At 40.6% G+C, this 57,671-nt stretch carries 50 protein-coding genes and 3 pseudogenes (1 of these 53 running past the window's edge); 26 read left to right on the forward strand and 27 right to left on the reverse strand.

What is annotated here, in order from left to right; translation table 11 throughout:
* A partial coding sequence (locus I8751_RS09625; protein ID WP_214438948.1) for a transposase occupies nt 1–289 on the forward strand: 289 nt, incomplete at its 5' end.
* 261 nt (nt 290–550) lie between these two features.
* Nucleotides 551–922: a hypothetical protein gene (locus tag I8751_RS09630; RefSeq protein ID WP_214438949.1), complete on the forward strand. Its 372-nt coding sequence runs from the start codon at nt 551–553 to the stop codon at nt 920–922.
* On the opposite strand, the gene I8751_RS09635 is transcribed toward I8751_RS09630, so the two are convergent.
* Together I8751_RS09635 and I8751_RS09640 are read right to left on the reverse strand one after the other, a co-directional pair.
* Complete coding sequence (locus tag I8751_RS09635; RefSeq protein ID WP_214438950.1) at nt 887–1,795, reverse strand: alpha/beta fold hydrolase; 909 nt, start codon at nt 1,793–1,795, stop codon at nt 887–889. The genes I8751_RS09630 and I8751_RS09635 overlap by 36 nt on opposite strands.
* Before the next feature lie 97 nt (nt 1,796–1,892).
* The gene (locus I8751_RS09640; RefSeq protein WP_214438951.1) at nt 1,893–2,333 is read right to left on the reverse strand and encodes a SufE family protein; all 441 of its coding nucleotides are present in this window, start codon (nt 2,331–2,333) and stop codon (nt 1,893–1,895) included.
* A gap of 419 nt (nt 2,334–2,752) precedes the next feature.
* On the opposite strand from I8751_RS09640, the gene psaK reads away from it, so the two are divergent.
* Nucleotides 2,753–3,013 (forward strand): photosystem I reaction center subunit PsaK, encoded by a 261-nt coding sequence (psaK, locus tag I8751_RS09645; RefSeq protein WP_214438952.1) that lies wholly within the window; start codon nt 2,753–2,755, stop codon nt 3,011–3,013.
* 377 nt (nt 3,014–3,390) lie between these two features.
* Here psaK and I8751_RS09650 read toward each other — a convergent pair whose 3' ends face one another.
* From I8751_RS09650 to I8751_RS09675, 6 genes are all read right to left on the reverse strand, one after another.
* Nucleotides 3,391–3,873: a cupin domain-containing protein gene (locus I8751_RS09650; protein WP_214438953.1), complete on the reverse strand. Its 483-nt coding sequence runs from the start codon at nt 3,871–3,873 to the stop codon at nt 3,391–3,393.
* A 388-nt stretch (nt 3,874–4,261) separates the two neighbouring features.
* Nucleotides 4,262–4,690: a COG3650 family protein gene (locus I8751_RS09655; protein ID WP_214438954.1), complete on the reverse strand. Its 429-nt coding sequence runs from the start codon at nt 4,688–4,690 to the stop codon at nt 4,262–4,264.
* A 35-nt stretch (nt 4,691–4,725) separates the two neighbouring features.
* A complete protein-coding gene (locus tag I8751_RS09660) occupies nt 4,726–4,872 on the reverse strand; it encodes a hypothetical protein (RefSeq protein WP_214439011.1) in 147 nt (48 codons plus the stop codon).
* Complete coding sequence (locus I8751_RS09665) at nt 4,859–5,203, reverse strand: hypothetical protein (RefSeq protein ID WP_214438955.1); 345 nt, start codon at nt 5,201–5,203, stop codon at nt 4,859–4,861. Before I8751_RS09665 ends, I8751_RS09660 begins: the two co-directional genes overlap by 14 nt.
* Nucleotides 5,204–5,342: 139 nt before the next feature.
* A complete protein-coding gene (locus tag I8751_RS09670) occupies nt 5,343–5,735 on the reverse strand; it encodes an MAPEG family protein (RefSeq protein WP_214439007.1) in 393 nt (130 codons plus the stop codon).
* Nucleotides 5,736–6,130: 395 nt separating this feature from the next.
* Entirely contained in the window at nt 6,131–6,496 is a 366-nt protein-coding gene (locus I8751_RS09675; protein ID WP_263973490.1) for a pentapeptide repeat-containing protein, read from the reverse strand.
* Nucleotides 6,497–6,816: 320 nt separating this feature from the next.
* Here I8751_RS09675 and I8751_RS09680 point away from each other — a divergent pair, with 320 nt between their 5' ends.
* From I8751_RS09680 to rppB, 4 genes and pseudogenes are all read left to right on the forward strand, one after another.
* Complete coding sequence (locus I8751_RS09680; protein ID WP_225894067.1) at nt 6,817–6,960, forward strand: recombinase family protein; 144 nt, start codon at nt 6,817–6,819, stop codon at nt 6,958–6,960.
* A pseudogene (locus I8751_RS09685) lies at nt 6,923–8,181 on the forward strand (IS481 family transposase); the annotation flags it as partial. The gene I8751_RS09680 and the pseudogene I8751_RS09685, both read left to right, overlap by 38 nt.
* Complete coding sequence (locus tag I8751_RS09690) at nt 8,171–8,476, forward strand: hypothetical protein (RefSeq protein WP_214438957.1); 306 nt, start codon at nt 8,171–8,173, stop codon at nt 8,474–8,476. The pseudogene I8751_RS09685 and the gene I8751_RS09690, both read left to right, overlap by 11 nt.
* Nucleotides 8,477–8,621: 145 nt before the next feature.
* Nucleotides 8,622–10,007: a two-component system sensor histidine kinase RppB gene (gene rppB / locus I8751_RS09695; protein ID WP_214438958.1), complete on the forward strand. Its 1,386-nt coding sequence runs from the start codon at nt 8,622–8,624 to the stop codon at nt 10,005–10,007.
* 71 nt (nt 10,008–10,078) lie between these two features.
* Here the strand turns inward: rppB and I8751_RS09700 are convergent, their stop codons facing one another.
* The 5 genes from I8751_RS09700 to mnmG all read right to left on the reverse strand — a co-directional run bounded on the left by I8751_RS09700 (nt 10,079) and on the right by mnmG (nt 22,157).
* The gene (locus I8751_RS09700) at nt 10,079–13,213 is read right to left on the reverse strand and encodes an efflux RND transporter permease subunit (protein ID WP_214438959.1); all 3,135 of its coding nucleotides are present in this window, start codon (nt 13,211–13,213) and stop codon (nt 10,079–10,081) included.
* A 36-nt stretch (nt 13,214–13,249) separates the two neighbouring features.
* Nucleotides 13,250–14,854 carry an efflux RND transporter periplasmic adaptor subunit gene (locus I8751_RS09705; protein ID WP_214438960.1) on the reverse strand — a complete coding sequence of 535 codons (1,605 nt, stop codon included), beginning with the start codon at nt 14,852–14,854 and terminating at the stop codon, nt 13,250–13,252.
* A gap of 598 nt (nt 14,855–15,452) precedes the next feature.
* Complete coding sequence (locus tag I8751_RS30240) at nt 15,453–17,723, reverse strand: EAL domain-containing protein (protein ID WP_214438961.1); 2,271 nt, start codon at nt 17,721–17,723, stop codon at nt 15,453–15,455.
* 627 nt (nt 17,724–18,350) lie between these two features.
* Complete coding sequence (locus I8751_RS09715; RefSeq protein ID WP_214439008.1) at nt 18,351–19,727, reverse strand: hypothetical protein; 1,377 nt, start codon at nt 19,725–19,727, stop codon at nt 18,351–18,353.
* A 507-nt stretch (nt 19,728–20,234) separates the two neighbouring features.
* Nucleotides 20,235–22,157 carry a tRNA uridine-5-carboxymethylaminomethyl(34) synthesis enzyme MnmG gene (gene mnmG / locus I8751_RS09720; RefSeq protein WP_214438962.1) on the reverse strand — a complete coding sequence of 641 codons (1,923 nt, stop codon included), beginning with the start codon at nt 22,155–22,157 and terminating at the stop codon, nt 20,235–20,237.
* Between the two features lie 279 nt (nt 22,158–22,436).
* On the opposite strand from mnmG, the gene I8751_RS09725 reads away from it, so the two are divergent.
* Nucleotides 22,437–23,018: a hypothetical protein gene (locus I8751_RS09725; RefSeq protein WP_214438963.1), complete on the forward strand. Its 582-nt coding sequence runs from the start codon at nt 22,437–22,439 to the stop codon at nt 23,016–23,018.
* 271 nt (nt 23,019–23,289) lie between these two features.
* On the forward strand, nt 23,290–23,508 hold the full coding sequence (locus tag I8751_RS09730; RefSeq protein ID WP_214438964.1) for a type II toxin-antitoxin system HicB family antitoxin: 219 nt from the start codon (nt 23,290–23,292) through the stop codon (nt 23,506–23,508).
* A gap of 104 nt (nt 23,509–23,612) precedes the next feature.
* On the opposite strand, the gene I8751_RS09735 is transcribed toward I8751_RS09730, so the two are convergent.
* The gene (locus tag I8751_RS09735; protein WP_214438965.1) at nt 23,613–25,241 is read right to left on the reverse strand and encodes a phospholipase D-like domain-containing protein; all 1,629 of its coding nucleotides are present in this window, start codon (nt 25,239–25,241) and stop codon (nt 23,613–23,615) included.
* Nucleotides 25,242–25,458: 217 nt separating this feature from the next.
* Between I8751_RS09735 and I8751_RS09740 the strand changes: the two genes are divergently transcribed.
* Nucleotides 25,459–26,625, forward strand: coding sequence for a cysteine desulfurase family protein (locus I8751_RS09740; protein ID WP_214438966.1), 1,167 nt, complete (start codon nt 25,459–25,461; stop codon nt 26,623–26,625).
* 159 nt (nt 26,626–26,784) lie between these two features.
* On the opposite strand, the gene I8751_RS09745 is transcribed toward I8751_RS09740, so the two are convergent.
* The gene (locus I8751_RS09745) at nt 26,785–27,993 is read right to left on the reverse strand and encodes a NupC/NupG family nucleoside CNT transporter (RefSeq protein ID WP_214438967.1); all 1,209 of its coding nucleotides are present in this window, start codon (nt 27,991–27,993) and stop codon (nt 26,785–26,787) included.
* Between the two features lie 166 nt (nt 27,994–28,159).
* Nucleotides 28,160–30,094 (reverse strand): lipoxygenase family protein, encoded by a 1,935-nt coding sequence (locus tag I8751_RS09750; RefSeq protein ID WP_214438968.1) that lies wholly within the window; start codon nt 30,092–30,094, stop codon nt 28,160–28,162.
* Nucleotides 30,095–30,542: 448 nt separating this feature from the next.
* Here I8751_RS09750 and I8751_RS30380 point away from each other — a divergent pair, with 448 nt between their 5' ends.
* On the forward strand, nt 30,543–30,626 hold the full coding sequence (locus I8751_RS30380; RefSeq protein ID WP_404800427.1) for a helix-turn-helix domain-containing protein: 84 nt from the start codon (nt 30,543–30,545) through the stop codon (nt 30,624–30,626).
* 384 nt (nt 30,627–31,010) lie between these two features.
* Here I8751_RS30380 and I8751_RS09760 read toward each other — a convergent pair whose 3' ends face one another.
* Nucleotides 31,011–33,215, reverse strand: a complete 2,205-nt coding sequence (locus I8751_RS09760) for a recombinase family protein (protein ID WP_214438969.1) — start codon at nt 33,213–33,215, stop codon at nt 31,011–31,013.
* Nucleotides 33,216–33,292: 77 nt separating this feature from the next.
* On the opposite strand from I8751_RS09760, the gene I8751_RS09765 reads away from it, so the two are divergent.
* From I8751_RS09765 to I8751_RS09800, 8 genes are all read left to right on the forward strand, one after another.
* On the forward strand, nt 33,293–34,621 hold the full coding sequence (locus tag I8751_RS09765) for a proton extrusion protein PcxA (protein ID WP_214439010.1): 1,329 nt from the start codon (nt 33,293–33,295) through the stop codon (nt 34,619–34,621).
* Nucleotides 34,622–34,663: 42 nt separating this feature from the next.
* Nucleotides 34,664–35,938: a murein transglycosylase A gene (mltA, locus tag I8751_RS09770; RefSeq protein WP_214438970.1), complete on the forward strand. Its 1,275-nt coding sequence runs from the start codon at nt 34,664–34,666 to the stop codon at nt 35,936–35,938.
* 359 nt (nt 35,939–36,297) lie between these two features.
* Complete coding sequence (locus I8751_RS09775; RefSeq protein ID WP_214438971.1) at nt 36,298–36,747, forward strand: PIN domain-containing protein; 450 nt, start codon at nt 36,298–36,300, stop codon at nt 36,745–36,747.
* Between the two features lie 182 nt (nt 36,748–36,929).
* A complete protein-coding gene (locus I8751_RS09780) occupies nt 36,930–37,271 on the forward strand; it encodes a helix-turn-helix transcriptional regulator (protein WP_214438972.1) in 342 nt (113 codons plus the stop codon).
* A gap of 464 nt (nt 37,272–37,735) precedes the next feature.
* Nucleotides 37,736–39,163 carry a dihydrolipoyl dehydrogenase gene (lpdA, locus tag I8751_RS09785; protein ID WP_214438973.1) on the forward strand — a complete coding sequence of 476 codons (1,428 nt, stop codon included), beginning with the start codon at nt 37,736–37,738 and terminating at the stop codon, nt 39,161–39,163.
* Between the two features lie 125 nt (nt 39,164–39,288).
* Nucleotides 39,289–40,200, forward strand: coding sequence for an indole-3-glycerol phosphate synthase TrpC (gene trpC / locus I8751_RS09790; protein WP_214438974.1), 912 nt, complete (start codon nt 39,289–39,291; stop codon nt 40,198–40,200).
* 92 nt (nt 40,201–40,292) lie between these two features.
* The gene (locus I8751_RS09795; protein ID WP_214438975.1) at nt 40,293–40,544 is read left to right on the forward strand and encodes a DUF5340 domain-containing protein; all 252 of its coding nucleotides are present in this window, start codon (nt 40,293–40,295) and stop codon (nt 40,542–40,544) included.
* Between the two features lie 557 nt (nt 40,545–41,101).
* A complete protein-coding gene (locus I8751_RS09800; RefSeq protein WP_214438976.1) occupies nt 41,102–42,256 on the forward strand; it encodes a pyridoxal-phosphate-dependent aminotransferase family protein in 1,155 nt (384 codons plus the stop codon).
* A gap of 180 nt (nt 42,257–42,436) precedes the next feature.
* On the opposite strand, the gene I8751_RS09805 is transcribed toward I8751_RS09800, so the two are convergent.
* The 3 genes from I8751_RS09805 to nblR form a co-directional block, all read right to left on the reverse strand.
* Complete coding sequence (locus I8751_RS09805; RefSeq protein WP_214438977.1) at nt 42,437–42,664, reverse strand: DUF2949 domain-containing protein; 228 nt, start codon at nt 42,662–42,664, stop codon at nt 42,437–42,439.
* 508 nt (nt 42,665–43,172) lie between these two features.
* Nucleotides 43,173–43,679, reverse strand: a complete 507-nt coding sequence (locus tag I8751_RS09810) for a DUF192 domain-containing protein (protein WP_214438978.1) — start codon at nt 43,677–43,679, stop codon at nt 43,173–43,175.
* A gap of 215 nt (nt 43,680–43,894) precedes the next feature.
* Complete coding sequence (gene nblR / locus I8751_RS09815) at nt 43,895–44,581, reverse strand: response regulator transcription factor NblR (RefSeq protein WP_214438979.1); 687 nt, start codon at nt 44,579–44,581, stop codon at nt 43,895–43,897.
* An 899-nt stretch (nt 44,582–45,480) separates the two neighbouring features.
* On the opposite strand from nblR, the gene I8751_RS09825 reads away from it, so the two are divergent.
* Together I8751_RS09825 and I8751_RS09830 are read left to right on the forward strand one after the other, a co-directional pair.
* Nucleotides 45,481–47,286 (forward strand): hypothetical protein, encoded by a 1,806-nt coding sequence (locus I8751_RS09825; protein ID WP_214438980.1) that lies wholly within the window; start codon nt 45,481–45,483, stop codon nt 47,284–47,286.
* A 5-nt stretch (nt 47,287–47,291) separates the two neighbouring features.
* Entirely contained in the window at nt 47,292–47,981 is a 690-nt protein-coding gene (locus tag I8751_RS09830) for a hypothetical protein (RefSeq protein ID WP_214438981.1), read from the forward strand.
* Nucleotides 47,982–48,444: 463 nt separating this feature from the next.
* On the opposite strand, the gene I8751_RS09835 is transcribed toward I8751_RS09830, so the two are convergent.
* From I8751_RS09835 to petM, 4 genes are all read right to left on the reverse strand, one after another.
* The gene (locus I8751_RS09835; protein WP_318780309.1) at nt 48,445–49,032 is read right to left on the reverse strand and encodes a Uma2 family endonuclease; all 588 of its coding nucleotides are present in this window, start codon (nt 49,030–49,032) and stop codon (nt 48,445–48,447) included.
* A gap of 91 nt (nt 49,033–49,123) precedes the next feature.
* The gene (locus I8751_RS09840) at nt 49,124–50,041 is read right to left on the reverse strand and encodes an NAD(+) kinase (RefSeq protein ID WP_214438982.1); all 918 of its coding nucleotides are present in this window, start codon (nt 50,039–50,041) and stop codon (nt 49,124–49,126) included.
* A 115-nt stretch (nt 50,042–50,156) separates the two neighbouring features.
* Nucleotides 50,157–51,155 (reverse strand): SDR family oxidoreductase, encoded by a 999-nt coding sequence (locus I8751_RS09845; RefSeq protein WP_214438983.1) that lies wholly within the window; start codon nt 51,153–51,155, stop codon nt 50,157–50,159.
* 201 nt (nt 51,156–51,356) lie between these two features.
* A complete protein-coding gene (gene petM / locus I8751_RS09850) occupies nt 51,357–51,461 on the reverse strand; it encodes a cytochrome b6-f complex subunit PetM (protein WP_206264527.1) in 105 nt (34 codons plus the stop codon).
* A 308-nt stretch (nt 51,462–51,769) separates the two neighbouring features.
* Here petM and pdxA point away from each other — a divergent pair, with 308 nt between their 5' ends.
* Complete coding sequence (pdxA, locus tag I8751_RS09855) at nt 51,770–52,846, forward strand: 4-hydroxythreonine-4-phosphate dehydrogenase PdxA (protein ID WP_214438984.1); 1,077 nt, start codon at nt 51,770–51,772, stop codon at nt 52,844–52,846.
* Between the two features lie 51 nt (nt 52,847–52,897).
* Nucleotides 52,898–53,521 carry a Uma2 family endonuclease gene (locus tag I8751_RS09860; RefSeq protein WP_214438985.1) on the forward strand — a complete coding sequence of 208 codons (624 nt, stop codon included), beginning with the start codon at nt 52,898–52,900 and terminating at the stop codon, nt 53,519–53,521.
* Nucleotides 53,522–53,640: 119 nt separating this feature from the next.
* Here I8751_RS09860 and I8751_RS29545 read toward each other — a convergent pair.
* Nucleotides 53,641–54,054: pseudogene (locus tag I8751_RS29545) on the reverse strand (transposase); the annotation flags it as partial.
* A gap of 262 nt (nt 54,055–54,316) precedes the next feature.
* Between I8751_RS29545 and I8751_RS09870 the strand changes: the two are divergent.
* A pseudogene (locus tag I8751_RS09870) lies at nt 54,317–54,454 on the forward strand (ISKra4 family transposase); the annotation flags it as partial.
* 130 nt (nt 54,455–54,584) lie between these two features.
* On the opposite strand, the gene I8751_RS09875 reads toward I8751_RS09870, so the two are convergent.
* Together I8751_RS09875 and I8751_RS09880 are read right to left on the reverse strand one after the other, a co-directional pair.
* On the reverse strand, nt 54,585–56,234 hold the full coding sequence (locus tag I8751_RS09875; RefSeq protein WP_214438987.1) for a DUF3352 domain-containing protein: 1,650 nt from the start codon (nt 56,232–56,234) through the stop codon (nt 54,585–54,587).
* 98 nt (nt 56,235–56,332) lie between these two features.
* The gene (locus I8751_RS09880; RefSeq protein ID WP_214438988.1) at nt 56,333–56,524 is read right to left on the reverse strand and encodes a hypothetical protein; all 192 of its coding nucleotides are present in this window, start codon (nt 56,522–56,524) and stop codon (nt 56,333–56,335) included.
* 248 nt (nt 56,525–56,772) lie between these two features.
* On the opposite strand from I8751_RS09880, the gene I8751_RS09885 reads away from it, so the two are divergent.
* Together I8751_RS09885 and I8751_RS09890 are read left to right on the forward strand one after the other, a co-directional pair.
* Complete coding sequence (locus I8751_RS09885; protein ID WP_214438989.1) at nt 56,773–57,156, forward strand: transposase; 384 nt, start codon at nt 56,773–56,775, stop codon at nt 57,154–57,156.
* Nucleotides 57,157–57,270: 114 nt separating this feature from the next.
* Nucleotides 57,271–57,671, forward strand: the beginning of a protein-coding gene (locus I8751_RS09890; RefSeq protein WP_214438990.1) for a hypothetical protein. The gene runs 418 nt beyond the window's last position; the window shows 401 of its 819 coding nt (coding positions 1–401); its start codon is at nt 57,271–57,273; its stop codon lies beyond the right edge, outside the window.

The raw sequence follows: 57,671 nt of genomic DNA on the forward strand, positions 1-57,671 counted from the left end.
TATCCATATTATTCAGTTAGATAATGGAGCTTTTCATTTTAGCCAGCATCTTCAAATACCAGAAAATATCATTTTATTATTTCAACCTCCACACACACCCCAAGTTAATCCAATTGAGCGATTATGGGAGGAAATTAAAAGGCATTTAGCTTGGGAAAGCTTTGGAACTTTAGATGAGTTAAGACAATTTATCTGGAGGCGTTTGGAAAAATTAAACACATCAATCGTTGCTTCTATTACAGGTTGGGATTTTATTCTTGATGCTTTATTTGAATCAAATTTTTCGTGAATTGGTATAACTCTAAAGGGGAGATGCTAAAAGCGATGGGAGGGATTTCTCCAAGAGGATGAACTTCGGGGGGTTCGCCCCATTGTGCAAAATGGCGTTATTACGGCAGAAAATCCGCCTACAAAACTTTTTGCTTGTGAGTGAGTGTGGTTCTTGATTCTTCCTATAGAAAGTGGTCTCAACAATGCCAACAGTTTACTATGTGATTAGTGATACAAATGCTATTAAAACTTGAATCTCTGACTAAAGTGACCACTAATCATGAGAAATCAACAAATTGCGCCCCTTTTGGCTCAACCAGGGCATATAGAGCTTCTACAAAAAGATGAATTAGCTATTATTCGCCATCGCCGCGCTGTCAAACGTTTAAAGATACAGCAAACTCTTACTGAGCGCCTGTTTAAAATAATTGCAATTACCTCTATCTTTAGTAGTATTTTTTTGGGAATAGGTGCATTGACATGTTGGAGGTTTGAGATTAGTGCCGATGTGATCGCCACAACCAATAATAAACAAGATTGGCAAACAAGAAAACATATCTGTTTGGGTTGGATGTTATTTGCGTTTTCCAGTTTTCTTGGCACTGCTTCGTTTAGTTCAAGGGGAGAAAAAAAAACCCCGAACCGCTTCTAAAACATTTACCGGATATTCCTCATGTAGCCCTAATGAACCAGGAATGATCACACTTGTAACTCCTGGCAAAGCTGCCAAAGCGTCCATTTCTGCTCGTGATTTTGGTGGGCTAGATTCCCCAATTACTACCATCAAAGGTATAGATAACGATCGCGCAAGTGTTAGAAAATCAGGTTGTTCGTGTATGGCATCGAGATTGCCTGTCACAAAGGCAGCAGAAGCAAATCTGGCTCCTGGTTGTTGAGTTGTTTGCCATTTTTGGGTGATGAAACTGGGAGTCAGTTTAGACTCATCCGTAAAAACATGGCGACGGTACATCCAACTTAAAAAAGATGGTGTAGTGTTGATTTTATAAAGTACTTGACCAAGTATAGGCGATCGCACCAATCCTCTCACCATGCCAGCTATTTGTTGATTTGCCCCCATTGTCGGTAAAGGGCCACGCCAAGTGGGTGCTACCAAAACAATCCGCGAAAATACAGCAGGTTGTTTCAGTGCTAGTTGCAATACATAACTAGCAGCATGTCCAGCCGCCACGACAGCAATTTTTGTATTAAAAACGGCTTTAACAAAATCTTCTAGAAATTGCTGATATATTTCTGGTTGGTAATCTAAACTAGGGCGAGAAGATTGCCCAAATCCCGGCCAGTCTACTGCTACAGCTTGAAAGTGAGGAGCTAGTAATTTAGCTAGTTCGCCCATTTCTTCACGAGTTGAAACGCTGCTGAAAGCGGGGAGTAGCAATATTGGTGAACCTTTGCCAAGAGTCTCATAAATAACGCGCAATGGTTGATTTTTCCAATGCCATACATATTCTTTAACTACTCCGCCAAAGCCCACAGGATTATCAGTTGATAATAAATTGGTTGACATCAGATTAATTTTTTATTGTTATTCAAGTTTCAAAGCTAGAAGTTAAAATTTTCAACTCCTAACTCTAATTTGCGATATTAATTATCACTTATCCGTGTTAGTTAGGCATATCTAACTTACATTCCAACGCCTTTTTTTGCATGGTTTTAAAAATGTTATAAAAACCATTAGCGCGAGAAGGTGTTAGACTGACATTTAAACCAGTTTCCTGAATAAAATCTGGGGTAAGTTGTACAATTTCGGTGGGAGTTAATCCCTTCAACCCTTCCACCAAAAGTCCTACTAATCCTTTAGTTAATTGAGAATCAGAATCGCCTTGAAATACAACTTTATCATCATCTAAAGCTGCTGTGACATAGACCTGAGAAACACAACCAGGAACTTTGTTTTCTGGTACTTTGTCAGCTTCGGGAAATTCATTGAGCTTCTGAGCATACCAGATCAGTTGTTCGTAGCGTCGCTTAGGCTCAGCAGCACGTTGAAAGCGCTGGACAATTTTAGCGAGAGCAGGTGGCAAAGAATCTAGAGTTGAGGACATAACAGAAGCTGCAAATAATCGGCATTACTTTGAGTGTAAATTATCTTTCGAGCGATTGCACCTTAACTTCAGCTTGATGTATGAGCTATCCCTCACAACCATCATTCACTATCAGTTGTCATTTTTAAAACAATTTTTGCATATACGCCTTAGCTATTTATCGTTCGCAAAGCGTCTCATAAAGAAAACATCGCCTAAATCTTGAGTTACATTTTTAATACATGTAATCAAAAAAATCTATTTATATTTTAGCAAATTGATCGTAGATACGTTTAAGTAAGCAATAGCTAGGCAATAATTTGATTAAGTATTGAAAATAAGTGTTAAATATTAATGCAGAATCAGGCTTTTTATTGAATTTGCCTCAGTAATTCTCAGATTATATTTTCAATCATTAATAAATTTCAGGAGCCAATCAGGTGTTTACTTCAACCTTACTCGCTGCTGCCACTACACCCCTGGAATGGAGTCCGACAGTTGGGATAATTATAATTCTCGTCAATATTATTGCCATTGCTTTTGGCAAATTTACCATCAAACATCCCAACTCAGAACCAGCCTTACCATCAGCTAATTTATTTGGTGGTTTTGGTCTGCCTGCGTTATTGGCAACTACCGCTTTTGGCCATATTTTAGGAGTGGGTGTTGTCTTAGGGCTGCATAACCTAGGTAGAATCTAGTCGTCTACCAACCCAAAAATGCACTTATGAGGATTGAGGAAAGGATAAAACACCTTTCCCCTTTCCCCCGACTAAATTCACTTGGCGAAATACTAATACCAACTATATCGTGTCCGGGTAAAGACTTATCATTAAGACCGCAGGGGGCAGGGAGCAGGGAGAGAAAGAGTTTTCAGGTTTTTGCACAGATGCGTGATTCATAACTAAGTAAGCCGGATATGATATTCTCTATGAAGATGCACTAAATGATAAAGTGTAAGGATCTAAGGGTATGGAAAATGGGTTTCGAGTACAAACGCTATTTGGGAACAGATAAACAGGTACGTTGGTGAGGCGGGGGTAATCGAAGTTTCGATTGAGGAAATGCATTCTACCTGTTATGCCTTCTTACCTCCTATTGGTTCAGTTATATTTTCCATATCGACTAGATTCCACTTTAAACCTTTGCTCCTATATATACGCTTGTGCAAATTTGGATAGTCACCGATATCATGGTCTAGTCTTTGACCAACTACTACACATTTGAATATAGAATTGCCCGTGTTTTTCAGCTTATGCGGCTTACCACCAGCGCGATATCCAATAAAATCTCCTGCTTTAACTGGATAAACGCTTTCTCCAATTGTTGCCTCAGCTTCTCCCTCAAGAACGTATACACACTCTTCTTCGTGATAGTGCATGTGAAGCTCCGTTGATTCACGTCCAGGCTCTACTTCAATGATGTGGAAACCGATATTTTTTAAACCTGTCAAATCTCCTAAAGACTTATTCAATCTGCGAGCATTGGAGTTGAGAAAATGTATTTTTTCTAGTCCTTCATAAGACTCAATCTCTTCTTTGGTGACTAAATACTTTTCCATTTCTTGATACCAAGGTGCTAAGAAAATTTGATGTTAAAGGCAACAGGGAACAGGGAACAGGACGGGTGTTGGACGGGGATTTAAACCCCGCCCAACACAATCGCCCCAAGGGGGCGGGGCTTCTGACCCACTAGTTCGCCCTGGGAACGAACAGGCAACAATTTCCCCATCTCATCAAGAATCTTCACTGTTAGCCTGTTGCCCGTTCCCTGTCCCCTCGACCGAAGGTCGGTGAACAAGCGAGGGGCCTAAAGATGAATTAAGATAAAAGTTAAAACAGGTTCAAGGTTTCCATCTCAGCAGAAGTGATTGCTTCTATTTGTGCATGGGATTGTATCATCACTTCGTTATTAAGTGCAACTTCATAGAAAATTGGTATAATTTTGTTTTATTGTTTTTCAGCGCAACCTTCTAAAACCGTATTACCCAAAATGAAAATAGCCGAATAGAGATAATTTTTGTCTGACATACCATCACTACAGGTATCAACTTTTTTAATGATTAATGTATTGTTACCCCTATTTTTTAATTTGTATACTCGCACGAGATCTGCGGTACGTCCTTGTGCTTTTAATGGGACAACATAGGGAAATACCTGCTTTTTAACATCTGGCGAAGAGTAAACAATGCCACGTTTGCTGACGGTGACGCTCCAAAATGGTTCATTTCCCCTAGCAATGAATTCTTCACTACTAGCAGTTTCTGCAACAACAAGACTATTTTTATTAATAGATAATTCATTGGCAGTACTAGGACTATTAGCTAATAAGCTAGCACCAAATCCGAGCAGAGTAACATAGCAGATGAAAGCTTTCATGTATCGAAAATGTATAGCTGCTAATTTACTTTAGTTTAGCGCTTATTTGGGTACTGCCGCATGAAGTTCAAACATGAAAGGCGATCGCAGCTTCTAACTGAATCGCCTTTCATTTCCTCTAAGGGAATTTCAATAAAAAATGGGTGGACTACCTGATAGCCTTTTGTTTTAGGCTGTTTCATCCGTCAAATTAAAGCCCCAAGGTTTCAGAGCCGCGATCGCTATTTCCCTATCTACACCTTCATAAGCCTCCCATTGCGACGGGTGATCTTTAGGATGTCCGTCGCCTACATTACCTGCAACTTTTATCACCGGAACGCCCACCAAGCGATCGCGCTCCATCCCTTTTGGGAGGGCTAGTTGAAGTTTGCGACCTACAAACTTCGATGCACTTGAATTAGCTACAGATTCACGGATTAAACAAATATCACCAGCAATCCCCCAAATAGTTTGGTAGATGTGGAGGAACGATATATAGGTTTCTGGTTTGATGGATCTTTTGAGAACTTGCACTATTTGTAATCCTTATGAAGTCGTTCTTGGTTCAAAAATTTTAAGTATGGCTATCAGCTATAGTATCTCCGACAAAACGAGGCGATCGCAGGCGTAGACATCACCTCTCAGCTCTACTCATCATTATCTAGCAAATGATTTATGGCTGCACCAAAGATAAGATGATACCAACTAGCGAACCCAAGAGTAGCACTATACTGCTGAAAGAACTGATGACAAAGCCAATCATCCGCTTTTCGGCAGCCTGATAGTATCCCCAAGCGTAGACACTTCGACCCATAAGCCAGATAGCACCAACAAGCGCCCCCCAAAATGAATTGACGTACAAAGAGAACAACCACAAGGCGGGTAAGAAGAAAACTAGCTGCTCTAGGGTATTTTGCTGAACACGCAACACTCGCTCAAAGTCGGCATTTCCTGTCATTTGAGGAGGGGATACTTTATACTTGGCTCTGGCTCGACCAACATTAATTGTGATGACCAAGTAGAGTAGCAGTGTCAGAGCAGTTATAAGACTAGTCCAGGGCAACATATCAAAATCCTCAAGTACCAAAAAAGTATAATCCTTTGGTTTCATAATTGGGGCGGACTCTAATACCAATTCACAATGACGCTCCTTCGTCGCTCTAAGCGTAGCTATGCCGCAGGCTTTACGCTGCAAAGATCGCAAGTCGCAATTCGCAATTAAAAAACCTTGATACAGATGTAAACCTTTCAATGGTTAAATCTGTATCAAATTTTTCGTGAAATGGTATAACACGTTGGCATTGAACTGGAAAAAATTTTGTATAACACCACAGCAAAAACCCAATTCACTCAAGAGATTGGCTCGTGGTGGTAACGTGTCTTAGATATGTCGTGATTGTTATGAGAATAAATTTCCGAAGCTTGCTAAAAGTTGAAATAGTTGCACATCACCAAGCGCGATCATTGTCTAGCAAAAGCTAAGTCACTTTCAATTAACTTGGCATCTGTTAGGTTAGCCCCACTCAAATTGCACAAGTAGAAATTTGCTCCTCTTAAGTCTGCTAGCGCTAGATTAGCTCCTGTTAAATTTGCATTAGTGAGGTTAACTTCACTTAAATTAGCGCTACTGAGATTAGTACCCCTCAGTGAAGCTTGTTGCAGATTTGCCCTGCTTAAGTTTGTCCTCATTAGGTATGCGTTATTGAGATTAGCTCCACTTAAATTAGTTTGGCTGAGGTCTGCTGCTGTTAAATCAGCTTTATTTAAGTTGGCTTGACTGAGGTTTGCCCAACTTAACTGAGCATAACTTAAGTTAACTTCACTCAACTTTACTGACGCAAGTACTGCACACCTCAAATTAGCATTAATAAAATTTCTTTCTCCCATTGCATAACGGCGTAAAATTTTATCAGGTGTTACTCTGTCTAAAACAGCTTTTGATGCGCCTTGATAACACCATGTAGCTGTCTTAAGTTTGGCAGCAGTGTAACAGCTACCTCATCACATTTAGCTATTATCACACCATTGCAGCCATCCCACTCACCGTTAAGCATCAGGGCAATCTCACTAGCGGCAGCAATTGAGTCAAATAGTAAAACAAAACAGCCCAAGAATCCGATGTAATCATTTTTTCAGAAGTTAGTCGGATGGCACGCTCCACCCTACAAGTATTAGAAATGCTGGAGTGCTGCGTGCGTCGGGGAATTAACGTCCATATCGCCAAACAAGGTATGGTACTGGATGACTCAATGCAAAGCCGAATTACAGCAACAGTTCCAGGCCGAATCTAGCAATCAATGTTGGCATTTTGACAAGGCGGTTCGGCGGGCAGAGTACTCTGTCCGCCGACACGCCGCCTCAGTCCATCAGACCTCAAGCAGGTTAAAGCACCAGCCTTCATAGAACCGGGGCGGGGGCATCCGCTGTTAATGCTTTATAGTGTCGTGGATGACCGTAGCGGTGTTGCATACCAAGAATACCACGGTGTTTACGGTGAGGATGTGGAAGCAGCACTGCGGTTTATGTTTGCCGCCATGTCACCTAAGGCGGAGACAGACTTTCCCTTTCAAGGCATTCCCCAAATGCTGTACATGGACAATGGCCCTATTGCTAAGAGCTTAGTGTTTCAAAAAGTCATGGGTTATTTGGGGATTGAAGTACGTACGCATTTACCTAATGGCAAGGATGGACGGCGGGTGACGGCTCGTTCTAAGGGGAAGGTAGAAAGACCCTTTCGCACTGTTAAAGAAATGCACGAAACTCTTTACCATTTGCATGAACCGGAGACCGAAGCCGAGGCGAATGCATGGTTGATGAAGTTTTTGCTCCATTACAATAACCGATCCCATCGCAGCGAACCCCATTCCCGGATGGAGGACTGGGTGAGCAATTTACCTGAGTTAGGCATCCGTCAAATGTGTAATTGGGAACGTTTTTGTACATTTGCACGCTCACCCGAACGCCGTAAGGTAGGCATCGATGCTCGCGTTACAGTTGAGGGGGTGGCTTATGAGGTGGAACCAGATTTGGCTGGAGAAACTGTTGTTCTGTGGTGGGGCTTGTTCGATAACGAACTGTACGTAGAACACAAAGAACGTCGCTACGGGCCGTTTCTGCCTGTGGATGGCCCAATCCCCCTACATCGCTACCGTAGTTTCAAGAAAACACGAACGCAGAAACGGGCAGAGCGAATTGAATCTTTGGCTCAAGAGTTGTCTTTACCGAACTCTGTGATTGGTAAAGGCAATCAGCCAGAATTCGGGAGTAATACAACCCAACTAAAGGTGCAGCCCTTTGTTGACCCTAACCCATTTCAAGAACTGACATTCAGCACGGTGATTGCAGCCAAATTAGCGATCGCTGATTATTTGGCACGCCCATTAGCCAAACTCACCTCAGAACAGATGGCTTATATTGATGCGGTTCTGCTGACTACTCTCAATAAGCAGGAGGTAATCAAACAAATTCGAGATTTCTTTAACCCCATTACAGGTACGAGCCATGTTGAGTGATGTCATGACTTATTTTGGTCTGAAACGTACCTTAGATCATGTGGGCTATTTTGAGACCCAAGAGCAGACAAATCTATTCAAAGAACTCAAACCCCAAATTAGGCAAGGTCGTTTGATTGCGATAACAGGTGTTGTTGGTTGTGGTAAAACAACGACTTTACAACGACTGCAATTAGAATTGTCCTCTGAAAAAGACATAAGTAGTATCTCGAACTCTTTGGCTCTGTCAAACACATTATTTAATTTATTCGCTTGTTGTGCTGTCAATTTTTGGGAGTTGCCATTTCTTATGTGATCCATATAACGATCTCCATCAGCCTATTACCTCTAAGATTCCCAAAAATCTACAGAATTGATATAATTTAGCACTTAATTTTTGACATTTACAGCTTTCTTTATTTAACAGGCTCAAGCTGTATGGCTGCCAATGATGTTTGATTATGAATCAAAATAAACTATTTCAGCAGACACGTCTGCATTTGGCATTATGGTATGCGCTTGTTATGGCTTTGATTTTAAGCTTATGCGGGTTTGGCATTTATAAAGCAATATCCCATGCCCATTGGATGACGTTAGATCAAGAAATAGAATCAGTTGCAGGAACTCTCCACGATAGTATTGAACTGAAACTACAACAACCTGGGCAGTTAGAACCAGTTATCAAAGAGCTTTTACCAAATATCTGCGTAGTAGGAAAACAGTGTATTCCAGAGCTATCAACTTCCCAACGTCACACTCTTAGCGCTATTCATCAAGGTCACTACTATGTACGTTTATTTGATAATTTAGGAAATTTGTTTGCCGTAGGTGGTTCTTATCCAGCAGGCTTGTCAACAAAATTTAATCAGGAACTATGGCAGACACTCCAAGACAATAAAGGCAAGTTTTACCACCAAATTACATTGATGCTGCACACTCTAGACAATCGTGATTGGGGTTACATCCAAGTAGGGCGAAGTCTCGAAGACTTTAATAATTATCTAGATGCGGTAAAACTGACTTTAGGATTAGGTTCACCAATTGTAATTGGTCTGGTTGGTCTTGCGAGTTGGTGGTTAGCAGGATTAGCAATGCAACCTATTTATCGCTCATACAGACAAGTCCAGCAATTTACAGCAGATGCAGCTCATGAATTGCGGACACCTTTAGCAGCAACACAAGCAACAGTAGAATCAGCGCTAATGATGTCTCAACTAAATGAAATAGAGGCGCGGGAGATTCTACAAACTATATATCGTCAAAATCAGCGGTTGACAACTCTGGTTACAGACTTATTGCTGCTGACTCGCTTAGATCGTCAATCTGTGCCACTACAAAGTGAAATTTGCCACTTGAATGATATTATCAACGACTTAATAGAAGAGTTTGCAGCTTTAGCGATCGCCAACGACATTACATTAACATCTACAACACAGATATCAAAACCCCTAAATATTATCGGCAATGAAGATCAGCTTTATCGCCTATTTTCTAATTTAATTGTCAATGCCATTCAATACACCCCAAAAGGTGGAAAGGTAACTGTTCTTGTAAATTGCAGTGAGAATTATGCTGTAATTCAGATGCAAGATACAGGCATTGGCATTCCTCAACCAGAAATACCGCGAATTTTTGATCGCTTCTATCGGGTACATAGCGATCGCTCCCGTAACACTGGTGGTTCTGGATTAGGGTTGGCGATCGCACAAGCAATTGTCCAGGCACATCATGGTAACTTAAGTGTGCAAAGTGAATTAAATAAAGGTAGTACTTTTATTGTTAAGTTACCCTTTGATATAGCGGTTCCCAGATGGGTAAGGTACAAAAAAACAATTAGTCATAGATGAATATAGATAGATACTTGTAAGGACACGGCATTGCGTGTCCCTACCCATGTACTCATGCTCAGACAAAATTGCTATGGTTGTGTTTGCTCGCGATTTGGTTTGATTACGCGCTCTGTAGCCGATTTAATCACGATATACAAAATTGGCACTACAAACAAACTTAAGAAAGTAGCAACCAACATCCCACCAAATACTGTGGTTCCCAAAGACTGACGACTTCCCGCACCTGCACCTGTAGCGATCGCCAAGGGAAAAATGCCCAAAAGAGTAGAAAAAGCTGTCATTAAAATTGGTCGTAAACGCTCTTGGGAAGCCTCAATAGCAGCCTTAGTAATTGATAGCCCTTGGTCTCGCAATTGATTGGCAAATTCCACAATCAAAATTGCATTTTTACTCGCTAAACCAATTAACATTACCAACCCAATTTGGCAGTAAACATCATTAGCAAAACCCCGCAGCGATTGAGCTATAAGTGCGCCAAAAATAGCTAAAGGCACTGCAAGCAAAATGATTAAAGGATCTATGTAATTCTCGTATTGAGCAGCTAGCACTAAAAAGACAAAGACAATTCCTAAACCAAAAATCATCGGTGCTAAACTGCCAGAATCTATTTCTTCTAATGCAGTTCCTGACCATTCGTAACCAAACCCTGGTGGTAAAACTGCTTGAGCTACCTGCTCCATTGCCTGAATGGCATCTCCAGAACTTGAGCCAGGAGCCGCAGAGCCATTGATTTCAATTGAGCGAAAGAGATTATAGTGATTAATTGTTTGCGCTCCCACCACAGAAGTAACTTTGACTAAGTTATTCAAAGAAATCATTTCATTTCTTTGGGAACGAACATATAGTTGACCAATGTCTTTGGGATTAGAGCGAAACTGTTGATCTGCTTGCACATACACCCGATAATTACGTTGCTGAAGATTAAAATCGTTGACATATTGGGAGCCCAAAGCAGTTTGTAGGGTACTATAAATGTCATCTACAGAAACTTGCAATGACTTGGCTTTATTGCGGTCTACTTCCACAAGCAGTTGTGGTGTATCTGCGGCAAAAGTACTAAATACAGCTTGTAATCCTGGTGTTTGATTGGCGCGACCGAGTAATTGACCCATCGATTGTACTAAAGTATCTAAACCACTGTTACCTCTACGATCTTGCAGTTGAAAAACGAAGCCGCCAAAGTTACCTAATCCTTGAATAGGTGGTGGATTTACAGGAAAAACTCTTGCTTCAGGGATAGATAACAATTTTCCTTGCAAACTCCTGATAATTCCTTGTGCTGATTGACTTGCTTGGGAGCGTTCAGCCCACGGTTTTAAAGTAGTAAATATAATACCGCTGTTGGCAGTACTACCACTAAAGCCAAAGCCACCAACGGCGAAAGTCCCTAAAACTTCAGGGACTTTGAGAATTTCTTTTTCTACTTGTTCCATGACATCGCTGGTATATTGCAGCGAAACTCCTTGCGGCCCTTGGATAATTGTAATGAAATAGCCTTCGTCTTCTTCTGGTAGAAAGGCTGTAGGTACTGTGGTGTAAAGCCAAGCCGTCATTCCCAAGGAAACAATAAATAGCCCAATGATGACGCTTTTGAAGCGTACTAGAAAAGTGAGCGATCGCTGATAGCCCCTTTGTACCCAATCTAGAAATCGATTAACTTGGTTAAAAATCTTCCCCAGCCAACCGGTAGGTCTTTGTCCTTGACGCAATAGCAGCGCACATAAAGAAGGTGTGAGAGTCAAAGCCAAAAAAGTCGAAATTGCAATCGAGAAGGCGATCGTCAACGCAAATTGCCGATAAAGTGCCCCTGTAGTTCCCGGAAAGAAAGCTACTGGCACAAACACTGCCATTAGCACTAGTGAAGTAGCAATCACCGCCCCAAACAGTTCCGCCATCGATTCACTGGCAGCGCGGCGGGGATTCATGCCTTTGTCTTGGATAAAGCGGCTGATTTGCTCAACTACAACGATCGCATCATCGACCACCATCCCAGATGCTAAAGTCAGACCAAACAAAGTCAAACTATTAATGGAAAAGTTAAAAACTTTAGCAAAAACAAACGTCCCAATCAAAGACAAAGGAACAGTCAAGGCAGGAATTAAAGTAGTTCGCCAGTCTTGCAAGAAGACGAAAATTACAATTACAACCAGCACCACCGCTTCAATTAGAGTCTTGACTACTTCTGCCATCGACTCTTCTACAAATGCTGTTGTGTCAAAGGCTACTTGATATTTCAGTCCAGGCGGAAAACTAGGAGCTAATCGTGCCATTTCGGCTTTAACTCCTTTGGCTACATCCAAGGCATTGCTACCAGGAATCTGATAAATACCTAAACCTACAGCCTCGTTGCCGCGAAATCGCAAAAATGTGTTGTAATTTTCCGCGCCTAGTTCGGCTCTACCGACATCTTTAAGCTTAACCAATGTGCCATCATCTTCAGTTTTGAGGACAATTTCTGCAAATTCCTCTGGAGTTGCCAAGCGACTAGCGGCACGCACGTCAATTTGATATCTTTGTCCTTCGGGAGCAGGTTCTTGCCCAATTCTCCCAGCCCCAATTTGCAAGTTTTGTTCAGATAGGGCGTTTGATACATCCTCAGTCGTTAGTCCCCTACTAGCTAGGCGACTCGGATCTAGCCACAGTCGCATTGCATAGCGACGTTCGCCAAAAATTTGCACATTGCTAACACCTTTGACTCTTTTTAAGGCATCTGCCAGATAAAGGTCAGCATAGTTACTTAAGAATGTATTGTTGTATTCATTATTTTCAGGGTATAAACCAATTGCTAAAAGGATGTTGTTAGATTCTTTTGATACTCTAACTCCCGTGCGCTGTACAGATTCTGGTAGTTGCGGTTGGGCAACAGAAACACGATTTTGCACATCCACCGCTGCAATATCTTGATTCCGTGATGAATCAAAAGTAGCAGTAATAGTACTAGAGCCATCGTTACTACTGCTAGAAGTGATGTATCTTATACCCTCAACACCGTTGATTTGCCTTTCTAAAATATTCGTGACTCCGCTTTCCACATCTTCAGCACTGGCTCCGCTGTAGTTAGCAGTAATGCTGATTTGAGTAGGAGTAATGTCTGGAAAACGGGCGATCGCCAGCGTCGGAATACTAATTAACCCTAGTATAAGAATAATCAACGCAGCAACCGTAGCAAAAACTGGTCGCTTAATAAAAAAATCGACAAACATAGTTTTAGAAATGGGTAGATGGAAATTGGGAATTAGTTATAAATTGGGTGAGGGCTTCCCACTACCCATTTCTTCAGAGGCAGGCATGATTGGAGCGCCGTTAGTTAAGTTGAGAATGCCGGAAACAACAATTTTTTCACCAGTCTTCAGTCCTTCAATAACTTGATAATTACTGTCCTCAATTTCTCCCAACTTGATAGGCTTTTGTTTAGCCACCAAGGGCGGCGCTCCTGGTTGAGATTTTTCGGGTGCTTCAGCTACAAACACAAAAGTCTGCCCACCTAGACGAGATATTGCTGTAACTGGAATTAAAATACCTGGACGTTCTTCCCAAATGACTCTGGTTTGTACGAGTTGGCGATTCAGTAATTGATCGCTGGAATTGCCAAATATAGCTTTAGCTAAAACTGTCTGGGAATTTGTATTGGCATTTGGCGAAATAAAACTCACCTTACCTGTAGCTGTGGGTTGCCCTTGAGCATCCAGAATTTGCACGGGTAATCCCAAGCGCAACTGTTGAGCTTGATTGAGAGGAATGGATATATTCAGTTCTAAAGAATTGTTCCTGTTGAGTGTAGTGAGTTCGTCGCCTTGACTAACAAACTCTCCCACCTTCACCGGGATATCACCGACAATACCAGTAAAAGGAGCCACAACCCTTGTATATTGCAATTGGACTTGGGCTGCTTTAACTTGGGCAGCTGCTTGAGTAACTTGAGAACGGGCTTGAGCAATTTCTTCTGGACGGGGGCCGTTCTCCAGTTGCCTTAAGTTTTGTTCTTGTTGTTCCACAGCAGCAGTTAGCTCGCTAATATCAGAGCGCCTACTTTCGCGGAGTTGGTCTAAACGTCGCTGGGCTACAACTAGTGCAGCTTCAGCACTGCGTTGTTCTCGAACATATCCATCTAACTGATCTTCGGAAATTGCACCCTCTTTTCTTAATTGTTCGTATCGCTTGGCGCGTGACTGCGCTAGTTCTAAATCAGATTTAGCTGATTCAATTTGGGCTTGGGCTTGGGCAATTTCTTCTGGTTGCGCTCCCGATTGGGCATTTTTCAGGCGGGCTTGGGCTTGAGTAAACTGCGCTCTGGCTTGGGCAATTTCTTCTTTTCGCGTACCCGCTTTGAGTTCAGCAAGACGTGCTTGGGCTTGTTCTACTGAGGCTTTAGCTTGTAGTAGCTGGGCTTGGGCATCATCGCTTTGCAGGCGAATCACAGCTTGCCCTTGTTGGACGCGATCGCCTTCTTTAAATAAAATCTGAGTAACTCGCCCATCAATCTCTGGCTTTAGTGCTACTGAGCGTGGAGCCTCTAAAGTACCTACAAACTCAGAAGCTTCTTGGATAGTTCCAGTTTCTACAGTAGCCAATTTGACAGGAATTGCCTGCGGTTGACCAGCAGCCCCAGCACCTGCGGGTGCATTTCCAGCCAAGCTACTTTGCCACCAGCGCCAACCAAGACCGCCGCCTACAATTAACAGCATGATTCCCAAAATTAACGGCCAACGGCGCTTTTGAGTTGATTTAGATGATTGCTCTAACTCTGGTAGTAGATCTTGTTTTTCAATCTGACTGGAATCCTTAACAGCAGATTGTTCTGTTTCAACGGGAACCGAGGAATCGGGGAACTCAGAATGGGACATTTTAGTTTTCTTATCTTTTAGATTTGGCAATCTATGATCTTTGTTGAGAAAGCTTTATATAAAGATTTCTCAGCTATTTTTTCTATATCTACAATTCGCAAAACCTTTACGCAAGTAGAGAAATAATCTGGGTTGATTGGCACAGTGCTAATACCATACACGAATCAATCGATCTAATTTTTTATGTAACATTCGCTACTATACCTCTGTGTATTTAGGACATTACTCTTGCACAAGTCTGTGCAGTTTTAGGCGCTAAATTTGATATGCTAATCAAGCAAGAACTTGTAAATGTAAGTACTTGCTTGCATTATATCTACATCTTAAGAAAATGTGCATAGAATAGCGTAATTAGTAGCGATCGCGTAAAAACCTACGCTTGCGAAGCAATTTACGAAAAAGAGGTAAAAATTAATAAGTTTTGATTATTTAATTTATTGCTCATCCTCACAAAATGAGAATTTTATATAAATAAAAACTATTTAAATATAATTGAGACTCGTGGATATATCAGACTTCAAGAGTTAGAGAATGTTTGTAGTGAATGCTGAAGCGCTCACGCTCAGGACTAAAGTTTGAATACGAACTTATCAAAGGTTCAATCGGTATTACTAATAAGATTTTTAAGATAATCACGTTGTTGCGGATCAAGACGAATCATTTCAGCCCCCGCTTTTCCTATAATGTGCCCTTGAACATATCGAATTCCCAGCTTATACAATTTCCCTAACGTCACTGGACTTGTACTATCAAATCCTTCAATCACTACTTTGGGCGCATGAGAACGCCCTTCACTAGCAAGATCAAGCACAAAGCGACATGTGATATCAATAGCACCAGGTTGAATAGTCGCTTGGTAAAGAATCTCGCGGTCAATTTTAACATGAGCAGGGTTCAATCCTGCTAAACGATTAACCGAAGCATGACCAACACCAAAATCATCAATAGCAAACCCAATCTTCAAATAACGTACATAATCTCTAATCTTTTTTCTAAATACGTCTAAAGTATCTGGTAATGGAGACTTTTCAGAAATTTCTAGTATTAATTTTTCAGCTTGGATAAGTTCTTCATCAGCTAAAATTTGTTTTATTGCTTCAAAGTACGCTTCATGCATTAATGACTGTGGATATACATTGATTGATAATTCTTGTATATCTTCAGCTCTTCGTCGTCCGGGGCTACGCATACAGGCAGCATGATAATCAAATATCGCATTTTTCATGAAATATATATCAAGCTCAATCATGAATTGCAATCCCCAAAGCTCTGCGGCGTTAAATAGATCGATAGGAGCTAAACCATTATTCGGCTCACGGGCTAGAGCTTCCCAACTATAAATATATGGACGTTTTGGACTGAGATATAAAATTGGTTGAAAATGAACTGTCATTTGGTTGAGACGATGGCAAAATAGCTGAAACCTACGGTTATAAATTTCCAGGGAAAGAAAACCGTAAGATCGTTTAAGATCATCCAAAATAGCAGCCTCTAGCAAAGAAGGTTGTATGGAGGTCAACTCACGAGTTGCAGCATATAGAGAGCCAAGAATTCGTCCGTATACTTCTCCCAAAAGATATGAGTTTTGAGGTAAACCACAAACAACCATTAAATCCTTAGTAGATTTGGATGGCAAAGGTACAAACATCAGTACTTTATTTATTTCTCCTTCTGCATACAAAAGAGATGAACCGTGATAATCTCGACTAAAAATATTTTTATCAGAAGAAATAATTGGTAATATTTGCGAAACAACAGTCTCAATATAAGTATTTTGGCTTAATTTTTCGGCTTGGAAATTGCTTTGCGCCCGAATTACCCAGCCATCTTCTGCTTGGCGAAGAACAACTACCAAATCACCATCAGATGTAAGACGAACCGCCTCTAAAACTCGATTTTCTATACTAGAAATTGGAAGTTCATTTGTGAGAAATGCTATTAATTTATCGATAAAATTTTTGCAAGATTCAAATGGATTTTTTAAAGGAACAATTTCCAAAGATTGTTGTTCATTAACTTGGACTTTGGAAATACTTAAAGTTGTAGAATTTTTAGTAATCTGCTGTTTCCAATTAGGACTAGATTTAGTGAGAATAATTATACCGTAGTCCTGTCCATATCGTCCTGGCAATTGTTTAGATGGTGCATGATTACGTACATAAGTTAATAAGCTATCAACAGTTACCTCGCCTGTATCTTGTTCAATTGCTCCTCCTTTTAATCCCTGAATAAAATAGTAAGTAAAAACACTATTTTGAAATTCTTTGCTTTCATAAGATGGAAGATCAGGAGGACATGAAACTATGGCAACTCGACCATTTTCTCCAGAAAAAAATCCTTTTTCGACTAACTTCTCATCAGTTGGAATTCTGCTTATTTCTGTAGTTGCTCCTTTAGTAACTGAAGGAACAAAAGCTCCACTATGGCAGCTATCTAGTATAAATAGAACATATTTTGCATGGGAGGCTAAGAAAATATCTTCATAAAGTTCATCCATTCTTAAGCCTGCTCTTCTATTTCTTGTAATTAGAAAATTAATATCTACATCATGAGTACCTAAATAAGCCTTTCGGTTTTTTTCTCCAAGCATGAAGCCATGTCCGGAAAAATAAACTAAAACAGTATCATTAATAGTTGGTTTCTGTACAATCTCTTGAAACAGTACTTCTCTGATATTATCTGTAATTGCATTTTTTCCCAGTAATAAAGTTGTATTATCGGGCAAAAATATGCCAGTTTCTGTATTTGTTAAGATGTCATAGCAGTCTTGACAATCTTTTTCAGCATACTCAAGAGTTGGTAAATGTTGTACATCTTTATAAGTATTGATTCCTATTAAAACCGCATAGTTAGTTCCATTTATAGACACTTTCTCTTTACCTCCGTATATTAGAGATTTTGTATTATCAAAATACGCAAAATACTACTCAAGAAAAAATGCTAGTTCAGAGAAGTTTTCATTTTTTCAATTAATAAACTTCCCTAGATTCATTTTTTCCAGGGAAGTTTTGTACCCATTTCAGTTAATGCAGAAAAAATAAGATAGATGATAAGTAAACCAACACCTGCAAAAAAAGCCAATAGATCATTATCCATAAATGTTTGTAGTTTAAATTTTGCTAATCATAGCCGAATGAATACGTCAATAGTTAGTTTCTCATGCTTCTCAAAGCATGGAATTTTTTAAGACTTGCGTAGAGATGTTAGGAAGACACCTTGCTCAGCAAACAATGCTCATTAACTTTTTCAGTTAAAATGACCAGATTATGAAAAATCCCAATCAGGATATGGATATTCACAATCTACATCTATAAAAACATAGACTTGTTAAATATCACTATTGCTTTATTTGCCTAAAAGCATATTATTCTTTATTAGCTGATGCTTATTTCATTGCCCTATTTTTTGAGTTACCCATTAATCTACAATAAAAGGGACAATAATATGTCATACAGCTTGTACAGCAAAAATTAACCACGGTAATTTATCGCAAATTCTACAACTTTTGTCCGGCATAAATTGATCGCACTTCACCATTACGGCGAACTATAGCTTCACCGTTGCTGACATCAACTAGTGTCCAACCACTCGAACCAATACCTTCTCCAATGTTGATGCGACGAGTCACACCGTCAACCTGAAATAAAGCAGCAGATTTGTTGCCTAACTCTAGTAATCCTTCTAGGGTGTGGGTAGGAACCGCTGCGGTAGTGGTGGGTAAATATGCTTGCTGTTGGGTAACTGACTGAGTTGGTGCAGTGGTGGTAGGTAGTGTTGGTGATGCTACACGCAATGGAACAACTGGTAATGCAGGTAGAGGATTAGGCGGCTGCTTTACAGTGATGGGTGCGGTTCGTACAGATAAAGGTTTGAGTTCTCCACGTACAGCAGCTAGCATGTTAACACCCACGGGTTTAGCTGCTTGCTTGACTGTATTCAAGGCAGTTTTTACAACATCAGGTTGAGATGTTTTGGAATTAGTTGCTACTGGTGGTAAAAGTGTGGGAGTGCCAGGAATAGCCGGGGGCGCGTAGCGCATAGGCGATGGCGCTTGATAAATAGGAATGTAAATACGCTCAACAACGTTGCCAGAACGGTTAGGAGTCAGTGGCGTATTATTAGCAGCCAAAGGAGGCGGTAGATTTCCCACAGGCTGATTACCAGCAAAAGCAATGGCGTTAGAGTTAGAGGCTAATCGATTAGTGAGTCCTGGACGAACAGATTGTTGATTATTTGTGGCATTCTGCTTATCGATAATTGCTAGCGCTCCTAGCATATAGTCAACCAACTCTGCCTCAACGTCTACTTTTGTAGGTAGTTGCATTTGGGGCACATAAAGAGTCTGTGGCTGTGTCAATTTGGAAGTGAGAAGCAGTAGTATTCCAGACTGAAATAAGTAAATTGTACCTGCGATCGCAACGCCTATAGTTGTGCCCAAAACCAACAGTTTTCTTAGCGCGCGTCTGGTTTGCTCACGTCTAGTACTAATTGCTCTTGCGCCAGGATTGTCAACTACAACCTGACCTTGAGCTTGCTTGTTCCTAACTTGAGTAAGTGTACTAGGTAAAACGATCTGCGGTACATTAACTGTCTGTACAGACTCATATTCTGTAGTTATTGGTCTGGAATAGTTCCCTGGCTTGTAGAACCACTCACGGGCGGTAGTTTCTTCTGGGGAACGACGTGGTGTGCGATTACCATGCCTCGCAGTTTGAGAAGGCAGGCTCACACTAGCATCCAAAATTTCGTCAATATCGGCAAAGAGTTCGTCCATCAAGCCATCAGCATAGAGTTCTATCGACCAAGGCTCATTGGTGAGCAAGTCTTCTGATGGTTCTGGAATAATAAGATGGGTGCTGGCTGCTTGTAACATAGGCATTTTAGTTTGTGGCTGCCAGTATAGGGCACACCGCCCCTACTGCCTGGGAATTAGGATTTTATTTACGCTACGCGGGTCAGTTGTCAGTTGTCAGTTGTCAGCGATGCGCTGAGTTTCGACTACTTCGACTTCGCTCAGTACAAGTGCGCTCAACTGCCGCTTGTCGAAGTGTTGTTTTTGATTTGGTTTTATACCTTAACCCAAGAGTAAGCAGTCTTAAAAACATCTTCTTGAAAAGTTGAGCGCCGGGAAACCCAAACGCATAGTGCCAGTTATCTCAAGTCGGCAGAGCTGCCCACGAGACTGGTCTAACTTTTCGCTTTACTACTGACTACTGACCACTGACAAAACTCTATCCCCTTGTGGGTAGAGTTTTTATTGCTTGGTAGTATTAAGTTCAACTTAAATTCGGAGACTGCTGATGATGCCAGTACTTAATTCGTGTCATCTATCATACTAATCTCTTCTTCTCTACTATACTCACCCTTCATCAAGTTGAAGTTAAGCTAAAGCTGTAAATGCTGACTGGGAATGGGTTTTACGCAATTCTAAATATATTAATAAAGCATTAATATCAGCGGGATTCACCCCACCAATACGTGCTGCTTGACCGATGGTAAGCGGTTTTACTTTGTTCAGCTTTTCTCGTGCTTCTTTAGAAAGGGTATCAATTGTTGTGTAATCTAAATCCGCAGGTAACTGGCGTTGCGCTTGACGGGCAATTTGTTCAATCTGATTTTGTTGTCTAGCGAGATAGCCAGAATACTTGATGTCAATTTCTGCGCCTTCTTTCTCGGCTTGTTTGAGATTAGGATTCCCTAATCCGTAACTGTCGAGGTCAACGTAATGAAATCCCGGACGGCGGAGTAAGTCAGCAAGGGTAATGGAACCTTTGATGGCTTGTTGGGAAACAGAAGCGATCGCTTTCCCAATTTCATCATGTTCTTTGACCCGTGTCGTGTATAGCCGTTCTTTTTCGGTGGCAATCTCTAGCTGTTTTTGGGTAAATAACTCCCAGCGGCGATCGTCAATCAAGCCAATTTCTCGCCCTAGGGGTGTTAAGCGTTGGTCAGCATTATCGGAACGTAATAATAAGCGATATTCAGATCGACTCGTAAGCATTCGGTAAGGTTCACGCAAATCTTTGGTACATAGGTCATCTACCAGCGTCCCAATGTAACTTTGCTCACGGGGGAAAATAATCATTTCTTGACCCCGTACCAACCGCGCGGCGTTGATTCCCGCCACTATCCCTTGGGCTGCGGCTTCTTCATAACCTGTAGTGCCGTTAATTTGCCCTGCACAAAATAAACCCGCAATTTTTTTTGTCATCAGTGTGGGATAACACTGTGTTGCTGGGATGTAGTCATATTCCACAGCATAAGCCGGACGCAACATGAAACATTGTTCTAATCCTGGCAGGCTCCGCAACATTTGCAATTGCAAATTTTCTGGCAACCCTGTAGAAAAACCTTGGATATATAGTTCTGGAATATCCCGCCCTTCTGGTTCAATAAAAAGTTGATGGCTTTCTTTATCAGCAAAGCGCACAATCTTATCTTCAATACTGGGGCAATAACGAGGCCCTTTTGCTTCTACCCAACCGCCATAAACCGGCGACAGGTGTAAATTTTCTCGAATCAGTCGATGGGTTTCAGGAGTGGTGCGGGTAATGTAGCAAGGTATTTGTTCCCGTTCTACCCACGCCTGGGGGTCAAAACTAAACCAGCGTACTTCTTCGTCACCTGGCTGGATAGTCATTTTACTGTAGTCTACTGATCGCTTATCTACCCGCGCTGGAGTACCAGTTTTTAAGCGTCCGGTTTCAAATCCCAAGCGATTCAGAGTTTGCGTTAAGCCTTCTGCTGCAAATTCCCCAGCCCGTCCTGCTGGCATAGATTTATTCCCAACCCAGATCTTTCCTCCCAAAAAAGTGCCTGTTGTTAAGATGACTGCTTGACATTGGAAAGCTACCCCAAAGTAGGTTGCAACGCCAATAACTTCATCATTAGCGCCCAGCACCAAATCTGTAGCCATTCCCTCGCGGATGATCAAATTTTCTTGGTTCTCGACAATATTCTTCATCACCGCTGCATATTCGCGCTTATCAGTTTGAGCGCGTAATGCCCAAACCGCAGGCCCCCGTGAAGAGTTGAGGATGCGCTTTTGTAGGTATGTACGGTCTGCTATTTTGCCAATTTCCCCACCGAGTGCGTCTACCTCATGGGTCAACTGCGATTTAGCAGGGCCACCCACCGCTGGATTACAGGGTTGCCAAGCAATTTTATCCAAATTGAGGGTCAATAGCAGAGTACGACAGCCGAGACGAGCAGATGCGAGAGCTGCTTCGCAACCGGAGTGACCTGCACCGACGACAATGACATCAAAAGCGTCTTGAAATTCAACGGAATTGTGCATGGTCATATTTACAGGGTCAGCAAACTGAGAATCAATAATAATTTTAACTGATCCGTAGCAGTCCTAAATTTAACGTCAACTCAGTTAATCAGTATTTCAGTTGCATATTTTATTTTCCTGTCAAAGAAGTATAAAAATTGACATTCTTTGCTAAAATTTTACAAAGTGCTATCACAATAACACTTCGTTGGAACCGCACCTCAGGCGATCGTTCGACTGCTTAGGCAAATTTTTATAACTTGCTAGTCAACACAGCAGTACTTAATAACCTTAAATAAGGGAAGTATGATGGAAGCATTGTTTGGTCTTCTAGGGACGCTGCTTGGAGCAGTCATTTCTTGGTTCGTTTCTGACAGACACGCTAAGATGCAAACTACCTTCGATCTCCATCGAGAATTTTATTTTGGAGATTTGCTTGAATCTAGAAGACCTGCTGATAAAATCTTTGCTAAATATCTTGACGAAACTTACGACCAGTTCTCGTCGTCCTTAGAACCAGAACAGTACACCCATATCTGGAATACCATAAATTTTTATCAGCGACTTTGGGTTGCGGTTGAGCATAAACAAGTTGTTATCAAGCTAGTGCCTGATCTGTTTGGCGAAGTTTTTATCCGATGGTATATTTTGTACTTTGAAAAAATGTTTGTTCCGTTGACTTTGACTTCCAGCAAGAGACTCAAAAAGTTAAGAAATTGGTTTGAGACCAATTCTGAGCAGGACACCTTTAAGGAGTGGGTCAGGTTAGCTCGAAAGGAACGGCAGGATATGATGGAGCGCATGGGGTTGCTTTCAGTTAATGAAGCAGTAGTGTTGTCACAAAGGCAGTCGAACACTGAATTAGAGCGAAAGGGCATAAGTACTTAGTGTAGTTGCAAAAAGCTTCGTAAACTTCGCTACAAACTAGGTTTATCGCCTATTAACTACAATCCCTTTCTTGAGGGCGTTGCTTAATTAGGATATGAAATTCAAAAATCAACTCTTCTCAACTCTTACTCTCTGCGACTCTGCGTCTCTGCGTGAGGTCAATTCATATTTCCACTCAGCAACGCCCATATTTCTATTCTGCAACGCCAGAAAAACAACTAGAAAAGTTGCTTACTGAGATAGAGAATTTGAGCGAGGAGGACGAGGATTCATGAATCGGTATAGCATGATTATTCAATGGTCTGATGAAGATCAGCTTTTTTTAGTCACAATTCCAGAGTTTGCCAATTTAGTTGTGATGCCTTGCACTCACGGCAAAACTCGTGAAGAAGCAATTCATAACGGTGAAGAAGTTATTGAAATGTACTTGGAAGCTTGGGAAGCAGAAGGTGAACGTATCCCTAAACCTAGGACGCTTCAAGCTGCTTGAAAATGTGGCGTTGCATAAAATGCGGGATGAGTTGATAGAAGCCCACGGTCGTAAACCTAAATTGATGGGCTTGTTTAAACAACGGGGTATGGAGTAAAAGACTGCTACCAAGTCACTAAATTATCCCATTTTTCCAACATTTTACTACTAACCCCCCGAACTTTTTCTAAATCTTGTAAAGACGAAAAATTTTGCTGTTGACGAGCAATAATTATTCGCTGTGCTAACTTTTTACCTACGCCAGGGAGAGTTGCTAATTCTTCTTCGTTTGCTGTATTTATATTAATTTTTTTAATAATTTTATTGTCAATTGACGAAGAAACTTGAATTTGGGCACACTGTTTTTCTTGAGCTTGAATTTTTTGTTGTATTGCTAGCGTTAAACCAGGTTTAGCTTTGGTATAAAGACGGGCAAACTCACGCAAATAATGAGCTGCAACGGTGGGACTTTCAACAACTACCAATGTTTCATCGTTACCATTATTAGCAGCATCTGACCAATTGTGAGAACCAGTAATGACTTTTTCGTTATCAATCACAGCATATTTGTGATGTAATAAATCACCTTTAGATAAAGTAGGTACACCTACAGTAGTAATTGGATTTTTCCAAGGATGATTATCAACTTCATATTTACATTTATTACTCAGAGCAACTCCCATCATATCTAAAGCTTCACTGTAGGGACGATAGGCAAATTGTGGATCAATTAAAGCGCGGATTGATACGCTTTGTTGATGACGATTTTCTAAGATATTGGCAAGACGTTGCTCAGAAAAGACAAATAATGCCATATCTATAGATTTTTTGGTTGAATCTAAAGTTTTGCCAATTAAACCATTACTGCTATTACTCCAAGGTTGAGTCAAAGAAGTAGGTGAAAACTGTGCCGTAATTTTGGTTTGACCTAAAGTGATATTTATTGGCGATCGCAGTGGTTTTTTGATACCAAATTTACTATCTAATTTACCTGCTGGGCCATCGCCCCACATAATATTAAATTCTTCTGTAAATAAGGAAGCTAATTCTGGGCTATCAATTTGCAATAAATTATTGGCATTTCCCAAACTACTAGAATTTGTAAAATCACCAAAAATATCACTCATTGTAAAATTAGCTGAAGTTATAATTACAATGCGATTATCTACAATCACAAATTTGTGATGCATCAAGCTACTACCTGCTGATCCATCTGCTTGATCATCAATCTGAGGAATTTTGCCGTTTTGTAAAATTATCAATGCATCTCTTTGCTTGATTTCCTCTGGACTGAGTTGATTGTCTTTATTAATATCTACAAATTGTTGAAATTCACGGTAGCGTTCTTGTTCCCTTGGTGCTAGCTTCTTAACTTCATCAGGTGTCCAGGTACTCCAAGGGCGGCTGTAAGTATTTTCTAAAATTACTCTGACCCTGATCCCTGCTTGTTGTCGGTCTGCGAGTGCTTGGGCAACTTTGGGTAAACGTAACTCTTGGACTGCAACATCAACTGTAGATTTAGCTTGGGAAATGGCATCAACAATTTGTTTTTCTAAGTCATCCCCAAGACGGGTTTGCTGACGGTAAGACTCTTTGTATTCTGAAGATTCAGAATGATTAAAGTAAACTTTAACGAACGGATCTTGCGGTAGTGGTGCGAGACGCTTATTGTAAGACTGGACTCGTTGACAAGCCGCGATCGCAAATACCAAAAAACAGATTAGAACATCTCTTCGCTTAAAAAAAAGTTGCACGATAATCTACTAAAAGTGAATTGGCAGTGAACACATTTATCATTCCCAAAAAGGAGTACGCCAAATTAAGTAGATAAATAGTTTTACAAGCAGTAAAAAAATCCACCCATTGGTACAAAACTATTCACATTTTGTCAGGATTAATTAATCGACTTGCAGATGCTGAAAATAGAAGTAGCCCATTGCCAGCGTGTATTCCCACTCAATAATTATTGATATGCAAATATATCTAGATCACAGTGCTACTACTCCCACTCGTCCAGAGGCGATCGCAGCTATGCAAGCAGTCTTCGCCCAACAGTGGGGGAATCCTTCCAGCCTACATGAGTGGGGGCAACGGGCTGCAACGATTGTGGAACAAGCAAGAGTCCAAGTTGCAGGATTAATTAACGCTACTAAGCCGGAATCTGTGATCTTTACTTCAGGTGGTACTGAGGCAGACAATCAAGCAATCATGGGTATTAGCAGGTCATACACTGCTCCTCAACATATTATTATTTCTGATGTTGAACATTCAGCAATTTCCGAAACAGCACGATTGCTAGAAATGTGGGGTTGGGAAGTAACACGTTTGGGGGTGGATGTTAAAGGTAGAGTTAACCCCCAAGATTTAGCAGCTGCATTGCAAGGTAACACTGTCTTGGTGTCTGTGATTTACGCTCAAAGTGAAGTCGGAACTGTACAACCAATTGAAGAACTGGGAAATATTGCTAAATCGCACGGGGTTTTATTCCACACCGATGCAGTGCAAGCAGTGGGACGCTTGCCTATCAGCGTAGAAAAATTACCAGTTGACTTACTCAGCATTTCTAGTCATAAATTATATGGGCCGCAAGGTGCAGGAGCGCTATATGTGCGCCCTGGTGTAGAGTTAGTACCTCTAATTTGTGGTGGTGGGCAAGAAATGGGATTGCGTTCTGGGACTCAAGCAGTACCTGCGATCGCTGGGTTTGGTGTAGCAGCTCAACTAGCAGCAGCAGAATTACCTACGGAAACATATAGGTTAATTCAGTTACGCGATCGCTTGTTTGCTCAATTAGCTGATGTTCCTGGTTTAATACCTACAGGCGATCGCTACTACCGTTTACCTCACCATGTTAGTTTTTGCCTAGAACACGCTGATGGCGAAAAACTCAGTGGTAAAACCTTAGTAAGGCAATTAAACCTTGCTGGCATTGCCATTAGTGCTGGCGCTGCTTGTCGCAGTGGTAAACTTAACCCCAGTCCTATACTTTTAGCGATGGGTTATTCCGAAAAAGCTGCTTTGGGTGGGATTCGCATGACATTGGGCCGTGATACCACCATAGCTGATATCGATTGGACAGCGATGGTGTTGAAGCAGGTTTTACAAAGACTGACACCCCTACAAAAATCTCAGGTATAGGTTGGGTTGAGCAACAGCGAAACCCAACACGCATCAAGGTATTGGCTTAGATTTACTGATACTTTTCTTACTCTCTCCCTGCCTCCCTTGTTATCTCTGCTCCCCTTGCTTGCCCAAATGTATCAACTTTAAAGTGAAACGGTATGAAAAGATGAGAGGTCAAATTAATACTCCAGCAATACAAGCCGTAATAAAACCCGCAAGCAATCCACCAATCATTGCTCTGACACCCATGCGAGCTAAGTCATGCTGACGATTAGGTGCCATTCCAGTAATGCCACCAATGGTAATCCCGATTGAACCTATATTTGCAAAATTACATAGCGCATAAGTGGCAATAATTACTGCACGTTGGGAAATTTTGCCACTTTCAATTAGCTGCTTCAAATCTAAAAAAGCAATAAACTCATTGAGAATTGTTTTTGTACCTAATAATGCTCCTATCTCCCTACAATCAGCCCAAGGTACGCCCATTAAAAATGCTATGGGAGCCATAATAAAAGACAAAATCCATTGCAACGACAGTTGTTGTAAACCAACGCGAGTTCCCAACCATCCCAACAGTGCATTCATCGCAGCCAGTAATCCCAAAAAGGCAATAATCATTACCCCGACGTTAACCGCTAGCTTCACGCCGTCAATTGCCCCGGCTGTAGCAGCATCAATTGCATTTATGTAATTTGTCTTGGCATCCATTTTGACCTTACCAACAGTTTCCGATACTTCTGTTTCTGGGTAAAGCAGTTTTGACACTACTAAAGAGGTAGGAGCAGTCATAAAAAAAGCAGCAATTAGATGTTCTGCTGGAATACCAAACGAAAGATAGGCTCCTAAAACTCCACCTGCAATTGTGGAAAAACCACCAGTCATCACAGCATGAAGTTCCGATTGCGTCATGGTTGCTACATAAGGCTTGACCATCAGCGCTGACTCTGTTGGCCCCAAAAAAATGTTACCTGCACAGGATAAAGATTCAGAACCCGATGTTTTCATTGTTTTGATCATTACCCATGCCACTACATTCACCACTCGTTGCAAAATGCCGTAGTAATATAAGACACTAATGAATGCGGAAAAAAAGATAATTGTTGGCAGTACTTGGAAGGCGAATAAATGCTCCTTAAAGTTCTCTCCAAAGACAAATTTGGCACCGACATCAGAAAATGCCAAAAAATTGCTGACAATATCTCCTAGAGACTTAAACACATTTAAACCCCAAGGAGTTTTAAGAATAACCAACGCTAGTACAAACTCCAATCCCAAGCCCCATGCGACTGTTCGCCAACGTACTGCATCCCGTTTCACCGATAGGGCGTAGGATATGGCGATGAAGATTAATATTCCGAGTGCGGAAATGGCACGTTCCATACACAAGAGTATGCCTTTTTTGAGATACTAAGTGATTTTATGAGATGAGTCGCCAAATTAAGTAATCGCCTGCCACAAGCAGATGCTAAAAATGCTTCTAAAAGACTCGAAGTAAGAAACGTTAAAGCTTAGTTTCTTACTTCGGGTAGCCACAATGTGACAATTCTTATCCACTGATACTGTTAGACATCCGAGAGGGAAGGAAGGCAGGATAGCATTCTTTGCGACGTTTATTTAGTATTTCAATCCGTTTTTCTATTGATTCTAAGCGATTCTGCAAATCTCTAAGAACCCGAATGGCTTGCGGATCTTGAAAACTGTTCGTACCGAAATCTGTAAATGTTTTAGGGTCGCGTTTGGTACCGACTAACGATATAAATTGGACTTGGGTAAGGCTTGGTACTACTCCAGGTAAGAAACTAGTAAGGCTATTTTCATCTGCGAATTTCCCTTTAGTTGTTGGAATAGGCTGATAAAGCGCTCCGGGTATATTAGGAATAAAAGCCATATATTGATATTGAATCCAAGCAATGGCTGAGTGTTGGGGGCCAGCAGTGAAAATAATGATTGTCAAAATGTCTATCAATTGGTCGCGGTTGGTAAGGCTTGCTGGTAATGAAACTATACCAAAACCACCTTCACTAACGGGTTTTCGTAAAGCTTGGAACCAATTTTGTAGCTCGAAATCCTCACGTATATCTCGGTTGGATTTGTAGTAAATTTCGATATATCGACTTACATAGTCTTCCAAGGCATTCCAGATGAGTAACCCATCGTCTCGATAGGGAAAATCTTGCAAGATATAAGAATTATCAACACCTCGCTGACGTAAATTAGTAGGAAGTGCAAAGTTGTTGAAATTTTTGAAATACTCAGATACACCTGTTTCGCTAAGTTTTAGCGAACTTTCCAAGGTGCCCGGTAAGATAATATCTACGGCTCCCCCCGGATTAATTAGCAGCTGATCAGCAAGGCTATTGATTGCTATTGTGAACTCCAAATGAGGCTTTAAGAGTACGTTTACAGGATGGCGAGCAGCTAGTTCGCGTACTGTTGCTAGGGCAATTGGTTCTATTACCAAATGAGTCTGTCCCAAGTGACGGTACAGCTGATTGACGTAGAAATCAGCCATCTGGGCAATTAATTTGGCTAAAGTCCAATCTACACCATCTAAAGGCGTGCAAAGTAAACTTTCCCCCGGCACTTGTCCCAACTGGATAGCAATGGGGATTAACTTAAAATCGCCGCGAATCCTTTCGGCATAATAGAGTGCAATGGGAGCGCACAGATATTGCTTTTCTTTCGACTTAACACTATCGAGTACCGCATAGTCGGTGACAAATAAACCGCCTTCTCGAATAGCGCTATCGAGAGTCTTATTATGAATGCGTTTCCTACCTCTTGTCTTACTCAGCACGGCTTGAAAAATCTCATCTGTTATCCCAAATTTGTAGCGAAGATTGTAATCAAGTGCTAGAACATTCTTCAGTTCCATCGGATTGCAGCCAGAAAGCCTCTGTCGCGCAAATACATCGTCGCTGCGGAAGGTTTCAGCAATATCGGGTAACGGCAAAATGGGAAACAGTGCTGCGTAGTCATCGAAGCCTTGAAAAGGTTTAGGATTCTGGAGAAATGCCTGTTGATTGGCTGCTATTTTTTCTGATAAGATTGCTCGGTTATTGTTGTATCCTTCAGAGAATGCTTCTTGAGGGGGTACAGTATTCACACGAGCAGAATTTGGTAGCCGCAACCCCACCTGATATTCTTCGCGAGTTTTTCCCAATTGAAGAAGGCGTTCTTGTTGATCTGCTCTTGTATCCTGTTGAGGTAAGCTTGGGATGATGGGATTATCGGGTTGGTTAAGTTTTGAGGGTTTATTTTCATCGGAAAGTAAAGTTTCTAAACCGGGAGTACAAGCGTTGGGATTATCAGGTCGCTTAGGTTTTGAGGGTTTATTTTCACCGAATAGTAAAGTTTCCAAACTAGGAGTAAAAGCTACAGTCATTAACGCCATCATGGTACGGCGCGATAAAACATACTTTTGAATTAACTCTTGTCGTCGTTGTTTTGGAGTTGGCGATCGCATCAAATTTTCCCCCATGAAATTTATACTTTTGTGACAATAACAGCACTTACACAACTCGAATAAATAGCAAATGAGGCTTCAATCACTCCAAAAACATTAATCAAGATGATTTGGAATTTTAATATCTAAATGTAGAAACCTTACTGTATTTGATTTTCAAGTTATAGTTGTACTAGCTTAATTGAAGGAGTTAATCGGGCGCAGGAAGTTATGCAGTTGCTCCTTGGCACAATTCTTATTTTTAAAGTTTTTGAGCAGGTTAAGAAATTTTATTTCTTAATAAGTCTTTAACTTTGGAACACCTAATGATTCAATCTCTGACATAAAATTTGTTAGAGAAATCATAATAACAAGTCTTGTCTTCTCTTTTTCATAAAATTCTTTAAATTTGTTCCGTACACCATTACAAAAAAATGTTAAAAAATTAAATAAATATCGATTTTCAATCTTTTTTTAATCAATTGTGCTAAAGGCAGTCAAAGTCAGAATCTATCCCAGCCAGGAGCAACAAAGTCATTTGGCGCAAGCTTTTGGTTGTGTTCGCTAGGTCTGGAATCAATCTCTAGTTACAATGTCCCAGACCTACAAAGAGACTGGTAAAGATATTTCTGCTTTGACCATGAAGAAACAAATTCCCATCTAGAAGACCGAGCATGAATGGCTCAAAGAATGCTATTCGCAATGCCTCCAGTCGTCCGTACTGAATTTGTCTCAAGGGTTTATCAACTTTTTTGAGTCGTTCACTAGTTACACGATTGGACTAAAACTATAAAAAAAGAACTAGACAGAAGCGTATTTGAAAGGATCGAATGTGAACGCCGCTTTTTCCCCAGCCTACAAAGCATGACCGTGCAAGGAAGTTAAACAGCATTAACTACCAAAAACGCTTGTAGTAAGATATCTACGGTTTTGAACTCACAAGCGTATTGGTCTATAAAGACATTGCATCTAGATTAGCAAATGGTACACAAGCATGTACTAAAGGTAATAGTGGCCCTAGTTGTTCTTGCCCATTGACAGCTAAATCGCTGTGACACAAATAAACTTTCTCTGATACACGAGAAAGTAAATCTACAAGAATTCTTCGCAATCTTTCTTCCTCGGCTAATTTTTCATCTTCTGCTGTCCAAGGTTCGCCTAACCTATCTTGGAGGAAGAATGGCGCACCGAATAAAGTAGCCGCACCACCTTTTGCCCACAGAGGTGAACCAGCATCCAGCCAAAAATGCCAGCGATGAAATCTTCTATTAGAACGATATTGAAAGATAGTTGCTAAGGTGACAGTCTTTTTAGCTGGGCCAATGGGACGCAGGGGGTATGGATTAGCGGTGATAGTACCACGTCGCAGTAGTTGAATAAATTCGGCAATAGTAGTGTTGATTTCTGTTCCTACTTGTTTGGGAGATGTTTGTCTGAGTCTGGTGTCAATTTCCCAATAGTGTTGGGCTGTTTCCAGCAATTCCCGTAGTGCTGCTAATTGGTCGTAGGGAAGATTACTACCATTCCATAAAAAGCGCTGAATTGCCCTATCTAGAAGAGAAATAGGACTAGGAATCAGACGCAGTTCTTGTTGCGATCGCTGTTTTTCTAACCACTCTAATATCTCAGTATATGCGTTACTGGCCGCATAGCCAATTCTATCCCAGCGCTCAAATGCTGTTACTGGTAGCAAGTTGGGATGATCGGGATGAGGTACAAAGCAGTAATCGGCAATTAATCCCGCCCGTACTGGGTCAATGTCAGTATTGGGTAAGGTATGCTGATTGCTGGGTTCTGAGGAGATGTCTGGTGTTTGTTGCTTTCTACTCAATACCACAAGCATTTCTGCCACAGCATCTCGGTCTACTAAGCGTCCCAAACCGGGATAGACTAGTGCCAGTATAGTCAGCAATGCCCGAATCACAGGTGAACTAATTAAGGGACGTTGGTCATTGAGTGATTCTACAAGGATGTTTTGCTTAACGAGGATTTCTACTAAAGTATAACGAGCGATCGCATCCAAACCTGGAGCAATAATCGCCACTTGGTCTGCTTCTACTTGCCCTGATTTGATCGCATGAGCAATTACTTCTGCTGTTTGACGCAATAGTTGAGCGCGGGAGGTAGTTTGTATTGACTGTACTGTTTCTGTCTCTGGTAAACTCAACATCAACATTGGTTCTGTGACTATTTCCACCATTGGTGTAGCAAGTCTAGGTGCTAAGGATTCCATTGGTGGCTCAGCTAAGCTTTCTACCTGACAACAATTTGCTAACCCTTGTAGGTATTTAGGATCTGCTCCCAATCCCAGGCGCACTGCACCATCTAGATTGTAGCTAAACGCTCCTACCGCCCCTTGATCTAAGAGCAAATCGAACAACTCACGCGCTACTGCCGGATAATCATCTATATCATCTGCTAGGATTGCCTGATAGCGTTGTGTTAGGTGGTGTTGATAATGGCGATCGTTTAACAAGTACTGACTGTAAAGTTCGGTAATAATCCCATAAGTCAGTAATCCTCTCTCTAAACACCAATTACGCCAATTTAGTAGTAAAGATGCTAAAAATTCCGGCTCTAAATCTATAGCATTCTCCTGTAAACCTCTTTGTAAAATCTGAGCAATATCTTCGCAAGGGGTATTGCTGTAAGCAGCTAATTGCAATAAGTCTAAGATGCGCCTTACTAAGCGGTACTCATTCACTCCCGCACGGCGTAAAATTTCTTCGTCTAATTGAGAACGCCAGAGTTTTGTTGCTAATTCCTGCTCTGTTTCTGGGCGTAATCGCACTGGAAATTGTGCTTTTAGATTCAATAATTGAATCAATAAAGGCCAAAATAAAATAACTTCATCTTGAAAAAACCCTAAGGTCGTCTTTGCACGAACCGGATATTTTCCTAAAGTGGTTGTAACAATTTTATCTCCCAATTCCCGACGATTTTCATCATTAGCAGCTAGAACTAATACTCCTGGTTCTACTTTCGGAAGATACAAGGGCTTAGGCTGATGATTGCCTTCTCTTGCCCTAGGTTTTTTAGTATAAAATGATTCTAAAGCATGATTTTCATTTTGTAACCAGCTACAAAAATGCTCTACTAAGCGAGTAGTCTTACCACTGCGGCTAGTGCCAAGAATCAAAACAGAATAAGAAACCACAAATCTTCTCCTTGTAGATTTGTTAGTATACCTTGTGCGTTAACTTAAGGTTAAGAATTACCCCAAATGCTGGATGACTGCCGACAATGAAAAATTCTGTTTTTAGTCAAAAAATTTATCCTTTCTTACTATCTACTTATCGCTGGTACTTACGAACCCCAGAGCGTTCTCTGGAAGAAGCTTACAAGGCTGCATTACAAATTAAGGCAATAGAAGATGAGCATTTCAATGGTAATAAAATAGACTTCAACTCAGCCATCTATAGCAACAGTGTGATGGATTATTTTGAGTCAGAGTTGAAAAAACAATTAAGAATTGTCCGGATGCGAATGACAGAGTTTAGAGCTAGCCGTTGGTTCTCAAATGAATCTAATCAAAAGGCTGCTCAGAAAACTGGTATAGAATATCCCAGCCCTCCCTTAATTTTAGAGAAATTAAAATTCATTGATGAAATCACAACAAAATACACTCGTTTTAATTATGAAACTATTGCTCCAGCCGTAATTGATAAACCACAAGTTGTGTCAGTTGAACCAGCAGTTGCTCCACTAACACAATCGAAATTATCAAATCAAAATCCAGACAAAAGTTCAAAAAAGCGGGGTAAAACTGACACAACAGGAATATTACCTCGATCCATTTTAAGTACTATTAGTCGCTTACAAGTTGAATTAGATCCTAATTCTGAGCAAGATGTTGTTCAAAATTTTCGTCAAACTCAAAAAAGAACAATAATATCTATTAGATTTCTCTTACTACTAATTATAATACCACTTTTAACTCATCAGCTATCTAAAGCTTTGTTAGTAGGGCCACTTATTGAAAATTTCAGAAGCTCTGAAACACTGCAAGTTTTCCTAAATGCAGAGATGGAAGAAGAAGCACTAGTCGAATTACAAAGATTTGAAGAGAAAATTAAGTTTGAAAATTTAATTAGCAATGCACCATCTTTATCTTCTGAAGATATAGAAATTAAAATGAGAGAAAAAGCGAGTGAAATTGCAAAACAATTCCGTGGTGAAAGTACCAATGCAATTAAAAATGTTTTTTCAGATATATTCTCTGTTGGTGCTTTCATTTGGTTGTTACTTGCTAGTAAGCCTTCTATAGCGGTAGTAAAAGATTTCTTTGATCATGTTGTTTATGGTTTGAGTGATAGCGCTAAGGCGTTTATTATTATTTTGTTTACTGATATATTTGTCGGATTTCACTCTCCTCACGGTTGGGAAGTAGTACTAGAAGGGGTATCACGTCATTGGGGCTTACCAGCCAATAGAGATTTTATCTTCTTATTTATTGCTACTTTTCCAGTGATTTTAGATACTATTTTTAAATATTGGATATTCCGTTATTTAAACCGAATATCACCATCCGCAGTTGCTACTTACCGTAATATGAATGAATAGCCTAACGAAGTTATCAAAAGATAAAAATGCCTAGTTTTTTTTATGAGAAAAAAACTTACAGCTATCAGTATTAGTCTACCTATAATTCTCTCAATTTTTTTAGTACGTATACAATCTTTAGGGCATCTCTCACTTAGTTCACCAGAATGTCGTGTGAATAAGTGGAATGTACCAGTTTCTGAGAAAACTCCAATCCCAAATCAATTAAATCAAAAGCAAATAGCGCCAGTACTTCTCCAGAGATTACCAGTTACTTGCTGCCAAGATGATCTATCTTGTTTGGATGAGGTTATTTATGAAGAAAAGCCCAATAAAAAAAGCTTAATGACCGCTATTGATCGCAGTCTGCAATATTTGCAAACAGAGAAAGCTACTAAGGCTTATCAAAAGTATCAGGTAGCTGACATTACACGCGATCGCGTCATTAATAGTTTAAAAAGATTTCGCGAATTAGTTCTACAAACTAATTCTGCCACAGAACTACATGCAGCTATAGAAAAAGAATTTGTTTTTTACCAATCAATTGGTAAAGACAAAAAAGGTGGGGTTTTGTTTACCGCCTATTATGAACCACTTTATTTTGCTAGTCGCGTTCCCACAAGTGAATACCGCTATCCTGTTTATCGATTACCTCCCGATTTAAAATCCTGGAATCGGCCTCATCCTACACGTTTAGATTTAGAAGGAGCAGACGGTTTACAAGGTACAAAAGGTAAATTACGAGGATTGGAGTTGTTTTGGTTTCGCGATCGCCTAGAACCATATTTAGCACAAATACAAGGTTCTGCTCGACTACAATTGACTGATGGTACCCAAACCACAATCGGCTACGCTGGTGACACCGCATATAATTACAAAAGTATTGGTCGAGAACTGGCGAATGATGGCAAATTACCCCTAGAAGGTATGACTATGCCTATTATCCTCGACTATTTTCACAAGCATCCCCAAGAATTAAATACTTATATCCCTCGTGATCCTAGCTTTGTGTTTTTTCAAGAAAACCACGGTGAGCCAGCACAAGGTTCAATCAATGTACCACTGACGGCAGAGCGTTCGATCGCTACAGATAAATCTCTAATGCCTCCTGGTGCTTTAGCGTTGATTCGAGCTTCTATTCCCTTTGCTAAAAGTAACAGCAGTGTGGAACATCGAATTGTCAGCCGTTATGTACTTGACCAAGATACAGGAGGCGCTATTCGAGGTGCTGGTAGGGTAGATTATTTTTTAGGTACTGGTAAATTAGCAGGCGATCGCGCTGGTGTTACAGTCAGCAATGGACAGTTATTTTACCTGCTGCTGAAGCCCAAAAATTAAACAAACAATCAAAACATTGTTTATATTGTCTCAATTATCACTATAAAATAACTTCACAATTAACACTAAATATCTTCTTGGAATGATTAAGTTATTTAGTGATATGATTCACTTCCTTACTAAAGCAAGTTTGTTGTTTTCCAGCAATAAATTATCCTCAAGTGCTGACATAACAATGATTTTTCACAAAAATTATTATATAAACTTTTCGTTCCTGGTTCTCAACTCATAGTTTCAGTAATTTAGCATATTATCCGAAATATTGTTGCTTCTGATTGTAGTGAATTATGTCCGATATCCATCTTAAATACATAGGCTACTTCGCCAGTTAATTTTATCAATCCATAAGGGGAGTTAAAGTGATCAGGATTTTAATAGATGCTGATTTCATCCTAGAAGCTTTGATGAATCGTAATGAATTTGCAGAAGATGTCAGAGAACTATTAGACATAGTACACCCATCAATTCAGATGTATTTAACAGATGTTGGCTGGGAAAAAATTTATGCTTATGCCAGTCGTTTAAAAAATAGTAAAATTGCAGACACTGTAGTTGATTGTTTACAAGAAAAAATTCAAATTTGTGTTGTTGATCAGACTATCCTTTACAAAGCGCGATCGCTACCTCTGAATAATTTTGAATCTGCTGTAGAGTTAGTCTGTATTAGCCATAATCAACTTGATGCAATCGTTACTCATAAACAAGCAGATTTTGCAGATGTCCAAAATAATTTTTGGGTTTGGTCAATAGCAGATTTGTGGTTACGTGCAAATCTAGAGAGTCAGTTACAAGCAAGCATCTCTATTTAGCTACATGCCAATAAAGTACAGTCAATACTGATTAGTGGCAGCAAGTATTGTATACAAAATAATTTAACTAAATTCCTTGAGTGTCCAAAAAATTTAAGCAAAAGTTTTTTAGTGATTTTTTGGGTGCTGGTTTTTTTGGTGCTAGGATCTACGACTATAGATAAGATAAAAGTGCTGTAGCTGTGAAACACAAGCCAAAACCAAGGATTGCTTTGCTGCGTGAAAAAGCAGGGCTAACCCAGCTTGAATTGTCGCGTCTTGTGGGCGTGACTGAAAGCACTATCCAAAACTGGGAAAGCGGTAGAACCGGGACAGACCATATTGAAAGAATCGTTAGGTTTTGTAAAGCTTTGGATTGCCAAGTGCAAGACCTGATTGAGTATGTGGGTGAGTCATCAGTAGAACCTAAAGCCCAACCCAGCTCATTAAATGAAATACATCATTTATTAGGTACTGAGGAACCCATTTCAACTACCAGTCCTGATGCTGAAATTGCTCAAAACCGAAAAGCTAGAAGCAGCTAAAAGGCATATAATTAACGCTTCATCACTAAATTCGGCGCGAATAGCACGATCAAAAATCATGCGATCGAGAGGCTTGAGTTGATTCACTAACGTTATAGGGCTTTGCTTCATTACCTGCAATTTTTGCCTGAAACAGTTTCCCACGTTGAGGAGAGAGACATCAGGCGATCGCTTGCGAAAATCTGTATGCTTGCCGAGATTTTCAACCTACCTGGGATGCAAAGTTAAAGTGTTGCAAAGAAACTCAAAATGCCAGATAGTTTTTGCCCAACACTGAAACACAGATATTAATGTATAAAATCAAATAAGTACCAAAATTCACTATAATAATCTATAAATCAATCTCTTCCCCTGCTAGCGTGAATCATAATTTGATTTAGCGAACTCCCAAATTTTTAAAAGGGGTTGCGCGGATTGCTGGTCAAGTTGAGAATAAATTAGGCGAAGCACACGGGGAAACTAACGTGAGTCATGGATTTGATTACGATTTAGTGATTATAGGCGCTGGTGTAGGCGGACATGGCGCAGCCCTACACGCCATCAGTTGCGGTCTAAAGACAGCGATTATCGAAGCAGCGGACATGGGGGGAACCTGTGTCAACCGGGGCTGCATTCCATCTAAAGCTTTGCTGGCAGCATCTGGACGTGTGCGGGAATTGCGTAATGCCCACCACCTCAAATCACTGGGGATTCAAGTCGGCAGTGTGGAGTTTGATCGCCAAGCGATCGCTAATCACGCTGGCAATTTAGTATCGAAACTTCAAGGTGATTTAACCAATAGCCTCAAACGTCTGGGAGTCGATATTATCAGGGGTTGGGGAAAAATTGCCGGAACGCAAAAAATCACTGTAGCCGGGGATGGTGGTGAAAAAACAATCACAGCCCAAGATATTATCTTGGCTCCTGGTTCTGTACCCTTTGTACCTCCAGGCATCGAAGTAGACGGTAAAACTGTCTTTACTAGTGATCAAGGCGTTAAATTAGAGTCTCTCCCCGATTGGGTAGCGATTATCGGTAGTGGTTACATCGGCTTGGAATTTTCTGATGTTTACTCAGCTTTGGGCTGTGAAATCACGATGATTGAAGCCCTAGATCAGTTAATGCCAGGATTTGACCGCGATATTGCCAAACTTGCAGAACGAGTTTTGATTACTCCCCGCGATATTGAAACGAAAGTAGGGATTTACGCCAAAAAAGTCATCCCAGGTTCACCTGTGGTGATTGAATTGGCAGATTTTAAAACCAAAGAAGATGTTGATGTCATCGAAGTAGATGCTTGCTTAGTGGCTACGGGACGCATCCCCGCAACAAAAAATCTCGGTTTAGAATCTGTGGGTGTAGAACCAGACCGACGAAATTTTATCCCAGTTGACGATCGCATGGCAGTGCTGTCAGCAGGTGAAGTTGTGCCTCATTTATGGGCAATTGGCGACGCAACCGGCAAAATGATGCTGGCTCACGCCGCTTCTGCTCAAGGCATTGTCGCAGTAGAAAATATCGTCGGGCGATCGCGTGTGGTAGACTATCGCAGCATCCCCGCCGCCGCATTTACCCACCCAGAAGTCAGCTATGTCGGTATGACGGAAACAGCCGCCAAGGAATTAGGCCAAGCCGAGGGCTTTGAAGTCGCGGTCAGTAAAAGTTACTTCAAAGGTAATTCCAAAGCATTGGCAGAAAATGAATCCGATGGTATGGCAAAGGTTGTATATCGCAAAGACACCGGTGAAGTTTTGGGTGTGCATATTTTTGGAATGCACGCCGCCGACTTAATTCACGAAGCGTCCGCAGCGATCGCCAGCCGTCAATCTGTCAACACCCTCGCCCATTTGGTTCACGCCCATCCAACTCTTTCAGAAGTGCTGGACGAAGCCTATAAGCGAGCGATCGCTTAGAAGAAGCAGAGGGGCAACAAGAGGGGAAAAGGTTAAAGGGTAAAGGGATGAAGAAATAAACCCTTTCCCCCTTACCCCTTCTTCCCAATGCCCCATGCCCTATTCCCTATTCCCCATTTTTTAATATGCAAATTCGCCGCCGTTCACCGAGTCCAGCTATTAATGTTTCTATCTTGTGTTATCAGACTGCCTTACCTGACGCAGCACCAAATAATATTTTGGAAGAAATAGTCTGGCATAAAGAAATAGAAGTTGACCAAATGCGCGAAAAGCGGCCTTTACGGGAATTGCAGAAACAAGCCCTTACCGCACCACCAACGCGTGATTTTGTCGCCGCTTTACGGCAAGGCAAAACAAATCCAGCATTGATTGCAGAAGTTAAAAAGGCTTCCCCTAGTAAAGGAATTTTACGAGCAGATTTTGATCCAGCAGCGATCGCTTTATCCTACCAACAAGGTGGTGCTAGTTGTCTTTCTGTGTTGACAGATGTCAAGTTTTTTCAAGGTGGGTTTGATAATTTAGCTAAGGTTCGCGCCACCGTAGATTTACCATTACTATGTAAGGATTTTATCATTTATCCTTATCAAATGTACTTGGCTCGGATTCAAGGTGCAGATGCCGTTTTGTTGATTGCGGCTATTCTTAGCGATCAAGATTTGCAATACTTTATTAAAATTGCTAATGCCCTAAATATGGCAGCTTTGATTGAAGTTCACAGTTTGGTAGAACTTGATCGTGTACTAGCTTTAGATGGTGTATATTTAGTAGGAATTAATAATCGTAATTTAGAAGATTTTTCGGTTGATTTGCAAACTACTTGCCAACTATTAGCAGCCAGGAGTACTCAACTACAGGAACGAAATATCCTAGTTGTCAGTGAATCAGGACTACATAGTCCAGATGATTTAAGTGTAGTGAAAAAAGCAGGTGTATCCGCAGTTTTGATTGGAGAGTCCTTAGTTAAACAACCAAATCCAGAGCTTGCGATCGCTAATCTCTTCTCTAAATCTTCATCTCCAACTACATCCAGTCACTAACTAAATACGTGTTTCTTGTGTAACAATTTTATTGATAAGAGACAAATCTTTTCTAATACAAAATCCCACATTTGAAATCTTCAATCAACTACATGGAGCAAATCCCTTTACCTTCACCTGTCCACTACGAACTTATACTTCAACTTTTAGAAAGACAAACTATGTCAGCTGTCAGTCAAAATCCTGATTTGCGACGACAAGTCAACCAGCTAATTATTACCCTCCGAAAAGCGGCAGTACAACAAAAGCAACTAGAAGAAATTTGTCAATTTTCTTCTGTAATGGTAGATCATCGTTGGTCAATCAATCACCATAATGCTAATCAAGTTGTTACGCCTGATTAACTTAGTTAAGTTAATGTTTAAATCTATTTTGTAACACTTTTATTAAGTGCGTTTATATCTCAAAGGTAATTTTATATACATAGTAGCAGTGAGCATTAGCAGCTAAAGCAAGGTAGGTTAAGCTCATCTCTCTCAAAGTCGCGCAGGGGAAATTCCCCATGCCATGTTTCCCCAAGTCGGCGAGTAAACTTACTCGCCGACTTTTGTAATGAAATAAAATTGGAGAACTCATTGTATCTGTGCCCCAATTTGTGAGATTCTAAATAATCGCTGCTACAAAACTTAAGACAAACTAGACAAAAATTACAGATGTCTACTATCCGCGAACTACTGCCAGTTCGCTACTCTACTAAATAGATACCCTTGGGTATTTATGTGTCTGGAGCGATCGCCTGAAAAACGAATTTTAGATTTAGCCTGAGTCTCAAAAAACTGCCAGAGTCAAGCTAACCTACAAAATGACACAACAATAATTGGTGACAAGCTTAACTGTTATGCAGGTGAATATCTAAAATTCATCATTTCCTTTAACTTTTATTTGACTTTAGGACACAAATATGAATAATAAGCTGATGCTGATGATTCCTGGGCCAACGCCGGTACCGGAAGCAGCCTTACTGGCGTTAGCCAAACATCCAATTGGACACCGCACCAGTGAATTTAGCAACATATTGGCGGAGGTAACAGAAAACCTCAAATGGTTACATCAGACTCAAAGCGATGTACTAATGCTGAATGTCAGTGGTACGGGTGCGGCAGAGGCTGGAATAATTAATTTTCTCTCATCTGGCGATCGCATTTTAGTTGGCTCTAACGGTAAGTTTGGCGAACGCTGGGTAGAAGTTGGTCAAGCATACGGTTTAAATGTAGAAGCAATTACTGCTGAATGGGGTAAACCTTTAGATCCGGCGTTGTTTGCAGAAAAACTCCAAGCCGATACCGAAAAGCAAATCAAAGCCGTCATTATTACCCATAGTGAAACTTCAACGGGTGTGTTGAATGACTTAGAAACCATTAACAGCCACGTCAAGGAACATGGTGAAGCCTTGATTATTGTTGATGCTGTCACTAGCTTGGGTGCATTTAATTTACCAGTAGATGCTTGGGGTTTGGATGTAGTCGCCTCTGGTTCCCAAAAAGGCTACATGATTCCTCCTGGCTTGGGGTTTGTTAGTGTCAGTCCTAAAGCTTGGGAAGCTTACAAAACTGCGAAATTACCGAAGTATTATTTAGATTTAGGTAAATATCGTAAATCTACAGCGAAAAACACTACTCCTTTCACGCCTCCGGTAAACTTGATCATGGCGCTACATGCGACGTTGCGGATGATGAAAGAAGAAGGCCTAGAATCAATATTTGCTCGACATGAACGGTTAAAAAATGCCACACGCGCTGCCATTAAAGGGTTAAATTTACCTTTGTTAGGAGCCGATAGTTGTGCAAGTCCGGCAATTACGGCTGTAGCACCACAAGGTGTTGAAGCAGATAAAATTCGCTCGTTGATGAAAAAACGCTTCGATATTGCTTTAGCAGGTGGTCAAGACCATCTTTCTAATAAAATTTTCCGTATTGGTCACTTGGGCTTTGTGAGCGATCGCGATATTCTTAGCTGCATAGCATCCCTGGAAGTTGCCTTATCTGAACTCGGCTACGAAAATTTTACTCCGGGAGCTGGTGTAGCGGCAGCAGCTAGAGTATTTAGCCAATCATGAGTCTTAAATAGAAAGAATAATACTCAGTATTAAATCAAAAGAGCGATTTTTCAATTCGCTCTTTTTTTTATATTTAAAATTGAGTAACAAGGGTAAAAGTCTATTTTCCTATCTATCGGCCTTGGCACAAAGCCCAGTGGGTATGACATACCTTAATTCTCCTGTATGAACTACTCATACCTAAGCTGTCTCCAACCAATCATAAATTTGTTCCAACTGTTCTAAAGTAATCAACCCATACTGCCAAAGAATCATCGGTAAAGGGCCGGGGTCTTGCTCACGGTGTCGCATTGCAACCGCAAGTGACGCAGCGGAAATTGACAAATCTTCCTGTAAAAAATGTATTAGTCGAGAATAAGTTGATGGTGACACTTTTAACTCACCTCCTTGTCTAGTGTGTATTGTCATATATCGATTTACCATTGTTCAGTAACCCGCAGCTAATATTTCATTTGTGACTATACGATTACCGGATAAATACTCGACAAATTGTCTGAATATTCCGGAAACAAAGCATTTTTATGTAAAAACTCGGAAATATCACCTTTAGCAACACTTGTTTGCTGAATTTTCAAGCTGCTAGCTACCCAGGTCAAATTGGCTTCATCTTTGTTTGCTTTAGTGCTTAATTTAATTACACTTGTGGTAACAAAGATTCCATAGCCTATACTCCCCTATAAGCGACTATTTACACGTACTGCCAAAGGAATATTTTCTGAGACTAAACCATTGAGATGTGATTCTACCTTGGAAATAGTAGTCTTTCCTAGTTTTGACATGATATTAAATAGTAGCCTCACAATTTCCTTTTTTACAGATACTTGATGCTTTTTTTACACAAACATTATGAATCAAATTTTATCGATTCTTACAGGGGAAACTACCTAAATGCTTATCTCCGCAAAGCCACGGATTCTTAAAATTCAATTTTGACGCGATCGCCCTGCTGTAAATTTAATTCAGCGGCTCGTCCAGATCGCAGTTCAATTACCGTATCAACGGGTACATTAGGCCCATAAGTGGGGCAAGGCTCTTTAGTACAAGAAGGTGCAGAAGTTTCTACATACTTTACCACTCCGTTTTGTAAAAATACCATATCCAGAGGCACTGGGACATTTTTCATCCAAAATCTGACTGGTTGTGCAGAAGGAAACTGAAATAGCATCCCCCGATTATCGGGTAAAGCTGGCCGATACATTAATCCTTTTTCCTGCTGTTCTTGAGTCTTTGCCACTTCTAACTCAATTGTTGTGCCATTAGGAATAATGGCTTTTGCCGAAATTGGTAGTGTTTGTCCTGCGGGTGCTACTGTTTGACTGGTAGCGCTTGGAGTTGGTGTCGGAGATTTAGCTGTTGTCTGCATCGAACAACCCATAAGCAAAATACCCAGTAGCATCGGAAGTAAACTTAGCCAACGCATCATAACAATTTTGAATTTTGTAATTTAGACTTCGATTTTACAGAATTTAAGCCAGAAAGCCCACGATTTATAGTTGTTTTCTTGGTGAAGTTGGCAAATATGGGCAAGTAATTCTACAGTGAAAAGAATGAATAGAGAAAATTAAAACTCCCACCCTTTACAGGAGTGGGAGTCTGGAATTTTGTTGTGTAGCTTTTGCTGCTCCTGTCATTGGCTTTTTAAGATTCTCTTAAAACGTAGCCTACACCCCGAACCGTTTGAATGAGACGCTTTTGTCCTTCATCTTCAATTTTTAGACGTAAGTAGCGAATATATACTTCAATTACATTAGATTCACCCATAAAGTCGTAACCCCAGACATTTTCTAAGATTTGTTCGCGAGTTAAAACTTCACGAGGATGTTCCATTAAAAACTTTAATAGTTCAAATTCTTTCATTGTTAAGTCAATTGCCCTACCGTTATGTATGGCACGGCGAGTTGCTAAATCTAAAATTAGTTCTCCAAAGCGCAACTGCTCGGTTGTTTCGACTTCAGGTTTTAAATACAGACGAATTAACTTTAAAAAGTCTTCAGGACGGTATGGCTTGAGGATGTAATCATCAGCTCCAGCTTCCAGACAAGCCACACGATCATCAATGGTATCTCTGGCCATTAAAACCAGCACAGGCGATCGCATACCAGCACTTCTGAGATTTTTACATAACGAAAGTCCTGATTCCCCTGCAAGCATTCGGTCTAAAACAATTAAAGCAGGTTGGCGATCGCGGCAGTGTTGTAAACCGCTGGCTGCGTCATGAGCCAAAATTGCATCATAACCAGCTTCTTGCAAATCAAAAGAAAGCTGATTTGCAAGGCTATCATCGGTTTCAATCACCAAAACACAAGGACTGTGAGCAAGTGTCATAAAAATTTGGGATATTGGATTTTGGATAGTGCAGACGTTTCAGAATCATTCTGGACATCGGCTAGAAATGTAATTGCGAGTTTTGGTCGATGGATAAATCCTAAGCTAATATGCTGCCTCAAATTTCTTTTAGCAGGTTTATGTCTCAACCATCAAATTCTCAAATGCAATTTTAATCACTAATTCCAAATTCTATTCCTATACCAGTAATCTGGAAGGAAATTGCCCAATTGGGAAGACAAAGCATTAGCTCACAATTGTTCCAATGTGAGTCGAGTGACAAATTCTATGCATCAGACGATTAATAAGGCTAATTGTTTCTGTTGCGATCGCACACGCTACACGCTATTCACTTCACCCTTTACCTGCGTCATGCGCCGTAACTAACCATCCGTTGGCTAACCAAAAATTAACATTAGACAGTTACATCCAAGCGAAACACCTACTTGTCACCCTAACTGGCGAGTCAAAAGAAATGATTGAACCAACACTGTAGGGTGTTAACTTTGTAACATTTTAGGTGTTCAAAATTCATGCAAAATATATGCTGGTATTTCTAATCAAGGGGACTACGCACAGCCTTACCGCCCCGATTCAAAACATGGGTATAAATCATCGTGGTTTTTACATCTTTGTGTCCGAGTAATTAAAGATTATACGGAAAGTTTCCGTATAATAAATAGTTATGCTGCTTAGTCCCTGGTAGAGACGTAATTGAAAGTTTGTTGGCGAGTTGTTATGCTCAAGCAACGGAAGGTTTATAGTTATGACATAGTTGAGAGATTCTTAATTAATAAGCTGAAGTATTCGTTTACTGAAACATAGAGAGTTAGGGTGCAAAGAATACTTTCAAAGGTTCAGATATTACTAATTACATCTTCACTACTTTGGAAATCATCATGGAAGTCTTCGGTCATCTTTACATCCCATTGAAGTATCAACATGAAGGGAAATTGAAAACGACAATCTTTCGTGATGAGTTCTGTTTCGTTGACGGGAAATTATTTACTGCTCACTATGCTGGGTTAAAGGTTCCTAGCCCAGCAGTTGCTTCCTTGAAGTCTATACGCAAGTTAAGTGATAACAACATTGAAAAAGCATTAGAAATTCTCAAATTTCCATCAGCTCTTGCTCAATTAAATTCAGATGTTTGGAAGCAGTTCGATAGACAGTTTAGGGAGCGTAAAAAAATATACAATTATTGGCCTACAAGTTTTTCGTCCATACAGGAAGACTTTGATAAGCCCTTTGAGAATTATTCTCAAACAAGTGATAGCGAACTTGTTGACACAAAACGTTTTACCCAAAGAATTGCTTTAAGAACGTCAGAAAACCATGAGCAAAATCAGAGAATTGTCCGGGAAGCTAAGGAATTTTTGCGAATTTTTAGGGTTGCTTTCAGTGAAGATTTATTTCGCTTAGAGGAGTATCTGAATCTTGTTAAAGAAAATAAAAGATTTCGTTTAGAAATCAACTTAGCCTCTCCCGTTTCTCTTAAACAGGCTTGTGAAAGGGAGCTGTTTCAGTTACGTGATCTTGAGGAAAATCATAATGGTGACGGGGGACATATCCTTAGCAATTTGGATAGCCTTTACGATGCCCAGGCAAAAGAAAAATACCTTGACGATGCTTCAGCTAATTTTGCTCGTGCTCTTGTCGATAGTATGTGTGCAATAAAAGCTATGCAAGTTTTCTTTAGAAGACGGGAGCATGAAGAACTTCAATCACAGTTAGCATTTAATTTATTTGAAAAAGCACCAACTTTTAGAGGTAATATTACAGATAGGGAAATTGCCTATGTAACTACACCTTGCTGGCAACCCGGAATGCTTGGAAACCTTCACGTTCATAGGTTACAAGCAAATAACAAATCTTACTGGCATAAGGTAAAGAGAAGATTAGAAGAAGAAATAAGAACCATGAACTCTGTAGAAATTGATCTTTCTGAGGCTCTCTTTAAATTGGAAAAAGAAGCTATTGAAGCTATAAAAATAGCGGATAGAAGATCTAGCGCTACAAAACAAGATGTAGACAATTTAAAGAGAAACATTCAGGCTATTGCAACAGCAAATTCTAGTTCTGACGAAAGTATAAAAGATACCTTTGAAAGGATTAAAGAACTGCGTTCACAGGCAAGGAAACAGTTTGAGCAATTATTTCCAAGGTTTGACGAGGAATTATCTAAAATACTTATATTCTCATCGAATCCCAAAGAGATTGAGAAAATTTCAAAGGAAAAACCTGTTGACTCACTTTCACAAATATTTGATAAATTAGAGGAAGTCATTGTTGCTATCCAAGCTATGCCAAATCAACCAAAATACAACTTTCCAAACGCTCAAAATGTTAAAATTATCGAGCAAGCTAAGACTTATATTGAGCAGGTTGGGACATACATCGAGGATAGCAAAGCAACAGATCCAGATCTTAAGTTGGCTTTGGATGACTTAAAGCAAGTGATTGTCGATTTACAACAGAAACACCCACAAGCCACAGAGGAACAGGCTACTGCTGTCATTGAAGCAGAATTTGAAGAAATCAAACGTGTGCAGCCTCATCGCTGGCAAAAGCTCTTAAGTCTCAAGCGTTTATGGCATGGCTTGAAACAAGGCTCTTTCAAAGTTAGTGAGCACTTTGCTGAGGAAACACCTTGGGGTAAAGGAGTAATTGGATTCCTTGAGGGTGTCATGGATGAAGTGGAGTAATTGCGATGAAATTTCCTGAATCTAAAAAGAGTTGGGCTATAGGAACAGTTCAAGATCGCCAGTATTGGGAGGAAAAGTTTGAGATTGCAAAAAAATTCATGGAAGAGAGGTCTAATATTCCTGCTGTACTAATAGAAGTTGCAGCGCAACATCCTCTTTTAGATGGAGAAAAACCTAACGAAGAATTCACTAAGCGATTACTCCTAGCTAAAACTCTTTATAAACAGGAAAGCAATGCAGGAAAACATGTAGAGATATACGTTCCAGGTAGTAGGCATCGCCATGAAGGAGTCGTGGACAAAGTTTCCCTAAGTGAAGCAGGCATGATTTTTTTAGAGCAGCAAGGGATCTCTAGAGAAATTATTCACGGCGATGATCTAAATTTTAAGTACAAGGGTGACAGAGGAGTTTATAACTCAGCAGATGAATGTTTTGTCGCTTCTTCATATTTCAAGGATGGTAACTTTGGATATTTATTTAGTGTTCTCTCTCCAATTCAAGTTTTCCGAAAAACGATTCATTACATTGAGTTCGGAGTACTTCCACTCAATTACACTGCTCCAGCATTAGATACTTTTCACGATTATATTGATGAAATGTTTGAAGCAGTACCATATGCACTATTTGTTGATCCCGATATGCAAAGCAAAAACTCAGTTCGGGCTAATGAATTGAGGCACTTAAGAATGCCATAAGGATTATGTCATCTGCAAAGTGTACTCTTTTATTGAGTTGTCAGCAGCATAATAACCCCAATGCAGCAGGACGGACGAAAGCCATCTGTTTTGTATTCGAGGTTAACTGCCGCCGCTGATTGGGAACGTTAGACCTCAATCCTCTGGTAAAGGTGTTACTGAAAGCGATCACATTTTGATACCAGCAGTTATATCGATGAGAGCGATCGCCCTCGGTTTTGTATAATTAAGCGGGTTCAATTCGTGCAACAACGCCTAGCCGAATGAGTTGATCCAAAGCGGCTTGTATATCCGATTTAGAGAGTCTGGTGAGCCATTGAACCCAAAATCGATTCATCTAGACTCAGCTCAAGAGTGTTTGCGATCGCCTCTGCTCGAAATGTGCGATAATTTCTGAATTAACATTAAATTGACTCAATACGTCAGTTCCCCACGCAACAATCTCCTTAACCACCTAATGGCCTCACTTGTTGTTTGCTCGTTGGCAATTATTGAGGCATTGCTGCACAATTTCTGAAACCTTAGGAAAATAGCTGCTTTTTGTAATTACGTAGTTTTCACTCTGCAATCTATAAACTAATAGCTGCTTATTCTTTAACAGCCAAACCTCTGGCACTTTATAAGGGAGATAGTCATTTATATTAGTATAATTAGTAACGTCTACTTCAATCACTAAATCGGGTGGAGGGTCATTGAGCCAGTCGATACGGCTCTTACCTGATGCGGATCTCCAATTTTCAATATAAAAGCAATAATCAGGCTCAACGCCGCTAACAAGAGGCAAACTCATGGTGATGGGTGTAAATGAGTCGTACCTTTGATCTAAATGGTCTAGCAAGACTTTAGCAATATCTGCTAGCAAGCTCGCATCTCTTCCATGCTGTGGTAGGGGTGCCATTAGCCAAATCTCTCCAGGCCGATACTTGATCCGAGGTGAGGAGCGATCGCCTAGCTGCTGGCTCAGTGCTTGATAGTCTTCCCAGTCCCCTAAAAGTTTTAACACCGCGCCTAGCGGTAACTCGATTCTTTCAGGTGTAATTATGGTATGCATATTCGCCTGCCTTGAGAAACTTAGCCCACACAAGACTTTTGGCTGTTTTTAATCACCTCCTGTTAAGTGAAAATGAGCAAACAAATAATAATTAAGGTAATTCTACCGAAGTTGGTTTAGCAATATGTGGCAGACCCCAGCCTAATTTTTCCCGCAAGATACGGAAAAATTCTGGCGGTTGCAGACGAATGAACTTGACACTATATGGCGATCGCTCTAAATATACCCGATCCTCTGGGAAAATGTAGCACCCACCATTGCCATCTACCACCATCACTAGCCGAGGGATATTGACTGGGTAAATATTAACCGATTCTGTATCTGGGAATACTAATGCCCGTGAAGCCAGGGAGTGAGGACAAATAGGTACTAGCTGTAAAACAGGTACACCAGGGGTTACTACTGGGCCACCAGCACTTAAAGAATAAGCTGTTGAACCAGTCGGGGTAGAAACAATTACACCATCGGCGGCAATATCTACTGGTGCATGATGCCCTACGGCAATTTCAAAATGGCACATAGAGGTTAATGGCTCTCGATGTAACACCATTTCATTCAAGCAGAGGGCTTCCCATAGTACCGAGTCTCCCCGCAGCACTTTGACTGTGAGCATGGCTCGTTCTTCAATTTCATACTTACCTGCCATCACTTGCTCTATTGCTTGAGGCAATTGATTTAAGTAAGCTTCCGTTAAAAAACCCATGTGACCAGTATTCACCGTTAGTAGGGGAATACCGCAGGGTGCAACCTGACGCGACGCTGCCAAAACAGTGCCGTCTCCCCCCAAAACGACTGCGAACTCCATGTCTGAGTCAAAACCAGGGGGTGTCAAACCATCAATTGGGGTGTGACATACAGGACTCTCTGGATTAGAGTAGCCAAGTATGCCACCGATACTCGATGTAATACATACATTCCAACCGGCAGCGGTTAGCTTGTCTTTTAACTCGATAGCGACACGACCCGCTATCGGTTTAACGTCGTTATAGATAATGCCTGCTTTCGGCACACTCAAATATCCAAGTTTTAGGCGATGCTCTGTCTTAGTAATCGTGACATATTTTGGACAACATAGTCATTAGTCTAGAGTCTAAAGTCCAAAAATTGGTGATATTAACAACTGCCTATTGACTATTGGCCTTTGAGGACTGCTTAAATGGAGTCTTTTTTGATTTCTCTTTTTTGGTTTTATTTTTCTGGTAGTCTAGCTCCTTAAGCTTTTTCATAATTCGACTGAAGTACTCTTGTAAATAACTTTCTAGAGTAGTAGTTTGTTGTGGATCTAACCCAAAGACTTTGTATGTCTCATCCATTGAAGCGTTTAAAGGCTTACCACTTGCCAAGACTTCTGTAAACTCTAGTCTGTCTGCTACATTCCAACCCCACTGAAAGAACCGGATGATGCGGCGCACGGTACGCAAGAGGTTTATTGGCATCCGGGTGACTCTGGCTTCTTTTGCTGACAAACGTTCACACAGACTAATAATTTCTTCAGCACTCCAAGCACGAGTACCGACAACAGGGAAAGCTTGTTTTTCGGTTTCTGGTACACTCAAAGCACGAATAGCAAATTTTGCAATATCTTGAGTGTCCATATAGGCGATAGGTGAAGAGTTCCCAGTTACCCAAACAGGCTGGTTTTCTAAAATCGGTATGCCATATTGGCCGATTAACCCTTGCATAAACCCAGCCAATTTTAAGATGGTGTAGTTTAGTCCAGACTCAGCTAAAAAGAGTTCTGTACACCGCTTAATTTCCATGAGGGGTACTTCTGGGTACTTCTCGGCATCAAGAATAGAAAAGAAGATAAAACGTTCTACACCAGCAGCTTTCGCTGCTTGAATCAATGCTACTTGACCTTCCCAATCCACCTGTTTAATGGTCAATGAATCTGTAGCGCGCGAGGTTGCAGCGTCGATAACTGTGTTTACACCTTCTAATGCTCCTGTTAGCGTTTGGGGATCACACAAATCTCCCCGGACTAATTCTGCACCCCATTCTTTAAGAAAAGCAGCTTTTTTGGCACTCCGGACAAGACAGCGCACCTTATACCCCTCATCGATAGCACGACGAGCCACTTGTCTTCCTAAGGTGCCAGTAGCACCGACGATTAATAATGTCATGAGGGTCGTAATAAATTTTTAAGTTTTATGAGAAGAATCTTAACAGAATTATCTCTGTAAACAAAAGTTTACATCTTTTTTAATAAACTTAATTGATACACAGAGAATGACGGAAAAAGCGTTGTCCGTTTTTCGGACACGCTATTTTTCCAGACAAAAGAAAGTCTTCCGTCTTTTAAAGTTGGGTTTTCAGCTAGAGGATTATTCCTCTGCTCCCTGAATTTTTAGCAATAAAGCACCCAAAGCCCAGCCCACGAAGATGAGACCGAAAGACAATAGAGCTGCATTTAAAATTTCGCCACTCATGAGCGTGATTCTCCTTTGCGATAGATAATTTGCAATTATTCTAAAGGTCGCCCTTTAGATTTCCTGTTTTTTGGGCTGTTTTACTAGACTAAACTTGATTGCTCAAGTCTAACCCTCACCAGTCCTACAAGCTAGGTATTTGAGTTTTACGTCTACCAAGTAGATTAGGTACACTTAGGTTTATCAGAAGCTTTATAACAGCTACTGTTGGATTAAACCTGTGTAAATAATTCTAAACCAGTTTTACGGTCAATCCCTAATTATCAACAGATGAGAGCAGCCTGAAACTATTACTATGCTGTAATTATATGTATCAACTCAAGCCAAATCAGATATTAAAGTCGCATCAAAAAAATCGTGTACGTTTAGCGCTGACACTGGGAGATCCAGCAGGAATTGGGCCAGAAGTGATTTTGAAAGCTTTGGCAAACTTTGAAGTTAGCCAAAAGTGTGATGTGACAGTTATCGGGAATAGAGATTTACTCATACAAACTTATAACCAGCTGAATTTAATAACTTTGGCAAATCCAGCCCAGTTGAAGGTTGTTGATGTGCCATTAAATAGGGAGATTACAGATCAAATTATTACGGGAATAGGTAATGTGGCCAGTGGTGCGGCTAGTTTTGCCTATATGGAATATGCGATTGCTCAAACACTAGCTGGTAAATTTGATGGAATTGTTACAGGCCCTATCGCTAAATCTGCTTGGAAAGCAGCAGGTTATAATTATCCAGGACAAACAGAACTTTTAGCCCAAAAGTCTGGTGTTGATCGCTTTGGTATGTTGTTTGTGGCGCGATCGCCTCATACTGGCTGGATACTGAGAACTCTGCTAGCGACCACACATATTCCCTTATGTCAAGTAGCAAACACATTGACACCGCAGTTACTCACGAAAAAACTAGATTTGCTGGTGGAGTGTTTAGAAACAGATTTTGGGATCATGAAAGGGAGAATAGCGATCGCGGGTTTAAATCCCCATAGTGGCGAACAGGGACAATTGGGAACAGAAGAACAAGATTGGCTAATTCCGTGGTTGGAGCAAGAACAGCGAAACCGCCCAAATTTACAGCTAGATGGGCCAATACCACCAGATACGATGTGGGTTAAGCCTGGTCAAGCTTGGTATGGTAATTCTCTTGGGCAAAATCCAGCTGATGCTTACCTGGCACTTTATCATGACCAAGGCTTAATTCCTGTGAAATTGATGGCTTTTGACCGTGCAGTTAACACTTCTATTGGTCTACCTTTTGTGCGGACTTCACCAGACCACGGAACTGCGTTTGATATTGCAGGTAAAGGAATTGCTGATGCTACCAGTATGAAAGCAGCGATAGAATTGGCAGTTGAATTGGTTAGTCAAAGAATAGCTGCGAGAAATTAGAACTTTTTGTTATTTCAAGCTCATTTCAATTTTGCTTTGAGGAATTAAACCATGACTCAAGCCTTACCCAAAATATTTACATTTGAAGAGTTTGTTGCTAAATACCCAGACAACACAGGAAAGCATTATGAACTTCATGATGGAGCAGTAATCGAAATGCCACAACCAACAGGCGATCATGAAGAGATTGTGACATTTTTAGCTACAAAAATCACTTTAGAATACAGTTGCCTCAACCTGCCCTATGGCATACCAAAAACAGTATTAGTCAAACCACCTAAAAGTGAATCTGCTTACTCGCCAGATGTGCTATTGTTGAATCGCCCTAATTTAGTAAATGAACCTCTATGGAAGCAAAAATCAACTGTTACTCAAGCAGCCTCTATTCCTTTAGTGGTTGAGGTGGTTAGTACCAATTGGCGTGATGATTATCATAAAAAATATGCTGACTACGAAGAAATGGGGATTCCTGAATATTGGATTGTTGATTATGGTGCTTTAGGGGGTAGAGAGTTCATTGGTAAGCCCAAACAACCTACTATTTTGGTTTGCTGTTTGGACGAAGGTGAGTATCAAATTAATAAGTTTCGAGGAGATGACCGTATCCAGTCTTTGATATTTCCAGACTTGAATTTGACTGTACAACGAATTTTTGAAGCTGGAGGGGTAATGTAGAAAAGTAGCCCCAAGCGCGCACATCTATAAATTATCCATTTATTTTGATTGATATGACTTTATAAATTATTCCCGAAATTATTTTTCAGCTTCGAGTGAAGGTAATTAATATCTTCAATCACGCCATAGGCTGTCACTACCACTATTCCATTTTCTATTTTGCCTAAGTTCCCAATATACTGCCGTTTTACATAGTCTGTAGTACGACCTTGTTTTTTGTCTCCTGTTTCATCAATTATTAGAATTAGCGATTGCTCATTTAACACTCGCAGTATTAATTCTAATCTTCGCTTCTTCAATGATTCTACTGACCACGGTGATTCTGTTAAAAAATGGTGTAATGATTGCTGATTTTCTAAACCTACTACCTTGGCTATTTCTGGTAAAGATTTCCTTTTTATCTCTGATATCATTCCCAAATGTAAATCTCGGAAATTTTCAAAACTCCTAACTTCTGGAAATATGTTTTGGTAGATTGCATAATACTCGTCCACAAATTTTATGCTGGGTTTGGGGCTTCTTGGCTGTGTCATCCTCCCCTCCTGCCTTTCAGACTTCTTTTCTGATTTTACTCTTCCCCGAGTGACAAAAGAAAGATCATTCACAATTGCGAATTGGTGTGACCAAGAAGCGGAGAAGCAGGGAGCAGGGAGCAGGGGGAGCAAGCCCTGCCCAAAGCCGTGGAGCGGAACATGGGTATCAAGCCCCGTCTTCCTAAGACGTTCTTGATTGGTCGGGGTACAAGCTCCGTCCAATCCTTCCCCCTGCTAAGCGCTCCCTGCTCCCCTGCCTCTTTTGACCTGCTTAGAAGATGGTCATGATGGTGTGTGGAATCTCGTCAAAGAGTTTGGTAAAACAGAGTATTTTCAGCGTTGGGAAATATTAGATTGGTATCATCTCAAGGAAAATCTTTATAAAGTGGGTGGTTCTTTAGTGAATTGGTATTAAGTAAGTCAGTGCAATAAAACCAAACTGTGTGAATAAAAGTAAATAAGGCTCAAACTCTTTGTCCCCCTGCTCCCTGCCTTATCCCAACAATAATTATTTACGCCGACCTACTTACTTATTTATAGAGTTGAAAGAAGATACCGCCTTTGAGAGTTCCTGGTTCACTACCATAACTACTGACTGTTAGCGATCGCAGGCTATTAAAAAATGGTTTGCCTACTACTTCTACTAGCTTGAGAATCGGTAACTGACGTTCTAGTAAATCTTGACTCTTTGTCCAATCTAGATACACATAACCCTGATTGGGTCGGGGAATGGTAGCGATACTATTTTGGAAACTGCGATCTTTAATTAAGGAATTTTCCTTGGCTGCGATCGCTTCATTCAAAGTTTCCAAATTGGAGGCGAAAATTTCATAATTTCCTAGGGTGGTATGTACTCCTTGGACTTTTGCTTCAATACCATATTTTGGTCGCTCTTTACGATCAGTCTGTTGAATAGCAGCCGTTAACTCTGCCCAAGCAGAGATTTTTTGCTGATCTAAGCTGAGGGTACTAGTACTAAGTCCAATAGCTGAGGCGATCGCATCTAAACGAGAAATGCCTTCTGGTACACCTGCTAATTTTTCTACTACAAACATCCAGTCAGGAGTTATTTGATCTTCACGAGGTAATAATGCTAAGGCGTATTCTCCTTGTACCCAGCTGAAAATATCTTGTTGCAAGTTGATGTTTCGACTTTCTTGCAATTCTTTTAAGGGTTGTACCACTCTAGAAACTATATCTGTTCCAGAACCAGATATAGCTGTTTTTACTTGTGTCCAGAGTTGGGCTAAATCGCTGTTAGCCAAATCATTCAAGTGAGAACTAGCAATTACCAAACTTGCAGAAGTTGGGATATATTGCAGCGCATCTACAGGTTTAGATAGTGGCGAAGATGGGGTGACAGTTGCCGATGAAGTCAGAAAACTCGTTTCTGCCAGTAAACCTTTAGGATTCAATGCCAAGGAAATAATCTGGCTATTATAGGTTGGTTCTGGTAGTTCTAACCCTTGCCATTGTGCAACGGTGGGGAGATTGAGGAAAGCCACCGCTACAGATTCTTTGGGCAATTGTTGAGTGGCTTTTTGGTATTGGGGAGAACTGGTTAAATTGAGATCGGGAACTTGGACATTATTGATCGCGTCTCGTAGCACTTTAGGATCATTGGCAAACAATACAAAGCCATCAACAACTCCACCTACAAGTAAATCCTGCTGCGGTTGAGAATTGTCATAGAGCAATTTTGCACCTTTGTATTGTTCCACAACTAAGTTAGCTCCTGCTAATACCCGCTTAGAAAACAATAACTCTACGAACTCGCGGCTTTTTTCTGGTTTTTTGGTTGCTAATGCCATTAAGTACCCTGGCTGCTTGCCGTTTTCAAAGTCACGATCAATGTCTAAAGTTGTAACAGCCAAGGTAATTTCGTCGCCTAACCAGGGTTGAATATCTTGCTTGTAATCTATACCACTCTTAGTTAATAAGCTGGTTTTGAGTTTAGATAATTCTTTTTCACGCTCCCAAGCTTGTAATTGATCAGGATTTGTCAATAATGACACCATTACAGGGGCCAATTTCGACACGAATATAGCAGCACCAGGCTGAGTAGTAGAAGCACCGAGATTACCTGGACTTTTAGCGAAAGAACAGCCAGCGATCGCAATCATTAGTAGAGCGATCGCACCAGCTACCAAGAAATTGAAGAATGGGCGTTGCCTATTCACTCTAGTAAGTATCCTCCGATTATTAAGTACCCTACTGTAGTGTAGGGGATTGATTAACGATCAATGATTGTTAGCTGATGGGTTGGCGATCGCCTTAACTACTCGTTAAACAGCAGATTAGCCTCCTTAGTTATCAATTTACATTGCAAGTGTTTACCGTTGAGTAACTGCTTACCAGAGTTGTGAGTAATGGCTTTGAGGTCATCTTTAAAATCCAACACAGCATCAGTAGCATCACTTTCTGGGAGTTTGCAGTTTCCACCTGACACAAGATATTCAGCTAAATACATGGATGACCTTTCAACCTATTAGTGAGAACTTCAACCGATGACACGATCAAAATACAGGCGATGGCTTCGCTGTTAAACCAATGCTGTTTACCTCCTTCTTTACGAGGGCTGGAACCCTTATTCTTACCTTCGTTTCTAAAAGTTTGTGGTTTACTGAGAGTATCTTGAAAGGTTTAGTCCTAGAGACATCAGTGGCAGAGAGTAGTTGAGCGTTTACTTCTAAGCTCGACACACTGACTCTTTGTTCTATGTCAAAAACCCAGGAGGAATGTCTAGAAATATTAGAGCAGATTCGCTGGGGAGGACAGCCAAGGTGTCCCTACTGCGATTCAACCAACGCTTCACCATTCAAGCGAGAACGGCGATACCACTGCAACACGTGTTTTACTTCATACAGTGTTACAGTTGGCACTCTATTTCACAGAACACATGTGGAGATGCCTAAATGGTTTCGCGTAATTCAGCTATTTATTAGTCAGCCTAACAGATTCAGCGTTCGTCAACTAGCGAGCGAAATTTGTGTCAATAAAAACACAGCATCATATATGCTTTCTCGACTCCGTAAGGCTGTTGATGAGGAGCCAGAACTGTTAGAGCAGCTTTATAAGGCAATAGATGAACCTAGATTTTAGAAATTATTTACGGATAGGTAATGACTCAATGTGTTCTTGATATGATATTTCTAACTGACCTAAAGCTATACTCAAAACTGTTTAAGTTTCCATACACTCAGCATTGAGGTACTTATGAATAGAACTTCTGCACAAGACCGGGCAGTATCTACAACTCTAGGCTTGATATTTTTGGCTTTTTTAGTTGCCTTTTTTATCAGCTTTATTTTACAGAATTTACTCTCATTGGTAAGTGAAAAATCATTTAAAAGCACAGAGCTTTATATAAATTTTCTCATCGCTTTTGGAACGCTAGGATTCTCTCTTTGGTTTTCTAGAGAGACAGTCAAAGAGATAGTTGTAAACGCAATTAAAGAAGCCGCAGATGATGATAATAAAACCATGAAAGATCAACTAGAAACAATGAGGCTAAAAATAGAGCAAGAGTACTGTTGTGCTATTCCATTAAATATTAGAAGTACATACTCTCAAAAAGTAGACATTTTATATTCTGACATTTGTGTAGAGCGTGCTGC

The sequence above is a fragment of the Atlanticothrix silvestris CENA357 genome, from assembly GCF_016056295.1.
Taxonomy (GTDB): Bacteria; Cyanobacteriota; Cyanobacteriia; order Cyanobacteriales; family Nostocaceae; genus Atlanticothrix; species Atlanticothrix silvestris.

Bases quoted from the DNA above. Each gene is read 5' to 3' on its own strand.
- I8751_RS09630 (WP_214438949.1), top strand. From the start codon at position 551: ATGAGAAATCAACAAATTGCGCCCCTTTTGGCTCAACCAGGGCATATA.
- I8751_RS09635 (WP_214438950.1), bottom strand. From the start codon at position 1,795: ATGTCAACCAATTTATTATCAACTGATAATCCTGTGGGCTTTGGCGGA.
- I8751_RS09640 (WP_214438951.1), bottom strand. From the start codon at position 2,333: ATGTCCTCAACTCTAGATTCTTTGCCACCTGCTCTCGCTAAAATTGTC.
- I8751_RS09650 (WP_214438953.1), bottom strand. From the start codon at position 3,873: ATGGAAAAGTATTTAGTCACCAAAGAAGAGATTGAGTCTTATGAAGGA.
- I8751_RS09655 (WP_214438954.1), bottom strand. From the start codon at position 4,690: ATGAAAGCTTTCATCTGCTATGTTACTCTGCTCGGATTTGGTGCTAGC.
- I8751_RS09660 (WP_214439011.1), bottom strand. From the start codon at position 4,872: ATGAAACAGCCTAAAACAAAAGGCTATCAGGTAGTCCACCCATTTTTT.
- I8751_RS09670 (WP_214439007.1), bottom strand. From the start codon at position 5,735: ATGTTGCCCTGGACTAGTCTTATAACTGCTCTGACACTGCTACTCTAC.
- I8751_RS09680 (WP_225894067.1), top strand. From the start codon at position 6,817: ATGGCACGCTCCACCCTACAAGTATTAGAAATGCTGGAGTGCTGCGTG.
- I8751_RS09690 (WP_214438957.1), top strand. From the start codon at position 8,171: ATGTTGAGTGATGTCATGACTTATTTTGGTCTGAAACGTACCTTAGAT.
- rppB (WP_214438958.1), top strand. From the start codon at position 8,622: ATGAATCAAAATAAACTATTTCAGCAGACACGTCTGCATTTGGCATTA.
- I8751_RS09700 (WP_214438959.1), bottom strand. From the start codon at position 13,213: ATGTTTGTCGATTTTTTTATTAAGCGACCAGTTTTTGCTACGGTTGCT.
- I8751_RS09705 (WP_214438960.1), bottom strand. From the start codon at position 14,854: ATGTCCCATTCTGAGTTCCCCGATTCCTCGGTTCCCGTTGAAACAGAA.
- I8751_RS09715 (WP_214439008.1), bottom strand. From the start codon at position 19,727: ATGTTACAAGCAGCCAGCACCCATCTTATTATTCCAGAACCATCAGAA.
- mnmG (WP_214438962.1), bottom strand. From the start codon at position 22,157: ATGACCATGCACAATTCCGTTGAATTTCAAGACGCTTTTGATGTCATT.
- I8751_RS09725 (WP_214438963.1), top strand. From the start codon at position 22,437: ATGATGGAAGCATTGTTTGGTCTTCTAGGGACGCTGCTTGGAGCAGTC.
- I8751_RS09730 (WP_214438964.1), top strand. From the start codon at position 23,290: ATGAATCGGTATAGCATGATTATTCAATGGTCTGATGAAGATCAGCTT.
- I8751_RS09740 (WP_214438966.1), top strand. From the start codon at position 25,459: ATGCAAATATATCTAGATCACAGTGCTACTACTCCCACTCGTCCAGAG.
- I8751_RS09745 (WP_214438967.1), bottom strand. From the start codon at position 27,993: ATGGAACGTGCCATTTCCGCACTCGGAATATTAATCTTCATCGCCATA.
- I8751_RS09750 (WP_214438968.1), bottom strand. From the start codon at position 30,094: ATGGGGGAAAATTTGATGCGATCGCCAACTCCAAAACAACGACGACAA.
- mltA (WP_214438970.1), top strand. From the start codon at position 34,664: ATGAGAAAAAAACTTACAGCTATCAGTATTAGTCTACCTATAATTCTC.
- trpC (WP_214438974.1), top strand. From the start codon at position 39,289: ATGCAAATTCGCCGCCGTTCACCGAGTCCAGCTATTAATGTTTCTATC.
- I8751_RS09795 (WP_214438975.1), top strand. From the start codon at position 40,293: ATGGAGCAAATCCCTTTACCTTCACCTGTCCACTACGAACTTATACTT.
- I8751_RS09800 (WP_214438976.1), top strand. From the start codon at position 41,102: ATGAATAATAAGCTGATGCTGATGATTCCTGGGCCAACGCCGGTACCG.
- I8751_RS09805 (WP_214438977.1), bottom strand. From the start codon at position 42,664: ATGACAATACACACTAGACAAGGAGGTGAGTTAAAAGTGTCACCATCA.
- I8751_RS09810 (WP_214438978.1), bottom strand. From the start codon at position 43,679: ATGATGCGTTGGCTAAGTTTACTTCCGATGCTACTGGGTATTTTGCTT.
- nblR (WP_214438979.1), bottom strand. From the start codon at position 44,581: ATGACACTTGCTCACAGTCCTTGTGTTTTGGTGATTGAAACCGATGAT.
- I8751_RS09825 (WP_214438980.1), top strand. From the start codon at position 45,481: ATGGAAGTCTTCGGTCATCTTTACATCCCATTGAAGTATCAACATGAA.
- I8751_RS09830 (WP_214438981.1), top strand. From the start codon at position 47,292: ATGAAATTTCCTGAATCTAAAAAGAGTTGGGCTATAGGAACAGTTCAA.
- I8751_RS09835 (WP_318780309.1), bottom strand. From the start codon at position 49,032: ATGCATACCATAATTACACCTGAAAGAATCGAGTTACCGCTAGGCGCG.
- I8751_RS09845 (WP_214438983.1), bottom strand. From the start codon at position 51,155: ATGACATTATTAATCGTCGGTGCTACTGGCACCTTAGGAAGACAAGTG.
- petM (WP_206264527.1), bottom strand. From the start codon at position 51,461: ATGAGTGGCGAAATTTTAAATGCAGCTCTATTGTCTTTCGGTCTCATC.
- pdxA (WP_214438984.1), top strand. From the start codon at position 51,770: ATGTATCAACTCAAGCCAAATCAGATATTAAAGTCGCATCAAAAAAAT.
- I8751_RS09860 (WP_214438985.1), top strand. From the start codon at position 52,898: ATGACTCAAGCCTTACCCAAAATATTTACATTTGAAGAGTTTGTTGCT.
- I8751_RS09880 (WP_214438988.1), bottom strand. From the start codon at position 56,524: ATGTATTTAGCTGAATATCTTGTGTCAGGTGGAAACTGCAAACTCCCA.
- I8751_RS09885 (WP_214438989.1), top strand. From the start codon at position 56,773: ATGTCAAAAACCCAGGAGGAATGTCTAGAAATATTAGAGCAGATTCGC.